Below are 43,349 nucleotides of genomic sequence, written 5' to 3'. Positions count from 1 at the left end.
GATGACCCATCTGGACTCCAATTTCCACACGCGGCGCCGCCGCGCCTGAGCGGTCCTTCAAAAACAAACCCCCGGCAAAAACCAGGGGTTTATCAACAGCCTGACGGCGCCCAAGCTGGGCGCCGTTTTTTCCAGGGCGAAGCGTGCTGCTTACTTGGCGCCCGTGTTCGGTATTTTCGGCTCGTTCGTGCCCGGCTCAGCGCGGTTGGGGACCTGATTCTCCGTCGTCGGCAGGCCCGTCTGACTACCGGGGGTGCCGGTACTCGTGCCAGTGGCGTGATTCGGCTGCGAACCCATCGTACCTTGGCTGCCTTGCGACGGATTGGTGTTCACAGGAGGCGGAATTTGTCCGGGAGGCACCGGGGTGTTGGGCGGCACTGCCGTGCCATCATTCGGAGTGGTCGAGGGCGAGGTACTCGACGGCACGCCGGTATCCGGGGTGCTTTGGGCGTATGCACCCCCAGCCAAAGCGCCCATTACAGTCATCGCGGCAGTCCAGGTCAGCAGTTCACGTTTCATGTCAGTCTCCAGGTGAGATGAGATATGGACTCACCCTTCAGCAACTGGCGTGCCTGGACTGCGTGTCACTCCTAGGCCGTGGGCTCGACCGGCAGCGTGAGCATGACGCTGAGCCCCGGCTGTGCATCGGAAAAAACGATGGCGCCGCCATGCAGCTCCACAATGCTCAATACGCTGGTCAGGCCAAGACCGTGGCCTTCCAGGGAGGGGTCCAATCGATAAAAATGCTTGCCCAGGTGCTCATACTGGTCAGCGGGAACGCCCGGCCCATCGTCGCTGATCACGACGCGTCCTGAATGTTCGGAACGGAATACTGCTACGCGAATCTCTCGAGACGCATACTTGACAGCGTTGTCGACGAGATTCGCCAAAGCGCTGGCCAGCAGATTGGCATCGCCGTGAACGTGGACCGTCTCTGAGTGGGTCAATGTCATGGAGACGTTCTTGTCTTCGGCCAGCGTGGCGTACATCTCCACGACATCGCTCACAATCGTATGCAGCGCGCACGGCTTGAACGAACGCCGCTGAATGCCTGCCTGCATCTCCGCGATCTGCAAAAGCTTTTCCAACATCACGCTCAGGCGCTCGATCTCTTCGACCGCACGCTGATTGGCCTGTAGTACCTGCTGTGGCGAGGCCGAGGGTTGCTGTGCCGCGCGGAGTCCTCCCACAATGCGGGTCAATGGCGTACGCAAGTTATGGGCGATCGTGTCAGAGATATGCCGGGCGCTTTTCATCAAGAGCTCTATACGATCCAGCATCGAATTGATATCGCGATTGAGCAGGGCGAATTCGTCATCGCTTTCTGCCGTGGAGACGCGTTTCGATAATTGCCCTGCCGCGATCTGCTGCGTTGTGCGGCGGATGTGGCTTACCCGATAGGCCAATTCGCCGCGGAAGATGTACGTGCCGATAATGACCAGCAAAGCCGCCAGAACAAAGGCCGCCACGATCGCCTGCCAGATCATCGCGCTAATGTCACCCATCTCGCTCAGATCGTGCCCGACCACTAGTGTTTCGCCACCCGCCAGCGTTTGGATCTGCAGATGGCCGCGGGTCGGGATACCGTCTTGAAGCACTTCGCCTTCGAATACCCCGACATAGGAATCGTGCGCGGCAGGAGGGCGGTCCAGATTGCCGGCGATCTTGTTGCCTTTTTCGTCCAGCAACAGGTATATCTCGCGACCCGAATCGATACGGTCAGCCAAGGTCAGCTCCAGCGCGGCGGCTAGTGCGGTGCGCCCGCCTTCCTCATAGGCAGCAGACAAACGTTTCGCCGAAGCCGTGATCTGACGGGTGTACTCGGTCCGTAATGCGCCAATCACCTCGTAGTAAAGAAAAGCGATCAGAATGAGTGTCGTCAGGATCGCCAATATCCCGTAGTTCAATGTCAGGCGAAACGAGATCGAGCGCCAATGATTCCTCAGGAACGGCATCATAAGATCGCGGCGGCACCGTCCGGCTCGGGCAGATCGGCAAGCGTGTATCCGGCGCCACGTACGGTATGAATCAAAGGCCTGACTGCTCCCGCGTCGATCTTGCGACGTAGTCGGCTGACTTGGACATCAATCACATTTGACTGTGGATCGAAGTTGTAGCCCCAGATGGTCTCCAGCAGCATCGTACGGGTCACGGTTCTGCCAGTGTTTAGCATCAGATAGACCAATAGACGAAACTCCTGCGGCTGCAGCGTAATAGGTGTGCCAGCACGTAGAACCTTCTGAGTGGTGACATTGACCACCAGATCCGCGATACGCAGTTCCTTGATCTCCTGATTCGGGCGCATGCGTCGGACAAGTGCGTCCATCCGCGCAACAAGCTCCGTGAACGAAAAGGGTTTGACCAGGTAATCATCCCCACCGGCGCGCAAGCCATCTACCCGATCATCCACGGCCGAGAGCGCACTCAATACCAGTACAGGCGTGGTCTTGCCCAGAGCGCGAATCGTCGACAGAATCGACAGGCCATCGACATGGTTGGGCAGAATGCGATCCAGTATGATGATGTCCCAGTGCTCCTTCATCGCGCTATCCAGGCCCGTCACGCCGTCCGAACAAACGTTCACTGCGTGACCCAGTTCAGTCAAGCCATTCGCAAGATAACGCGCGTTCTCTTTGTCGTCTTCAATAATCAAACACTGCCACATATCGGTACCTAAGCGAGTTCAGCGCGAACAGGGACCTGGTCAATATAGCCGACGAAAAACCCCGCACGCACGAGAACCGGGCATTCTTACGAAATGGTAAGACTGTCGTAATACAGCCTCCAAACGATATGGCTAACATGTTTTCGGCTATGGCCAAGCGTGAAGCCATTTAGATTTGAGGTGTCGAATTGAGCATTTATCTCAGTCCCGATCTGGACCCGAACCAGCCCATTTGCAGACTGATCAGCTTCTACGACTTGGTCGAGCTTACGACGTGTGGCAAGCTGTTTTTTGACGAGCAAAGCGATGCCATGCCCCACTCGGTCGCTCTGCCGCGAAAGGCGGGACTGGAGCAAGCCGTTGACGTGGGCCAGCACGGGAGAGCCGAGCGGTGGGCATTGGAGAGCATGCTACGACCGTGCCAGCGTGCCCCCGTGCGATATCAGTCGTGGTCGCTGGTCGGCGATGACGTTTTTCTGAACTTCCCCGTACACGAGGTCGAATCTTCGTCATCGGTCTACGTATTCGCCAGCGTTCAACGACTGGTCGATTCGTTATTTGTCAGGGATGACGTCGATGTGATCGTCAGCCCTTACGGCGAAAAGGATCTGCAAAGTGACGTCCTCGACCGCCGATCGTCGTCGATCAAAAGCCTGATGGTGGCGTTACGCGCCGCCGTGACCGGTTCAGATTACCGGCAAATCGCCCTGGATCTGAGAATGTTCTTATCCGGAGTCGTCGTGCCCCCGACCGCGTCGGCACGGTTTGTCAAAGTCGTCTCGGATCTCGTGCAACGAATAACCGATGCGCCCGTGTCACGTTTGGCACTGCGCTGATGGATGCCCCTTGGTGGGGTAGAGCCGAAATTCGTCGAACAAAACAAAAGGCCCACAATTTCTTGTGGGCCTTGGTATTCTTGGTGGCGCATCCCTGATTCGAACAGGGGACCTGCGGATTATGATCCGGAACCAAACAGGGTAAGCATAACATAAATAACTGATTTTTAAGGAATTTGGTACTTCTAAGCCGCATCTAATACGTTGTGCCGACATCTAGCATTGCACGGAATTTGCACGGGAACGGGCTCGAAGAGATCTACCTTTTTGTGTGGGGAAAAAAAACACAAAAAGGCATTTAAGCCTTCCCTGCAGCAAGAAGATGGAGCTCCGCAAAGAACACTCAGGAGCTCTAGATGTCGGAAACTTCCCCGCAAAACGTACCCGATTTCCGCGAAAAATTTTCCAGACTCGACCCCGACGCCACCATCTCAATCGACGAGTTTGGGGAGCTGATCAAATTGGGGCGCAGGTCCATGGAAGCACACAGAAGAAGGGGGAGATTGCCGCCATCTCTGGCGATCCCTGGCGCACGACGCGTGGTCTGGTCCGTTCGAGCGGTCCGGCTTTGGCTCCGTGGGCTGGAGGAGGGCCAGTCCTCCCAAGAAACTGGTTGGGAGGAGGCTGACGCAAAAAAAGAGCAAAAACGCGGGCCAGGACGACCCAGAAAATTTCAAGATGGTGCGGACTTCTTGTGAGCGAGCAAAGCGCCGCAAACAGGCGTAGGAGTTCCCCTCTGCCACAGCTACCCAGTAATTTGTTGTGGCTGGAGGAAATGTCCAACAATGCACTGGCACAAATAGAAGAGAAGGCGTCTGAAACGCACGCCCAAATTTTTCTTCCGGGCATGAGGGAAGTGTTTAGGGCTATGCCAAATCACATCGCACGCTCAAGTCTGTTTGCGCCCGTGGCGCGTGGCCGTCGCAAGATGCATGACAACACTATCTTGACCGCCCGTGGAGATGCCGAAATTAGGTTCAGCGGCAAACAACTGGATGAGGCGCAGGCCGACGTCTGGATGCAAGCCATGAAGGAGGCTCAGAATCAGCCACTAGGTAGACCAGTCACCATCAACCGTGCCGAGTTCCTTCGCGAGATTGGCCGCTCGACACAGGGCGAAAATTACCGATGGCTTCACAGGACATTCCAGGACCTTGTATTTGCCATGCTCGTCGTGGAGGTTACGAAGGCCGATGGGAGGCCCAAGCTTTCCGTGGGCAAAACTCGCGCCCTGCACCTCATCACGGGCTTCGACTACGACGAAACCAGAGAGCAATACACCCTTACCATAGATCCACGTTGGAGTGTTATGTACGCCAATCGCGAGTTTGCCCTAGTCGATTGGGAGAAGCGCCGCCGCTTCGGGCGAAATCAAGATATGGCGAAGACTTTGCAAAGACTAGTGGCTACGTCGTCGAACCGCGTGCAGCGGTATGCGCTGGACTGGCTCAAAGCCAAAATGGAATATCGGAGCCCGATGAGGAAATTCCGGGAGGCGCTGGCGTCCGCCTGCGCCGAGCTGGAACGGCTCGAAATCGTTGCGGTGCACAAGATCGAGGACAGCACCAAAGGCAAGCCACAGCTTGCCCTCTGGTTGCCTGCTACAGGGGCAGGGCCAGATGCACTTTGACGGCCTTTTCCACGGTCTGCACGTCTAGCGTTGCGCTTCCATCGGAGTTGCGTTCCGCTTCCATCGGAGTTGCGTTCCACTTTGTCGGAGTTGCGTTCCACTTTGTCGGAGTTGCGTTCCGCCCTCCCTCTGGAAACCCTTGTGCCGCAAGGCTTTCCGGGCATCGGACCCGCTTTTACCTTCTTTTTACCTTCCTTTTACTCTTGTGTGGCTGTTGACAACCATCGTGTCACAGACCGGGCAAAGAAAGGAAAGGGCCTCTATGTGGCCAAAACTTCGATGTTAATTTTTCCGGCGATCTCTGGGGGGATCGGTGGCCACTTGCCACGTTTAACGAACTTACTCTCCCCGACCTGCTCCCATTTCTGAATTTCGTGTCCGTCGCGGAGTGCTCCTCGATAGCGCGCCGCCATTGCTTCAGTCGCACACAACACGATGAACTTGCTTAATTTTTCCTGCGCAAGGCTTGCGACGATTCGTATGGAAAGTTGATCGAGTCGGCGCGCCCATTTTCCCGATAGTTCGATTTCGAGGCCTGTGATGCGGCCTTGATCGTCGACCAAACCACCATCCGGTCGTTTTGAATCTGCTAAGTTTTGCCCAAAGTCCCGATCCGACATCCACCCTTGATATGCGGGAAGACGGGCGAGCACTTCCCGTTGTGCGAGCAGGTTGTGACGCACGTTGGCCTGGTTGATGCGTCTAGTATCTAACTCTGGGTAGTCTATGTATTCTGAATAAGCTGCGCGAGCCTGGTCCAAGCCAGCTCGCGAAAGAACATAAATCTCGCGGGTCGTTGGGCACCGAGTGGTCGGTACCGGGCGGATCAAACCTTTCCGTACCAACCGTTGGGTGTAGCTACGATCCTGTGCGCCAGACGCCAGCACCAAAGTGCTAGCCGACGCATAGCCCCATCTATAAACCCACTCGAGCACGCAGCTCAGTTTCTCTGCTCCCCGCTCCTTTGCCCGGTCAGCCTGCCATCCAACAAGGCGGGCTGTGGCTGCTGCATTGACAGCGTTGACGTTCTCCATGTCTGGATCTCCTTCCTAAAATGAACTGCGATGTTCATCGTGCCAGGGCTGTTTTGTGCATATAAGGCAAGCTGATAACGATCCGCTTCAAACAGCTTCATTCGGCTTTTTTGTTGTCGGTCTTAAGCGACAAAGTCCGCATACCTTTCCGCATACGTGCCCCCATACATTCAGGTATGCGGCGACGTATGCGGCGACGTATGCGGACTGCGCATCACAAAATTCAGCGATGCGGTCAAAAAAGCGCAAACAGAGCAAGAAAAGGAGCGGCAAAAATCGCCGCTCCGGGTTGAGGCAACGCCGCACATCCCGCCTTAAGGCGGTCTGAGCCGCGTCGCCTCAACCCCTCCGCAAGCCGCATGAATCCTCGCGCTGCGAGTCTTCACGCAGCTTTCTGCGCGCTTCGCTCGCGGGCGGGGCTGGGAAGCGCCCCTTGGCCGATCCGGTAGGTCGGCCACCGCGAGCTACGCTTTCCTTCACGCGCGGACCCCTCCGGGGAATCCGCGCTCCAGCGCAACGTAAACGTTGCTCGGGGGCGCCGCCGCTTCGCGGCCAACGGCCTCCCCAGCCACGTTTGGGAAGGGCACCTACGGTACCCTGCCCGGCACTGGCCCCCTCGTTTCCTCGGAGGTGTTCCTGTACGTCACACTGAGGACGCCGTTGGCCGCGAAACGCGGCGCGGGGCAAGCCCCCCAACTGAAACCGGTCGCCTTGGGGCTCCCTATTTCGGCGCGACGGTACCGAGCCCCAAAACGGTCCCCCGGACCGTTTTTGGGGGGCTCGGTACCTGCTTGAAATTTTCCGTCGGCTCCCCCCGGCCCTACGGCGACCAGCTGGGGCTGGTGCGCCTGCGGGGGACTCGGCGGAGCCTTCGTCCCCATCCGCCCGAAGGATCTGGGGCGGATGGCTCCCCTGTGCGCACACTTCGCGCACACAGCGCGCGTCATATGTGCCCACCGTGTACACGGATAGAGCGCGCATGGTGGGCACACACTGCGCGCAGTATGTGTACTACGCGCCCACAAACTGCGCATGTCGTTGTGTGAAGGGTACGCACACTTCGCACTTAAGTGCGCCTGCTAGGTGCAGATAGCGCACGTTTTGTGCGCTAACCCTCAGGAAACAAGTCGCCGAATTTTTCTTTCAAGGCGCGCTTGTCCTCGCTTGTCAATCCTTCATTTGTCTTCTCAACGAACTCGCTGCTGTCCTGAGCATTCGCGGGTGCTTTCTTCTGCCCTTGTGGGAGCACAAACTTTTCGTAGAACCGCACGCCTTCGACTGTTTGAGGTGGCTCGCGATAAACATTAACGTTTACCTCGGGTGGAGCGCTCGGGGGCAGGTCGGAAAGAAAGTGAACCAGTTCCCGACCCTCCGTCCAAATAATGCCTTCGCCAACACTCAAGCGGGCAAAATCTTCTGGACGCACGCGCCAATCATCTTCCTCATTTTCTGCGAAGCGTTGTGATTTTCCGCCAGCGTCAGCGCCATCTGGGGATGCGCTAGCCTTGTTTGTGTTTGTTCCGCTGCTTCGGTCTTCAGCAACGCTTCTGGCTGCGCGGGCTACGTTTCCGACTAGTGTTGCCGCTCGCTCGCATGCCGCAGCGTCCGCTAATTTGAAAAACACTTTCGTTTTGCAACCCGTCTCTACGATATCGACAAATTCGGGCGACACGTTGGCAAACTGGGCTGGTGTCTGCGTGAGTGGGATCAGCGAGACGCCAGAACTGCGATTTTGAGCGAACATGGTCTCCATCGCGGGCATCGAATATGAAGCGGCCTCATCCAGAAAGGCAAAAAACAACTTACGCTCGTTCTCGGGCTGGGCCTGAAGCCAGGAGAGGGCTGTGCGAAGGTCGGCGATAAAGATTTTTGCAAAATTCATTGAGGCTTCGGCTTTGCCCATGCTTGGCAAACTGACATAAATGATCTTTTGCTGCTTGATCGCCTTAAATAAATTGACCTCGGGGGAGTACGCCGATGTCACTTCACCGAATTTACCGGTCCCAAATGTTGCGAGACGACCAGCAATTCCGCCGAAGAGTTCCTGGAGACGTCGAACGTCGTATTGACCATTGGACGCGCGAAATTGGCCTAGCAAAAACAAAAAATCTGCCGTTGCAGCAGAGAATGGAGATTTCTTATTTAAATCCTTGGCGAAAGAGGCCATTGCTTCCGACGACCCAATTATGGTCGAAAGATCTCTGAAATTGAAGGCCAACCCTAATTGACGAAGTGCCGCTATCGTCGATTTGATGACACGCCGAGCTGCTTCCCGGTAATAGTCTTCTGCAGCCGTCTGCGCTACTGGGAGCAAGGCCAGGCAGCGGTCGGCGATTTCATCCTCATCTCCGAAAATAATAGGGTTATAAGTGTTGCTTTCAGTAGGGTTCCCCGGATTTATAAATAGAATATCTTTTTCACGGCCAGCTGATTTCGCAAAATAGAAAACGTCCCGAACATCGCTGCTGTCCAGCTTCGCGTCAATGAAAATCAGCCCGCCACCGCGATCAATTTGCTGTTTCATTAGCAATTTCGCCAACGAAGTTTTCCCGCTGCCTGGCGCACCGTATCCCAGCAAGTTATAGCGCAGAAGCTTGGCAGGCAGATAAATTCGCTGGCCCGTGTCTATGCGTTTTCCAAGACAGAACTCTGCTTTCTGATTTAACCCGTTGCTACTGATTATGGTCACTGGCGATTTAATCGCGTTCTTGGGTCGACGAGAAATAAGGAATCGATACGCAAACCAGCCTAGCGGCCCAACAATAAATAAAGCTTCAAGAAAGTTAATGAGGTAGATTAAAAATTCGCTTTCAAAAAAAATACCTGGATAAATAAAAAAACGAAGTGGCGTAAATCGTAAAGCACAGGCAAAAATCGAAGCCGTAATTATCCAAGTGTCTGCTGCACCGCCGACTCGCATACCGCGCCAGGCGGTCGATTCTCGGACTGAGCCAACGGGGTCAGCAGCACCTAATTCAGGCCATATTCTCTTTTTTGGAGTGACCAAGTGGAAGAGCCATCTGCCTACTGCCTTCCATGTTTTTCGGCACAGCCAAAATAGCCACCGGCCAAAGAATGCGATTGGCTCAAGCAGTCCTGTTTTCAGAAGCCAGTGCACAAACGGCCTAACTCCAGCTATGCATATATAAAAAACGAGTAAGGGGACAAAGGTAATGATTCCAAAAAATTTTATGGATTCAGCTTCCATTTTTAAAATCCTCCTGGCCGTCGTGGAGGATCTTTTCGCGCCACGCCTCCGGCAGTCGCGAATCCCAAATGACAGTTCGATATCCGGGTCTGGCAGGGGCCGGGAATTTTCCGTTGCGAACTAATCCCTTTAATCCGTTCTGTGAGATTCCCAGAAGTCGGGCCATATTGGCCCAGCCACGAATAAAAAGTGGCTTGTGATTAGTAGATTGGTTGTCCATGGTGAAACCAAAGGCCTCCTAATGAGCACGTTTAGGTCTAATTCTGCTCGATTGAGGCGTTTTGGCAACTGTGATTTTTCTTGCCGTACGGTATGCAAAAAAAATTATTGCGTACCTCTGAGTATTCGCGCGTAGTAAATGATCCCAGTGCGTAGTCCTTACGTAATGCATGAGTCAAAATAACTCAATAAAATCAATGGCTTGCAGTTGTTTGTTTGCCACGAATCGTGCAAAATGTTGGTGTCTCTGGCCTTCCCCTGGCGCATCTAGAGACGTCACCCAGAGACGTCACCCTCCCAAAAAAAGGGACTAGATTTTCGAGGGCAACCAGCCTTCAAAAACTGGAGCAAAGCAAATGGAAATGGATTTAGACAAGCTAGCCTGCCTCGACCATGGGCGAGTGCTTGATTTGACGAGCCTTTCAAAAAGCACATTAAGTCGATTGGTCCGGGCAGGGCAATTTCCTTCCCCAAAAAAATTCAAAAGCGTCAATAAGCGCTATTGGGCCGCCGAAGAGGTTTATGAATGGCTGCAAAACCAACGAAGTTAGGACCTAGGAAAAACCATCATGACGCGACTTTTACTTGGTGTGCCTCTTTCAGAAAAGATTTTGCAAGATCGACGTTTCCTTTTTGCTCCTTTCGTTTTTTCTTTTTTTGGAACAATAGGGGGTGCGATTTTTTGGGTTTTTGCCAGCTTGGTTTCGTGGTCTTGGGCTCCTTTCGTCTTTTGCGTTTCTGTTTTTCTTGCGTTTGTGGCTCCGCTTTTGGTCGTGTGGATGGCCATTTACGTGATAGTCACAGCGGAAATTTTCTTTTTCCAGATTTCTCTAGGTTGGAAAAAACATGAAAAAAAATAGCGAAATCGTGACACTCGACAGCGACCGCGTCATTCACGAATGTCGACTAGCCTTCCTGGAAGAGCGCTTTCGAAGCGAAATCAATGATGCTGGTCGATTGGCAGTCCTCAATGCTTATGCGTTGGAAGCATTGCTGGTCGGTCGCTTTTGGCGCTTGGGTTTTGATGGCAAGCCTTTTGCATGGGTAATTTTTGATTCGAAAACGACGGCAGTACAGGTGGGCCGCCATGTGTTTCGCGTGTTTTCATCAATGCCGGGGATGGTCGACACGCTGGATGATCAGCTAGGACTTGCGTTTGCTGACCACTGGCGAACGTTGGTTTTGGATTCGATGCCACTCCAGCCGATGCCACTCCAGCTTCACTGAGGCTTACCAATCATGCTCAGCCGAGTTGTTGCGACGGTGCTCCTCGTCACTTTTTCGACGCAGGTATACGCCATTACGTGCGGTCCATTGCAAACGATAGAGAGTCGGTGTGCAAAGCAGGTCAATTACGGCGGACAGATCGTGTGCGCCCCGGATGGGTGGGAGGAATATTGCCAAGACATCACCAACCCAGCGACCGACACGCCGGATTACGGTGTTCGGAAATGCGTGCAAACCGCGCGCACATGTGTTGACGACACTCCTGTCAAACGAATCAACGGCCTGGATGTTCCAAGCTCGGTGGTTGGTGGCTGCTGGAAGTGGCAAAGCACCTACACATGCTTGGGCGGTGAGAACGACAATACCTGCGACGTTTACGAGAATGATGCAGATTGCGCTGTAGCAACTCGCCAGTGCATCAACAATGACCCGGCTGCGGGTTGCCTGGAATGGGAAATTGGCTACCAGTGCATCGTCGAGCGGGGGACCGAGGGCACGATTAACGTATGCACTGACACAGAAATTTGTGTAGGCGGGGTTTGCTGGGACAGCGGGTACATGCCCGATGGGGATTTTGCGGAAGTGCTGACGCGAATGGAGATGGCTCGGCAAATCGGCGTCTATTCACCCGATGGCCTGGATATCTTTGCAGGAGAGGCCTCAAGCTGTCGCTCCATGCGTGGTGGTGGGCTGAAGAACTGCTGCACCACAGACACCTCAGCAAGATCAAACAACGCAACAATGGGGCAGGCAATCTCTGGTGCAGGAACCGCTGCAATCCGGGTTGGGTCGAAATTCGTTTTCGATGCGCTCTACGGCGACACGATCAACTGGGTTGCCTCTGGGTGGGCTGCTGCACTGGGCAGCAATGGTGGCCAAGGTGTTATCGACAGCATCTCGAACCCTGGTTTCGGGATGTATGGTTTTTCCATTGGCGGCACCGGAAGCTTCTTAGGTACGGCGGGCGTTCCGCTCGGATCAGTCGCGGGACAGCCGATGTTCTTCAATCCATATGCGCTCGCATTTGCGCTAGCCGTGCAATCGATAATGGCAGCCATGACATGCAGTGAAGACGAGGCCATGCTTGCAATGAGGCGAGGCGCAGGCTTGTGTTCAGATCGTATTGGAAGCTGGTGTGAGAGAGAAGTGCTCGGGGTTTGTATTACACGAAAAGAAAGCTACTGCTGCTATAACAGCAAACTGGCCAGGATCATCAACGTGCAGGGCCGAGCCCAACTCGGATTCGGTTGGGGTAACCCAGAAAGCCCAAGCTGCACTGGCTTTAGCGCATATGAGTTGCAGCAGATCGACTTCTCACAGATCGATCTGTCTGAATTCACGGGTGACGTGATGAGGGCAATCGATCTCAGCTATCTCACTTCAGACCATCAAGCGGCGGAGAACGGCGATTTTGTTGACGGTGCTTTGGGTAATGCATGCCAATCCACGTACGACGCCGTAGGAGGGGATATGTCGAAACTTCCTGCCGAGTGCAGGGGACTCGTAAATTGAGGGCAAACGATGCCGGAAATGACCATTTATGTGACCGGTGGAGTGGATTGGTTTTATACCGTTCTCAACGCCGTTGCGATGATTTTTAACAACGGCACTTTGCTGTCCGAAGTCACGTTGATGGGGGCAATGTTCGCCATTATTACGGGAGCCTGGTTCTACATTCAGCGCAATATCGGCTCGGGCCTGTTGAAATCGCATACCTGGCTTGAGCACGCTTTCATCATGACGGTCGTGTTTTCCGTCTCATGCGTGCCGACGCGAGTCACGATTCAGGGTATCTACGGCACACAAAGCGCAGCGGTCGTAGACAATGTGCCGCTGGTTGCTGCTCTTCCCGCGTCCGTTTTCAGCACAATCTCTCACGAGCTTTTCTTGGCTGCGGACACAGCGTTCCAGTCGGTGTCAGGTAGCTACATGTCCACTTCGGAGGAGGGATTCGCCGCCCCGCTCAAGGTGCTTTACGCGATGCGTGGCGGTCTTGAATTTGTTTCGAGTGATTTGGCCGCATCCATTCGTGCTTATGCTGCACGGTGCAGTCGCGGCTCAAGTATTACGATGGAGGGATTGAGTCGGAGCACGGATCTGTTGACGTATTTGACGACAAACGCGCGAGCAGGGGGGGTATCTGAAACTTATCTAAATCTCAACGGAACCCCTACCACGAACGGCCCCTATCAAACTCAATCTGCTCAAGCAGAGATGGTGTCCTGCAATGACGCGGCGGCTCGCATCGTGGCGGGCTGGACTGAATTCGAGTCGCCTACGACGGGCGCGACAAGTAGCGATTTTGAGACCTTGCTTAATTACAACATCAAGGAAACGTCCAATGCAGGTTCACCTGAAGTTCGCGCCAACGCCGCTACCTATCAGAATGCATTTAATCAATTGATTGGAAGCTCTGGCCAGTCTGCGCAGAAGTTCATGCAGAACTCTTTGATGGCCGATTTGCTCGCGGACACCTACCGCTGCATGAGCCGAGGTACCAGCCACGCAGATATGCTCAGCTGCACGCAGTTGCAGCACAATGCGATGGAGGCCTACAAGGTTGACGCGACAGCTTCTGCAAACATGTTCACCAAGACCATGTTGCCCGCGATGACGCTGTTGCAGCTTCTGTTTTTTGCGTTTGGCGTCATCATTTTCTTCTATGGAATGCTGCGCGGTGCGTTGGTGTTGTCGGCACTGGCCAAGTACATGGTGTTTGGCATGTGGGTGTTTTCGTGGCTACCCTTCGTCGCGGTCATCAACGCTTTTATCCAGTGGATGGTTGTCGATAAGGTTAACTCGATTGCCAATGAAGGGCTGACCATGGCCAACAAGAGTGTCTATATGTACGACACCTTGTCCACTAACCTCGCCATGGCAAGTGATCTGCTGGCGATTACGCCGCTCATGACACTGGGACTATTGACAGGTGGCGCGTACGCCATGACGGGCGTTGCGCAGCGTCTATCCGCTCCTCGTGATTATGTGGATGAGAAGCAGGCCGCACCGGCAACGAGCAGTGTTAGCCCGGTGGTGCAGACCACGGCGATGCACACGAGCAACGCCTACAAGGGGATTCAGAGTTCTGACTACCTCGAGCCTGAATATTCTGTGTCGGGCAGCCTCCAAAACTTGGAACAGTCGGCGCACAGCCAATCGATTTCGTCCTCTATTGACTCTGTTCGCGCCGCGCAACAATACATCGGCTCAGCAAAGCAAGATTTGGGTGGGCGGACCGTCACAAATAGCGGTGGTAGGTCGTATGATCTTTCCAAAGTGAATTTGGAAGAATACGCGGAGCGCGAAAGTACCGAGTATGTCAACAACCAAGGTTTCAGCGACCAGCGCAAAGCTGAGGTAAACGCTGGCGTACGAGCTGCATATAAGATGGTTACGGCAGGTGCAATCTCAATGTCTGATGTGTTGGCCAAAACGGATGATCACAACGTCCGCGACGCACTCGCGGCTGGATACTCCTCGGCAGATAAATATGCCGAGGGGGTCAAGGAGGCGATATCGGATGAAGTGGCGACACGTGGCGGCACGCTCACGAGTCGAACAATTGAAAGCGGCGATAGATACGAGGCGGCACGGCGGAAGTCTATCGCGGACCAAAATTCCTGGACCGCCATTTCTGCGCGGAGCCAAGAAATAGGGGAAAAATACACCCTCAGTGCATCGTCCATAAATCAGGCTCTTACCGAAAACCCTGATATTGCGCACGACTTACACCAGGAGGGCGTTCGCCTTCGGAATGAATATGGCGACAACTATGATGCTTTTTACAATCAGGCACGGCGATTCATCACGGCGGGTGGTAAAACGTACTACGAGAATGCCGATGAATTGACTGTTTTGCATACTTTGGGCACGTTCGGCAACCATGATGAAAAAGCGCAAAAAACACGAGACCAAATAATTACTACACTGGCAGGAGTCAGTCCAATTGCAGATGGCTCATCGGCCAATCGTGATATTGGCACAGCAGCTGTCGGCATTAGTCCAACAGCACACGGCCTTGGATCCAACGTAGCTGATTATGTTCAGCAAGGCCCGAGAGCTAATGGTGTGCGTTCGGCAAGCCAGATGTCAGATGCTGCTTCAGCCAACGATACACCTGAAAACGGTGGGGCCAGTATTGTTTTTTCCATGGAAAAAGCAGCGGATGCGCGTAGGGAGCGGGCTGGCAATAATTCCGGTGGGAATGAGGCTGCCGTTGCTGTTCGATCTGGAGACGCTGATGCTGCGGCTGCGAGGGCCGAATTGAATTCGGCTACTGGTACGCAGGAGCGCCGCTACAGAGAAACGATCGAAGCTTACGCGAGCAACAATTCTGCCGTGGCGACGGCTAGCACCACAGCAGCGGGCGTAATGAATGAAGCTGCGTATCGCCATGTCCATTCGTCGACAGAAGTTCAACAGCAAGCCACGCAAGCAGCCTCACAAAACGTTTTTGGTCAGGACATTGCGACATCTGCTGATGGCACTTCTGTAAAAACACCCGAAGCGTCAATTAAAGGAGCAACGCGCAACGATGACGGGACGGTGTCCGTTAATGTGAGGCGAGCAAAAAATACTGGCAACGAATCTGAAGACTAGTTGATCAGGTGACGGATGAAATGCAGTGTGGTGAGCGATACTTCTCCAGGCTCCTAGGCGAGCGCGCGCGTATTTCGAGATGCATTTCATCCGTCACGCTGCTATCTGTTGTTGTGTGTTTCTGCTAAATTTTGAACGCTCGTCGTGGATGATGATGGGTAAGGCACCGGCTCAAAAAAGGAAAACCATGAAACCTTCTAAGGGAACAGGCGCAGCGACCGATATGCCGTCCTGGAAAATAAAGCTGTACCAAATAATCTGCGGAGAGGCGCAACTTATTTCGCCGATTTGGAAGCTTCGCCTGATGTTCCTTGGCGTGTTCGCCGCGCTCGTGCTGGCAATGTTCGTCATGCCTTTATTAGTTTTGCTCGTCGTTCCCCTCTTGATGTCGGTCTTCAAATGGTCGGCGGTAGCTTGGGCGGCGGAGAGTGTGTTGGAGAAGCACGCTCTGGAAGGTGGCGATGTTGAGACTAGGAAGAGAAAGCGTGCTCAACGTGTTCGGCGATTAAAGCGTGCCCGTCAACCTTGAATTGGATTTTCATGGGGCGCCGGAGTCATAACTGCAACAGGCACTGGAGAGGTTTGTGCAATCAGAGGCGTCGCGGCGGCTGGCTCGACTGAGGGGGAGTAATCCAGACCTCAAACCTATTCCACGCCGAGATGCTATTTAGTTAGGTGGCTCAATATGTAGCCACCGCCCCAGCACTGCCTTGACACAGGCCTGGCAAAAATCAAGGCGAACACGGGCACCATCCCCGAACACTGAGTCGTACCCCCCAATAAAGTCGATTGAGTGTTTTTCAGAGAATTCCTGACCATCGCGCAACATATGAAGCCCGCAGCGGTCACATGTGCAGCCGGAGACTTCCTGAATAGTTTTTTCCGTGTATTCGAGCATAGTGATAAGTCTGGAGTGCAGTAGTTTAGGGGGAATCCAAGGGCTTTTAAAGCCACTTTCGTCTACTTTGAGTGCCTATAACTATAATTATCGGCAGTGTAATTTTTAAGGGATTCTTCGGTATTTTCACAACCTGGGCGGTATCTCAAGCGCAAGGTTTTGTGGTGGTGTTTAGGTTGAGTTTCGTGCTTAGCAGCAAGGTTTTATGGTGGTGCTTAGGTTTTAACTCAAACGTCAGTTGTGGCATTGTCAGTCTCGACAATGCCTCGCAAAAATACGGACAGGCTCCAAAAAGCCACTTCGCTATCCAGCGAAGTGGCTTTTTCTATCTCGCTTCATTCTGTTCGATTGACGCTGAGAAGCTGGCCTTTTGTTCTGCGCAAGTCGGTTGAAAATCGGATAAGCGCAAGAGCTGGTAGTTCTCGTTTACCAAGGTAAGCCTACGGCCCACTTTCAGCACGCGTACCCTGTCGCCCAGGTCTACGCAGTGGTAGTCGGTAATGCGTTTCACGTAGTCGACTGCGACAGGTACGTTAACCAGGTCTCCTTCGCCGTCTCTACGAACCATGTATTCGACTCGTGGAGCATTTAAAGCGCTGACGATATCGAGAATGGCTCCGATGCCACCGAGCGCCATTCCACCTTGAAGGCTCGACATGCCGCCAATGTTGGCTGCGACAGCGCCACCAATGCCCGCGTCACCAACCATGTCGCCTGCGCCTTTGGAAATATTGTGGACCGTGCCATTCTTCTCGGTAACGCGGACCTCTTCAAGTACACCTCTCGCAACGACCGGATCGCCGTATACATATTCTTGCCCGTTTTTCGTGTACGGTTTGTAGTCCTGTACCGTGTCGCACCCCGCAAGCGACAGATATACGCTGCTGGCTAGAAAAATCTTGTAGATGCACTTCATTGATCAACTCTCCAAGTGACTAAGTTGTTAAACGATCTGAAATCCGCATTTTTCTCACTGCCAAATCGATTGCTCCGAGCAGAAATCGAAAACCACCGTCATAGTTGCTTGCCGCAGCAGGGGTTGCCTCTGGCGGGGCAGAAAAAGCATCAGCAAACTTTTGTGTTCGAGGGTTCAGAATTTGTTTTTTATCTCCGATCCAACGTACTCCCGGGTCGGCTTGGCCGGAAAGTTCTCCCTTAGTTTGGAAGCACTTCCTATTTATGGCGTCTCGCCGTTTTTTCTGCTTTCGATTTCTATACAAGGATGACAAAGTTTCATCTGGTTCAAGCAGCTCTACACAAATAGCGGCAACGGCCTGAACTTTTTCTACAGCGTTCGCTTTTCGCGCATGGACGGACGATAATCGGGCTTTTTTACTTTGACTTTGGCCATCGATTAGTATTTTAATTATTGTGTCGGCCCAGGGTACGAAAGAATCTTCGAGTTTGTTAAAGCATTTCAGCCTAACCTCATTTTCGGCAGTGTGAATTAAGCGAGTGTCTTTCTCGAATTTCTCGACACGAACAATTTCAGCCCCAAAATCCTCAACGACAGAGGGGGCATCGCAGACAGCCTTAAATATGTTCACAACGATAAACGCAAGCTCCCAATTTGTCAGCCCGAGCAAACGCCGTATTAGCTTCCATGTTTGAGCTTCTTTTTTTTTCTCTGTAAATTTTTGCGGTAATTCATGTTCGGCCTGAAGCCGTATTTTTAGTGTTTTGATGTCAGCAATTTCATTAGCCGTAGCTTCAACCTCGTTCCCAAGACTGTTTTCGCCATCGCCATCGCCATCAAAATATCTATAAACAAAGGACGATACCGTACTCTCGATTGTATGGACCCAAAGATCCCAAGAGCATTCGCCATACCTGTTTTTTTGGAAATCATCTAATTTTTTCCAATATGTGAGTTCGTCTTCTTCTTTTGAGATGCTAGACAAAAAAACATATGCCGAAGCGAAGGCACCACCTTTCGGTAATTCGCCGCGCCCAGTGGTCAACTCACGATTTAGTAATGCCGACCGTAACCTGTGAACGACATGGCACACGAGGATGTGGGATGCGTCGATGCCAAGCTGTTCCTTGGCACCAATGATTGCCGTTCTTGGGTAGGTGGTCTCTTCAGGCAGGAGCAATTCTTCTGTATAAAACCGTTGTGCGAAGGGCTTGCGGCCAAGCGCTATTTTCTCTTCAATCGTTTTTAGCCTCTGCCTGAATTCGTCAATCCGCATGCCTTTTGTCTCCGTCGAGCGCCGCAAGCAAGCCATCAGTCTGCAAATGTGTGTATCTGAGGAGCATCTGCATGGTTTTATGACCTGAAATCCGTTGAACTTGGAGCGGATGAAGCCCAAGCTCAAAAAGTCTCGAAATGCCCTCGTGCCTCAAATCATGCCATCGCAAATCCCTCAGGTATGCGTCATCCGGTTCGCACCCGATACGTGTGCACGAGTCCTCGTAGGTACGGCGCGCGTCAGCCTTGGCCCTTTTCCAGGCACATACGACGGCGTTAGCTGTGCAGCCGAATACCTCTTGGCCAGCCTTCATCTGATAAAGTCGACGCAAGATTTTGATTGCTCGCTTGGTCAATGGCAAAGATGGAGGAATTCCTTTGTTTTCGGCCGTGCGCGCTGTAGCTGGAATTCTAATGACCCTTCGTTGAATGTCTATCCACTGCCACTTCAGCGAGAACAAGGAGCCTTGCCGAAGCGTGGTTTCAATGGCTAGAGCAAAGGCATGTGCAGCCCACACATTACCCTGAGCCCGTCGAAGTTGCTTGTAGAGTCGATAGAACTCACCTGGCATCAGGCGCCGTTCCCTCGCTCGGCTACCTCCTGGTTTTTGCAAGTCGGCAATCGGATTTTCCAGGCCGTCATAGCCCCATTCTTTCCTTGCCAGGTTGTAGAGGCGACTAACAAAGGCCAACTCTAAGCGCACGGTGTTGTCTGCTCGCCCCGCGCGCTTTCTTGCATCACGGTAGCGCGCGAAATCCGCTGTAGATAAGGAATCAAGCGATCGCTTGGCGAGTGAGGTATCAAGCCAGTGTCTGATGCGCTGACGTTCCTGCACTGGGTAGCGTCGTCCGGACGCAACGTTTTTCTCGTACAGGCGAAGCAGATCGCCCAACGTGTTCGATTTGATCTTGCGGAACTGAATCGTCGCGCCTGCTTCGATGGCGACCTCGGCCTTGCGCCCATAGGCTTCAGCGTCGGCCTTACGGTCAAACGTGGCACTCATGCTGCGACCGCGACGGCGTACCCAGACTCGATAGGTGCCGTTAGCTTGCTTTTGGATGTACATGTTGCGTGGAACCTCTAAAGCTTGACGTTGGAGAAACGTCCGGTTCCGATTTTCGTGCACGGAATTTGCACGAAATGCCCTTTTGTGTTTTTGTTCAAACGCAATCGGGCATACCCAAGAAAAGAAAAAAGCCAATGAAATCATTGGCTTAGTTCTAGATATCCTTGGTGGCGCATCCCTGATTCGAACAGGGGACCTGCGGATTATGATTCCGTCGCTCTAACCGGCTGAGCTAATGCGCCTAAACATCAACAAGCAAGCTTGTCTTTGTTTTTCTTGCTAGGGTGTGTTCCCTGGCAAGAACAAAATTCTAGCACGGTTTTTTTTCGCAATGCAAGCGTCTGGCGAAAATTTTTTAGCAAATATCTCGCGCCAACCGAATTCCCGAAAATTGCCAGCGGGCATCGGGTGGGAAGAAATTGCGATAGGTCGCCCGGATATGGCTGGCCGGCGTGGCAAATGAGCCACCTCGCAATACATACTGATTGCACATGAACTTCCCGTTGTACTCACCCACAGCCCCAGGCGGAGGTGTAAACCCGGGATAAGCCTCATATGGGCTGCAAGTCCATTCCCATGCATCGCCATAAAGCTGGAGCAGGCGCGGGGCCGTGCTGGATGGGGCCCGCGCCGCTAATGCGCTCAGGTGGCTTTGTTCGAGCATATTTGCATGCGCGGCAAGACGGCAGTCGTCACCGGCCACCGCTCTTAACTGCCGCGCCGCATGCTCCCATTCCGCTTCGCGTGGCAAACGGGCGCCGGCCCAACGGGCGTATGCATCGGCCTCGAAATAAGTCACATGCGTCACCGGCGCATCCGGGTCTATCGGCTGCAACCCATGCAAGGTGAAAACCTGCCACGTATCGTCGTCGCGTTCCCAATACAGCGGCGCTTGCCAATGCTCCGCACAGACGCGATCCCAGCCCAAGGACAGCCATAGGTCTGGGCGTTCATAGCCTCCATCTTGCATGAAGGCCAGATACTCCCGCTGGGTCACCAACCGGTTTGCAAGGCTGAACGGCTGCAACAGCACCTCGTGAGCCGGCCCTTCGTTGTCAAAGGCAAAAGCATCATTCGAGTCATGCCCCAACCGGGTACGGCCCCCATCGTAATCCAGCCAGTTGAGAGCAATGGTTGCTACGGCATTCGACGGCGCATCCAAGGCATAGGCGGGCTTGATCGGATTCATCGACAAGGCATGCTTGATATCGGTGAGGATCAACTCCTGATGCTGTTGTTCATGATTGAGCCCAAGCTCCACCAGCTCCTCGAACGCACTATCCGAACCCGCAAGCCGCCCGATAAGCGCCAGCATGGCGGCATCGACCGCCTCGCGATAACGCCAGATGTCCGCAAGCGGCGGGCGAGACAACAGTCCTCGCTGAGGCCGGGGATGTCGGGCTCCTACCGCGTTGTAGTAGGAGTTGAACAGCATCCGATACTGGGGATGAAAGGGTTGCCATCCCGTATCGAACCGGCTCAACACAAAGGTCTCAAAAAACCAGGTCGTATGAGCCAGATGCCACTTGACCGGGCTGCAATCGGGCATGGATTGCAGCTGGCAATCCTCGTCGCTCAGTGGCGCGGCAAGCGCGTGCGTCTGTTGACGCACCTCGCGAAATCGTTGGCCCAGCGTCTCGGAGCGGGCTTTCGTAGACGGGTGCGTGAGCAGACAGACAGGATCCATGTGTGGTGCGCTCCGTGAAGGATTCGTTTAATGGCGCGATTCGGGCGAGCGTGCGCTGTAGACGGAAAACCAACCGCGGCTATCCGTCCAATGCTGAATCTGCGTAAAGCCCGCGCTCATCAGCAGCTGGGTGAAATCCTCGGGCGTATATTTGTAGGAGTTCTCTGTGTGAATCCGTTCGCCTCGACTGAATGAGCGCTGGCCGCCCGGCCAGTTCACGACAACATCTGCCTGCGCCTGCAGGAACATTTGTATGCGCGAATGTGCCTCATCGTAGACTGCCACATGCTTCCAATCCTGCACGTCGAAGTCACTGCCCAACTGCAGATTGACATGCCGTAAGAGATTCAAATTGAATGCGGCAGTCAGGTGCAAGGCATCATCGTAGGCAGGCTCCAGAATGTCGCGCGACTTGACGCGGTCTACCCCGATGAGCAGGCCTCCGCCCGGACATAACGAACACACTTGCGAGAGGAGAAGTTGCGCCTGAGCAGGATCCAGATTACCGATGCTCGAACCCGGGTAGAAGAACAACCTGCCGCGCGAGGCGATATGTGCTGGCAGACTCAGCGCCTGTTGATGAAAATCTTGACCGACAGGGTGTATCCGAATCGAGGGATGCCGATGACGCAAGCGCTCCACGGCCGCCAACAAGAAATCAACCGAGATGTCGATCGGCACGTAGCTTTCAGGACGCAGCAGCGGAAAGAGTTTTTCTGCCTTATCGCAATCGCCCGCGCCTAGATCGATCAAGGCCTGCACCTGCCCCACATGTCGGGCGATCTCATCGGCATGATCTTGCAGGATTTCCGCCTCGCATCGCGTGGGGTAGTATTCCGGTAACTGCGTGATCGCGGTGAAGAGGCTCGAACCTAGCGTGTCGTAGAGGTACTTCGGCTCGATATGCGCGGGTTGGTCTAACAACCCCGCTTGAAGTGCATCGTCGAGATCGGCGGGCCTGTCCTCTTTATCGGACGCCAGCGCGTGTGGAGGTATAAGGGATTCCACCGGGGTGGAGGCGAGCATGCTGCGGGGCTGAACCATGGGCGGTTTCCTTGCAGATTTGCGTGGCACGGATCCTATTGTGGGCATTAGTGCCTTTGTGTTGTCAAGCGCGAAGCGCGCGGCGTGCAGGATCTGTAGCCGTGGCGAGGCAAATGCAACCGCGCAAGCGCCGGCTGCGACAAGAATGCAATTTTTGTTAACCAGACGCAGCGAATCATTAGGAATCGCGCTTTGTCGCCGCTGGCCGGAAATAACGCTTTACCGGTGGTTGCCAACCAGAGAGGACAAGCGGACGCACCCCGCGCAGAATACGCTCGTGCTTCCTGTCTGGGTCCCTGTATGTCCCTCATGATTGTTGCGCGTTTCGATAGTCTTCCCTCGGCAAAGAGCGCAGCGCACGCTCTGGTCGCGGAGGGAATCCCCGAAGAGTCCGTACGCTTGTTTCGTCGCGCGCGGCAAACCGCGCGACCCACGCCATTTCGTCAATGGTCGACCCGCTTTCGGCTGGCTTGGCGCGCGGCGCTCTTAGCTGCTTTTGGTACGCTGGTCGCTACATTCGTCGCGTTGGTAGCGGGCGGCACGGACGTTACGTTGGTGTTTGCTGCCGTCATAGGCGCCTGTATGGGCGCGTCGATGGGCGCTTGGTGGGCCGGAAGATGGTTGGCGGCATGGCGCATGGCGTGGCTGCAACGCGTGCGCGAGTCGGGGCAGGGGGCGCTATTAGCGGTGCAGGTCAGCCATGCGCGCGAGGATGCGGTGCTCGCATTACTGCGCGACGCCGGCGGATTTCAGATCGATCTTGAATATGGCGCGTGGTGCGATGGGCGGTGGGTAGAGCGCGGCCCCGGACGACGCGAGAGGCCGCATCCGCGCGCTGCGGCCCCGCGCATGACTCAATGCAGCTGTAATCTCGCCCGATAAGGCTCAGCTATCTGGCGCAGATCAGCTGGCCTGAGGCGCCACGGCGTGGAACCCACCTGACTGCACCTTATGCAACGCGGCTAACGCGGTCGTCACATCCTGCAGAGGCTTAAACGAATCTGCACTCGCCATCGCCCATCCCACCTGATATAGATTGTGCCGGAACACGCCTTTGAGGAGCTCACCGGGTTCCAGTTGCGGATACAACGCGGATAACAGCCTGACTTCACTGGGTGAAATGCGGCGCGCAATATGGTGCGGGCGCAATTGCCCGGGATGGGTCAGCCCCGCGGCTTGCAGCAGTTCCGCCAACGCATGCAACGTGTTGCGATGAAAGTTGGCGACGCGTTTTGCTTTATCCGGCACCACCAACGCGCGCTGGCGGCGTGGGTCCTGCGTGGCGACGCCGGTGGGGCATTTGTCGGTGTGACAGGCCTGTGCCTGAACGCAGCCCACGGCAAACATAAAGCCGCGCCCAGCGTTGCACCAATCAGCCCCCATCGCCATGGCGCGCGCCATATCAAAGGCCGTGATGATCTTGCCGGCCGCCCCGATCCGAATACGGTCGCGCAGATTGACGCCGATCAGCGTGTTATGGACCAGGCGCAACGCTTCCCGCAATGGCGTGCCCACGTGATCGACAAACTCCACCGGCGCTGCGCCTGTCCCGCCCTCGGCGCCATCGACCACGATGAAATCGGGCGTGATGCCGGTTTCGAGCATGGCCTTGACCATCGCGAACCATTCCCACGGGTGGCCCATACAGAACTTGAATCCTACTGGCTTGCCGCCCGATAGCCTGCGCAGGCGAGCCACAAAATGCATGAGTCCGATAGGCGAGTCGAAGGCGCTGTGACTGGACGGCGAATTGCAGTCTTTCCCCGGCGCCACCCCGCGCGCCTCCGCGATTTCCAGCGTTACCTTGGCGCCTGGCAAGATCCCGCCATGGCCGGGTTTTGCCCCTTGAGACAACTTGATTTCGATCATCTTGACCTGCGGTGTGCAGGCGTTGCGCACAAAGGCTTCCTCGGAAAAGGCGCCGTTCTCATCGCGACATCCAAAATAGCCCGAGCCGATATTCCAAACCAATGACCCGCCGGGCTCACGATGGTAGCGACTAATGCCGCCTTCGCCTGTGTCGTGAGCGAAGTTGCCTTGGCGCGCTCCCTCATTAAGTGCGAGCACGGCGTTAGCCGACAGCGCGCCGAAACTCATGGCCGAGATGTTAAACGCGGACATCGAATACGGCTGTGTACATTCCGGGCCGCCAACGGTCACGCGGAAGTCCGGATCGGCGATTTGAGAGGGCACCAACGAATGATTGATCCATTCATAGCGGTCGCCGTAGACGTCTTCCTGCGTGCCAAACGGCCGCTTGTCGATATCCTGTTTCGCGCGTTGATAGACGATCGATCGCTGCGCGCGGGAAAAGGGTGCGGCATTGGTGTCGTCTTCGAGGAAATATTGACGGATCTCGGGCCGAATGAATTCGAACAGATAGCGCAGATTCCCGATTACCGGATAATTGCGTCGTATCGAGTGGCGCGTCTGGATCAGGTCATAGACGCCCAGGATGGACAGCGCGATCAGCGGCACCGCCGCCCATAGCCACCTGAGCGTCTCCACGCGCGCCAGGACCAGCGCGGCGATGGCGGCGATGATAATCAATGCAAACGCCGTGTATCGGCCAAAAATCCAACTCATGCAGGCGTCTCCCGGAAAATCGATAGTGGGCAAACCATAGCAGGGTTCTACGCCGACATGCCAGTCGACGCGCGCAGGTTACCTGAATTCTTTCTCGGCTGGCCGGCCCGAGCGTCTACTGTAGACGCCAGGCCAAGGCCGAGAGCGTTACGACCAGCACCGGCAATGTCAAAACAATGCCGACCTTGAAGTAGTAGCCCCATGTGATGCGCAGACCCTTGCGCGCCAGAATATGCAGCCACAGCAATGTGGCGAGACTGCCTATCGGCGTTATTTTCGGCCCGAGGTCCGTGCCGATGACATTCGCGTAAATCATCGCGTCCCGGATGACCTCTGTCGTTGCTGTGTCTGCGATCGCGAGCGCACCTACCAGCACCGCCGGCAGGTTGTTCAGTATCGATGCCAGAATGGCCATCACCAGACCCGTGCCGAGCGACGCGGCCCATAGCCCCGCCTGTGCAAACATCTCCAGCGCCTGCGTCAGATATGCAGTCAGACCCGCGTTACGCAGGCCGTAGACCACCAAATACATTCCTAGCGAAAACACCACGATATGCCATGGCGCTTCCCGCATCACGCGGCGCGTGCCAATGATGTGTTGCTGGCCGGCGACCAGCAGCAATACCGCCGCGCCCGCCGCCGCAATCGCACTCACGGGGATGCCCATCGGCTCCAGAATAAAGAACCCTGCCAAGAGCAGAACAAGCACGGCCATCCCGACCCTGAACGTGATCGGATCGACAATTGCCGAGCTGGGTGCCGGCAACTGAGTTGCATCGTAGCGCGCGGGGATCTGCCGTCGAAAATACCAGAACAAAATCGCCAACGAAGCCGCCACCGCCGCCATGTTCACTGGCACCATGACAGAGGCGTAGCGGCCAAAGCCAATGTCAAAGAAATCCGCCGACACGATGTTGACCAGGTTGGAGACGACGAGCGGTGTGCTTGCTGTATCCGCAATGAATCCTGCCGCCATCACAAAGGCCAGAGTTGCTCCCACGCCGAATCCCAGCGCCAGCAGCATTTCCATAACGATAGGCGTCAGAATCAATGCGGCCCCATCATTGGCGAACAAGGCTGACACCGCCGCACCGAGCAAGACGATCAACGCAAAAAGCCAATGACCCCGTCCGCCGCCCCAGCGCGCGACATGCAACGCCGCCCATTTAAAGAACCCGGCGGCATCCAGAATCAAGCTCGTGATGATAATGGTGATAAAGGTGGCCGTGGCGTTCCATACGATGTCCCAGACAGCGACGACATCGCTTGGCTGCACGACGCCGGTTGCGAGCGCCACCAGCGCACCCGCCGAGGCGCTCCAGCCAATATTTAAGCCGCGCGGCTGCCAGATGACGAATATCAGGGTGACGATAAAAATCGCGGCGGGCAGCAGCATGATGTTCGGATGTTTTTAAGACAAATGTTGTTGACCGATCCAGGCCACAAGAATCGAAACCGTGACTGTGGACAAGAGGGTCGAAATCAAGATCGCGCGCGAAGCCGTGCGAGCGTCGCGCCCATAAAGTTGCGCGAGCATAAAGGGCCCCGTGCCGATGGGCAATGCGCACATCAACACCGCGGTCCAGGCCCACAGGGGCGGGGCCGGGAATACGACAAACACCAACAAGGCGGTTGCAGCGGGGTGGAGCAGGAGTTTGCCGACGACGAGCCGCGCGACCGCCTTATGATCGCCGCCAGGTTCTGCTTGGGCGAGGAACAAACCGATCGTGACCAGCGCGCATGGGCTCGCAGACGCGCCCAAAAGCTCGACATAACGGTCAATGCCCACGGGCACGGATACACCCAAAAGCGAGCAGGCCAATCCCACCAGCGGCGCGATTAAAAGTGGATTACGCAAGAGGGCCTTAATCACTTTGCCCAAGGTAGAGGCGAGACTACGATTGCGATGCTGATCGAACTCGATCAGTGCAATCGACGTACTAAACAGCACACAGGCCGTCAACAGCGTACAAATAATCGCCGGGGCGAGACTGGCGGGCCCCAGCAGCGCGAGACATAAAGGGATGCCCATATATCCCGCGTTCGCATACGAGGCGGCCAGGCCCTGGATGCTTAAATCCGTTAGCCGCACGCCACGACGACGCGACAGCATCGCGCCGGCGATAAAGGTAATCGCCATGCCGCTGGCTATCGACAGAACGAAATACCCGGACATCAACCCGAGGTCTGCCGTGGCCATGGCGCGAAACAGCAAAGCGGGCAGCGACAAATAGGCGACGTAGCGATTCAGCGCATCGGTCGCAGTTGGCCCCAGAACACCCCAACGCGCGGCCAGCCACCCCGTCAAAATGAGAGCAAATACTGGCAATGCGGTAGAGACAACGGCGTCCATGACGTGGGGCGATGGGAAGGAGCGCACATTCTACTGCGGCTGTACGATTGCACGGACGTTGGCCCGTCGGCCGCGCATGGTCATGGGTTTTAGTAGGAGGTCTGCATGTCTGCATCAATGCCCGTTCGAATCGTTTTGGGATCATGGGATCAATTACGCGATGCCGCATATCCCGTGCGGCATGAGGTGTTTGTGGTTGAACAGAACGTGCCCGTGGAAATGGAACTCGACGACGACGATTCCGTGGCCCTGCATGCGGTGGCATACGGTCCGGATGGCACGGCGGTGGCGACAGGACGATTATTGCCGGACGGGCATATCGGGCGCATGGCCGTGCGCAAGGTTGCGCGGGGCAGGGGCGTGGGAGGGCAGGTGCTTGAGGCACTTGTCGAGCGCGGCCAGGCGGCTGGGCACCTCGTGTTAGCACTGAACGCTCAGGTACATGCGCGCGGGTTTTACGAAGCGCACGGTTTTTCGGCGGAAGGTGCTGAATTTATGGATGCTGGGATTCTTCATGTGGCTATGCTCCGAAGGACATGTCGCTAGACCATAACGGCTCGTGAGCGTGTCCAGCCCCTGGGTCTACTTCGTCAGGCCGCTTACGGCGACTTTCGTTAATGCTGAAAACAAATAAAAATATAGTGAAATAAAAATTAAAAATGACTATATTTGAGAGCTGTTCAGGCATCAATTTGTGGGCGGGCGGGGACGGCTATGGATGGCTTCGACCTCGCCCGGTATTGATCTTCAAACACGCCGCCCCTGGCGGGCATCGATACATAGAGGGCATCAAATGGCTGAGTATGTGGATTTGATAGTGCGCGTTAACAGCGCGGCAGAGAAAATCACGCCGGACTCGGGGTTTCAAGAGGATGTCGGAGCACTATCGGAACTGCACTCTGTTTTGGTCGAGGCTGGAGGCTCCCTGGATTCTGCATGGCGGGCGTCGCTGATGGCGCACGCGCGTGACCAACTGGACAGCATCACGGCACTTGTCGACGTGAAATACTTAACGCAGCCGGCGGAGAGGCTCGAGTTGACCCAGTCGATTGCCGCTACTCGCGCGTTCATTGAGTCCGGGGGGGATCCTGTCTGCTTCACTCAAGGTACCTGTATCGACACATCAAGGGGACCGGTTCCGATTGAGCAACTAACAGCGGGCGCGCAAGTTATGACGCCCCGCGGCGTATGCGCCGTGAAATGGATAGGCAGGCGAAATCTCAAAGCGTTGCAGCGCCTGCCGGAAAACGCCAGACGAACGCATTACCCCGTTCACATTGCTGCAGGTGCGCTCGGCGGCGGTTTGCCCACGCAACGATTGTCGGTATCGCCTGGGCATCACCTTTATATCGATGGTGTGCTGATTCGGGCACTCGATTTAATCAACGGCGTGAGCATCTTTCAAGACCCCGTCGTTGACAGCGTGCAGTATCTGCATATCGAACTAGAGACCTTCGATGTGATCCGCGCGCATGGCGTGTACTCAGAGTCGTGGGCGGACGGCGGAAATCGCAGCTTTTTCGATAATGCCGATGTGGTCTGTCTGCGGCCACAAGATCTAAAGCGCCGACGCGCGTCACGTCCTGGTTTCGAGGTCGTGCGACCGACAGGCAAGGGCAGTGAAAAGTTGCGTGCGATCCAACGTCGATTGGCCGAGTTGGCTGGAACGCTTGATACGGCGCTGCCAATAGCAGCCAGTACGGAATCGATCGAAACGCCAATGGGCTCGCCTGCCATGACCGGCGAACTCGCTGCGGCTTGACAGCCTCGTGCCGGCTCAGCCCTGCCACGGGCACGCCTGAGCCGGCTAAGCGCTCGTCTTACACTGTTGATGCCATTGTGTTGGCAAAAAACGCTAGCATTCAGCGCAGACAAAATAAAAAACCCCGAAGCTCTAGAGCAATCGGGGTTTTTGGCGCACCGCGAAGGTAAGTCGCAGTGTAGTAATTGGTGCCCAGGAGAGGACTCGAACCTCCACACCTTGCGGCACATGGACCTGAACCATGCGCGTCTACCAATTCCGCCACCTGGGCATTGAGTCTCACGCGCTTATTTCTAAATGCGTTTGAACATCAGAGGACGCGAATTATGCACGCTTTTTTGGCAGTGCGCAAATCGAATGCCAATTTAATGTAAAAATTGCGGGCGGGTCTCGCCGCATCGGACGAACCACGTTTTCATAGGCGCCGTTTTCATGGGAATGTCTCCTTCAAAAGCACGCGGCGCAGACGCGCGTACTGCAACGGCCGCTATCAGTGGTGTAGCAGCTGGCGATGCGGCGAGCGGCAATGATGCTAGCGGCGCCGCCATGGCCAACGGCGTCGTGCGCAAGCGCGCGATGTGTGAGCGCTGCCATCGGCCCGCAACTCACTGTCTATGCAGCTTAATCCCTGCCCTCGATAGCCGTACACGAGTCGTGGTGTTGCAGCATCCCGATGAATCGCGCCACGCCTTGAATACGGCAAGACTCGCCGTCCTGGGATTGAAAAATGCGCAGCTGCATGTCGGGACGGAATTTGATTCGGCGGTGTGGCAAGTCGAGGGCTATCGCCCGCACCTGCTGTTTCCCGGAGAGGACGCGACCGTGTTGACCCGGGACTCGGTTATGGAACCCACCTACACCCCAAGCTTGCTTGTCGTGCCCGACGGCACTTGGCGTCATGCACGGCAGTTGTTGTCACACCATCCCGGATTAGCGGCGTTGCCCCGAGTGACCCTGCCAGCGGGCACGCTGACGCGCTATCGGATACGGCATGCGGAGGACGCGAGCGCGCTGTCGACAATAGAGGCCATTGTGCTGTCGCTCAACGCACTCGAAGCCCCGCAGAATTACGATGCCCTCCTTGCGCCGTTTGATGCGCTGGTGAGCACACAAATCGCCGCGATGGGGCACGAGCGTTATCTACAGCATCACGTATTGCGCGAAGGGAGCAGGGCGCGCAGGCAACGCGAGAAGTGATATTGGGTGAGCATTTTGAGAGGGTGAGGCATAAGCGGTGATCCAATGAATTCAAGATCGCGCTCTTGTCGCCGAGTAACCGCCAAAAACAAACCCCCGGGAACCACGAAGGCTGCCGGGGGAGTGTGACGATCAGACCGTCTGAATTCCGTGGTGCCCAGGAGAGGACTCGAACCTCCACACCTTGCGGCACATGGACCTGAACCATGCGCGTCTACCAATTCCGCCACCTGGGCACTGCGCAAACTAAGGGCCTTTGTATGATACGCTTCAAATAAATAGAGACGTATCAGAAACCCAACCAAATTAGTACTTTGAGATACTGCTTAGGTTTGCTACAGTGATCAGCCTCGGGCAGACCACAGAAGCAAAAGATTATATACAGGATTTTTAATTTTGGCAAAACGATCGAAGAAAGACTCCAATAACAATTACAACGGCAGATCGGGACCCGCTTTGCCCGAAACGCCACCTGATTTCGATCCGGATGTGCCCAGTCGCGAGGCCATCCTTGATGCGCTGCGCTCGGCGGGCGCGCCTCTGTCGCCGGCCGAGCTGGCCGAGGGCATGGGGGTAGTACGCCCAGAAACGATGGTGGGTTTTGAACGTCGCTTGAACGCCATGGAGCGTGACGGGCAGCTCTTGCCCAATCGCAAAGGCGTGCTGCTGCTGGCGACCAAGCTCGATTTTGTTGCGGGAAAGGTACATGGCCATCGCGATGGCTTCGGATTTTTGCTGCGCGATGATGGCGGCCAGGATTTGTTCTTGTCGCCCCGCGAAATGCTCAAGGTGCTGCATGGCGATCGGGTGCTGGTCAAGCCGTCTGGCGAATACCGCGGCAAACCCGAGGGCGTGATCGTCGAGGTGCTGGAGCGGCGCACCAACAAACTCGTTGGTCGATTTTTGCAGGAACACGGTTTGTCCATCGTGGTGCCCGAGGATCAGCGCATCAAGCACGACATTTTGATCCCTCCCGGCGACACCAACGGCGCCCAGCATGGGCAGGTCGTGTCGGTCGAGATCATGGAACAGCCGACGCGCCATACCCAGCCGATGGGTCGCGTGTATGAAGTATTAGGCGAAATCGACGACCCCGGTATGGAAATCGAGATCGCCGTGCGCAAGTTCGACGTGCCCGTGGAGTTCTCCGAGGCTGCCGCCAAGCAAGCCAGCCGCTTGCCCGACGTGGTGCGCAAAGCGGATTTGAAAGAGCGCTTTGATTTGCGCGATGTCCCGTTCATCACGATCGATGGCGAAGACGCGCGTGACTTCGACGACGCGGTCTATTGCGAGCCTGTCGAGTTGGGCACCGGTCAACGCAAGCGTCCGGGCTGGCGCTTGTTGGTCGCGATCGCGGACGTTAGTCACTATGTGACGCCAAATAGCTCCTTGGATGAGGACGCGCTGGAGCGTGGCACCAGCGTGTATTTCCCGCGCCGGGTGATACCCATGCTGCCGGAGTCACTCTCGAACGGCTTGTGTTCGCTGAATCCCCACGTGGACCGGCTGGTGTTGGTTTGCGACATGGTGATCCCCGCCAGTGGCGCGAAGGCCGGCACCATTACGGCCTATCAGTTCTACAACGCCGTCATCCACTCGCACGCGCGTACGACTTACACCCAGATCTGGGAAGCGCTGCAGCAGCCGACGGGTCCCGCCGCGAACAGTCTCGGCGACATCATGCCGAATGTGCGGTATCTGCATGAGCTGTATCAGCTGCTCGTGCAGCAGCGTAAAAAACGCGGCGCCATTGATTTCGACACGGTCGAAACCAAGATTTTGTGCAACGAGCTCGGGCGCATCGAGCAGATCGTGGGTGTGGTGCGCAACGATGCTCACAAGCTGATCGAAGAATGCATGCTGGCCGCGAACACCTGCGCGGCCGACTTCATGACTCGCAGCAAGCATCCGGGTTTGTATCGTATCCACGAGGGCCCCACGCCGGAGCGCCTGACATCGCTGCGCGAGTTCTTGCGCACGATGGGTCTGTCGCTCGGTGGTGGCGATGACCCCACGGCTAAGGACTATGGCGAATTCCTCGATTCCGTACGAGGACGACCAGATTTTCAATTGCTCCAAACGATGTGTCTGCGTTCCATGCAGCAGGCCATCTACAGTCCCGAAAATGTCGGGCACTTCGGGTTGGCGTATCCCGGCTATAGCCATTTCACTTCGCCGATTCGTCGCTATCCCGATTTGCTCACGCATCGGGTGATCAAGGCGTTGTTGGCCGGGGAGCGTTATGTGCCCGGCCTGGAAGACCAGCCGCTGGTGATCGGACGCACTCAGCGCGAACATGAGCACGCGACCTGGGAAAAATTGGGTCTGTTGTTGTCGGCCAGCGAACGTCGCGCCGATGAAGCCTCTCGCGATGTCGAGGCCTGGCTCAAATGCTGGTTCGTCAAAGAGCGCGTAGGCGAGGACTTCAGCGGTACGGTGACTGGCGTGGCGAGCTTTGGCATTTTCGTCACACTCGACACACTGCATGTCGAGGGGCTGGTGCACGTGTCCGAGCTTGGGGGAGAGTACTTCCAGTTCAATGAGTCACTGCATGAGCTGCGTGGCGAACGTACGGGCATGCGCTATCGCCTGACCGATAAGGTGCAGGTGCAGGTCGCGCGCGTGGATCTGGAAGCGCGCCGCATCGAATTTCGTTTGGTGCAGGGTACGACTTTCGATGCGCTGCGCAAGGCAGCCGCACGTAACCCGGACGAACCGCGCAAGTTCAAAAAAGCCGCCGCGCCCAAGCCCGCCGCTCTTAAGGGACAGACGTCCAAGCAGCGTCGCGCCGAGGCAAAACGAGCGGCCAAGGTCGCTACCCCGGCGAAAAAACGGTCTCCTGCCAAAAAAACGTCCGCTCGCGGCCGCCGTTAAACGGGGTCTCGCCTCGCACGAGGGCGGCTGGCGCAGTAACATGACGTCTGAGCCGGCGGTCGGGGTGACCCGCTGCTGGCCGGCGGTCGCCTGAATGCCCGCCGGTTTCTATGCAAAATAAGGTGATTTCTCATGGCGTCAGCCCAAGTTCTGGCGGGATTCCACGCGGTCGTCGCGCGACTGCGGCATGCGCCGGATTCCATTAAAGATATTTACGTCGAGACGTCGCGCCGCGATAAGCGGATGCAAGGCCTCATCGAGCAGGCCGAGCGGGCGGGTCGCAAAGTGCATCCCGTCACCATGGAACGCCTGGACGGGCTGGCGCGTGGCACCCGGCATCAAGGCGTGGTCGCTCTGGCCGAAGAGCGACTGCTCGCCGTCGATGTGGACGAGGTGCTCGACACCATCGAAGGGCCCGCGTTATTGCTCGTGCTCGATGGCGTCACCGACCCGCATAACCTGGGCGCATGTCTGCGCACGGCCGATGCGGCTGGCGTGCATGCTGTCATCGCGCCACGCGATCGCGCGGTAGGGCTCAATAGCACCGTGCAGCGTGTCGCTTGCGGGGCTGCCGATACGGTTCCCTACATCACCGTTACCAATCTGGCGCGCACCCTGCGCAAGTTGAAAGAGCGCGATGTGTGGCTGGTGGGCACGGATGATCAGGCCACGGAAAGCATGCATGCCGTGGATGCGCGCCGATCGATGGCGTGGGTCATGGGCGCGGAAGGCGAGGGCATGCGCCGCTTGACCCGCGAGACCTGCGACCAATTGGTGACGATTCCCATGCTGGGTTCGGTCGAGAGCCTGAACGTCAGTGTGGCGAGCGCCGTGTGTCTTTATGAATCGGTGCGCCAGCGTCAAGCCTGACCGCGACGCGCTTGCGTTTAGTGCCCCGGCTGCGGCGATACAGGTCGCCAATCCGGCACGCTAAACGACCTAATTACTTATTCAGTTGCCCATCATGCACAAGAACGGCTTCACAACTACGATCCTCCATTCCGACCGCCATCAAACCGTCGAGCACGGCGCGGTGCATAAGCCCATCCATACCTCTTCCGAGTTCGCCTATGCGGACGCTCGTGAGCTGGCTGCCGTGTTTCAAGGCAAGGCAGGCTACACCTATGGCCGTCAGGGCACGCCGACGACGGCCGCGCTCGAAGCCAAGATCACTCAGATGGAAGGCGGTGTCGCCAGCGTGAGCTTCGCGACGGGGATGGCATCGCTGGCGGCGGTGTTCACGACTCTGTTGCGCAAGGGCGATCATTTGCTGTCGAGCCAGTATGTTTTCGGCAATACCAACAGCCTGTTATTGACGCTGATGGAGCTCGGCGTGGAAGTCACCTATGTCGATCCGACCGACATGGAACAGGTTCGCGCGGCCGTGCAGCCCAATACGCGCATGGTCTTTACGGAAACCATCGCTAACCCCGGCACGCAGATCGCCGATCTCGCCGGCATTGGGGAGCTGTGCCGCGAGCGCGGGCTGGTGTATGTGATTGATAACACCTTGACCTCGCCGTGGTTGTTCCAAGGGCGCTCGGTGGGAGCGTCGCTGGTGATGAATTCGCTATCGAAATATGTGAACGGCCATGGCGATGCGCTGGGCGGCGCGATCACCGATACTGGTCTGTATGACTGGGCCAGCTATCCCAACATCTACGACAGTTATCGCAAGGGGGCGTCCACGGGCTGGGGTCTATTGCAGATCAAGAAGAAGGGCCTGCGCGATATGGGTGGCACGTTGTCAGCGGATGCCGCGCACCGTATCGCCGTCGGCGCCGAGACCTTGGCTCTGCGCATGGCGGCGCATTGCAGCAACGCGCTGGCTCTGGCGAAGATGCTCGATGCTCACCCGGGCGTGACCAAGGTCCATTACCCCGGTCTGCCCACTCACCCCCAGCACGCGCGCGCCGCGCAGCTGTTTAACAATCGGTTCGGCGGTCTGCTGGGCATAGAGCTGGCCGATGGCATCGACTGCTTTGATTTTTTGAATCGATTGCAGATCGTGCTGATGGCGACGCACTTGGGAGACACCCGTAGTCTGGCATTGCCGGCGGCACACACCATTTATTACGAGATGGGTGCGGAGCGGCGTGCGCAAATGGGGATTGCAGATAGTCTGATCCGCGTTTCGGTGGGTATCGAGGATCAGGCCGATTTGTTGCACGATTTCGATCAAGCGTTGCAAGGATGTCGTAGCTAGGTTCTTGTCGCCATTGATCTATTGCGATTCGTGGCGACGGGCCTGCGGGATTGTTGCGGAAATTCATCGTTGCGCGATCGGGCGGTGATAGCCCAAGAGCTAATATCCACGCGGGTTACAGGCCGGATGTCCTCTTGACGGCGTCGCGACCCGAGGCCTAATATGTTCTGGCGTCGCTGATGTGCGCGTGCCTCTGTCGGTACGGGCGCCTCCGCGACGTAGCAATTTCGCCTTGACGTCTGGCGGGGGCGCCGATATGCGCGGCAACCCAAATGGCGTATCTACCTCGTGGCTGGCGCCCGGCTGTTCTGGTGTTAGCGCGCATCCCACAGAACCAATACCTTGTGAGGGGTAATCCTGAATGAACAAAACCGAACTCATCGATCATATCGCCAGCAAGGCCGACATCTCTAAGGCTGCTGCCGGCCGCTCGCTGGATGCCCTGATCGGTGCCGTCAAGACCACGCTCAAGAAGGGTGGCACGGTGACGCTGGTAGGCTTTGGCACGTTCGCGGTGTCGGCGCGCGCAGCCCGTACGGGCCGCAACCCCCGTACCGGTGAGACGATCAAGATCAAAAAGGCCAAAGTGCCGAAGTTCCGTCCGGGCAAGGCCCTGAAGGACGCCGTCAACTGATTGATGGTTGCGTATATAACAAAAAAGGCACCTGGATAATCCGGTGCCTTTTTTATTGGGCTTTACGCTAGAAGCGTAACGCCTGATTCGGGGTTTTGGTGGGTGCTACAGGGGTCGAACCTGTGACCTACGCCTTGTAAGGGCGCCGCTCTACCAGCTGAGCTAAGCACCCCCGAATGCTGCGTGATGTTTTGCATCACGATCAACGAGGACGGCAGTATACCCGAGCAATTCAGATGAGGCAAATGCCGTTAGTCGTTGTTCGTGATGCATGACATTCACACCAACTTTACATGCCCGGCATCATGTTCGCGTTCATGTTGTGCAGCACCCAGAGCGAGCCCAGCACGATGATCGCGATCACGAACAAAGCAAAGATGAACGACTGCAGATTGTCGCGTTGCGACTTGGACGTGCCCATGTGCAGGAAGAACACGAGCTGTACGAAGAGCTGCGCTACGCACAGAATCATGATGCCCGGAACGATCCACTGCCGGGGTACGCCTTCGACCATCAGCAAGCCGAACGATCCCAAGGTCAGGATGAGCGACAGGATGAAGCCAACGATGTAGGACTTCACCGAACCGTGGTTGGCGTGGTCATGGTCGTGATCATGACCATGGCCTGCGATAGAGGTCGTGTGGTGCGACATCAGAGCGCTCCCAGGAGATAGACGAAGGTAAACACGCAGATCCAGACGATGTCCAGGAAGTGCCAGAACAGGCTCAGGCACGCCATGCGACGCTTGGTGACCGGATTCAGGCCGTAGCGGCGCACCATGTCGATCATGACGATGATCCAGATCAGACCGAAGGTGACGTGCAGACCGTGCGTGCCGACCAGCGTGAAGAACGCCGACAGGAACGCGCTGCGATCCGGGCCAGCGCCGATGTGGATGAAATGGAGGAACTCGTAGATTTCCATTCCAATAAACCCGGCGCCAAACAGACCCGTCACAACCAGCCAGCCGATCAGCTTGCCCTTGTTTCCGGCGTACATGTTCAGCATGGCGATGCCGAACGTGAAGCTACTGATCAACAGCAGCATGGTCTCGACCAGCACGAAGGGCAGTTCGAACAGGTCTTTGGCGGTCGGGCCGCCGGCCGTGGCATTGCCCAGAACAGCGTAGGTGGCGAACAGCACCGCGAAGATGAGCAAATCGCTCATCAGGTAGATCCAGAACCCCATTGTGGTTTTGGATCCGTCATCGTGATGCTCGTCATGGTGTCCGGCGTGTGCGCCCGACCCGTGGGTATGAACAGTTGCAGCGTGACTCATGGCTCAGACGGCCTTTTGAACATTGGCGAAATGGGCGGATTCGATGCGCTCGACTTCCTTGGCGGGTACGTAGTAGTCCACGTCACGGTCATAGGCACGTGCGATGAACGAACCGATCATGCCGACGAAACCGACGATGGCCAACCACCAGATGTGCCACACCAGACCGAAGCTCATCACCAGGCCGAAGAAACCGATGAAGACGCCGGCGCCAGTGTTACGCGGCATATGGATGTCTTCGTAGTGCGTCGGACGCTGGTAGGCCTTGCCGGTTTCCTTGTCTTCCCACCACTGATCCAGGTGATCGACCTTGGGCAGATGGGCGAAGTTGTAGAAGGGCGCGGGCGAGGAAATCGACCATTCCAGCGTACGGCCACCCCAGGGATCGCCAGTGAGGTCCATGTTCTGCTTGCGATCGCGGATACTGACAAAGATCTGCAGCAACAGGAAGCCAATACCAGCCGCGATAAAGCAGGCGCCGATGAAGGCCACGATCAGGTACGGCTGCCACGTCGGATCTTCGATGTGGTTCAGACGACGCGTCATGCCCTTCAGACCCATGATGTACAGCGGCATGAAGGCCAGGTAGAAGCCGATCAGCCAGCACCAGAACGAGTACTTGCCCAGACGCTCGTTCAGCTTGAACCCGAACGCTTTCGGGAACCAGTAGGTCATGGCGGCGATACAACCGAACACCACACCACCGATGATCACGTTGTGGAAGTGAGCAATCAGGAACACCGAGTTGTGCAGCACGAACGACACACCGGGGATAGCCATCATCACGCCGGTCATGCCGCCGATCACGAAGGTCACCATGAAACCGATGGTCCACAGCACGGGCGTGGTCATTTCGACGCGGCCGCGATACATGGTGAACAACCAGTTAAACACCTTGGCGCCAGTCGGGATCGAGATGATCATCGTGGCAATACCGAAGAATGCGTTGACGTCAGCGCCCGCGCCCATGGTGAAGAAGTGGTGCAGCCAGACCAGGAACGACAGGATACCGATGGCGGACGTGGCGTACACCATGGATTTGTAGCCGAACAGCGGCTTCTTCGAGAAGGTGGCGATGATTTCCGAGAACGCGCCGAACACGGGCAGGATTAGGATGTAAACCTCCGGGTGACCCCAGATCCAGATCAGGTTCACGTACATCATGACGTTGCCGCCAAGATCGTTCGTGAAGAAGTGCATGCCCAGGTAGCGGTCAGCGGTCAGCAGCGCGAGCGTAGCGGCCAGCACGGGGAAGGCAGCGACGATCAGGATGTTGGTAACCAGCGCGGTCCACGTGAAGACCGGCATCTTCATCAGCGTCATGCCCGGCGTACGCATACGCAGAATGGTGACGATGAAGTTGATACCGCTTAACGTTGTGCCGACCCCGGATATCTGGAGTGCCCAGATGTAGTAGTCAACCCCTACGCCCGGACTGCCTTCCAGCCCGGACAGCGGCGGATAAGCCAGCCAGCCGGTCGCGGCGAATTCACCGACGAACAGCGACAGCATCATCAGCACGACGCCCACGCAGAACAGCCAGAAGCTCAGCGAGTTCAGGAACGGGTAGGCCACGTCGCGCGCACCGATTTGCAGCGGTACGACGATGTTCATCAGGCCCGTGATGAAGGGCATCGCCATGAAGAAGATCATGATGACGCCGTGGGCCGTAAAGACCTGGTCGTAGTGGTGCGGCGGCAGGAAGCCCGCCGAATCCGCCACCGCAACGGCTTGTTGACCACGCATCATGATGGCGTCGGCAAAGCCGCGCAGCAGCATGATCAGCGCAACGATGATGTACATCACGCCGATGCGTTTATGGTCCACCGAGGTGAACCATTCGGTCCACAGGTATTTCCACTTTCCGAAGTAGGTGAGGGTACCCAGTAGTGCGATACCGCCCAAGACCACCGCGCAAAACGTTCCCAGAATAATGGGATCGTGAAACGGAAAGGACTCAAGAGAGAGTTTGCCTAACATCAGTTATTTCCTGCGATCAAATTCTTGGACGTGGGCGTGCAGCTTGCCGGATCCACGCCAGCAATCTTGCTCATCGTGCTGTGCATGATGTTGTCGAACATGCCTGCAGGAGCGCTGGAGTAGAAGGTAACGGGCACGTTCTCGCTGGGCTTACGCAAGGCTTCGTACGTTTGGGGCGTGAGCGGGTTGTTGGTCGCGCGCGCCTTTTCGATCCATTCCTGGAAGCCTTCGTTGGTCGTGGCAATCGCTTTGAAGCGCATGCCCGAGAAGCCCGCGCCGCTGTAGTTGGCCGAGATGCCGGCGTAGGTGCCAGCTTCGGTCGCGTTCAGATGCAGCTTGGTTTCCATGCCGGCCATCGAGTAGATCATGCTGCCGAGCTGGGGAATAAAGAACGCGTTCATCATGTCGGAGGACGTGATGCGGAAGTTCACGGGCGTATCGACCGGGAATGCGATCTCGTTAATGGTGGCGATGTCGTGATCGGGGTAGATGAACAGCCACTTCCAGTCCATCGAGACGACGTCGATATTGATCGGCTTGACCTCCGACTGGAGGGGACGATACGGATCCAGCGCGTGCGTAGAGCGATACGTCAGCACGGCCAAAATGGCCACGATGATCAGCGGAATGGTCCAGACCACCAATTCGATGCGCGTCGAGTGCGACCAGCGCGGCATATAGACCGCTTTCGTATTGGTCGACCGGTATTTCCAGGCGAAATACAGCGTCATGAATATGACGGGGACCACGACGATCAGCATAAGTGCCGTGGCAGTGATCAACAGGGTCTTTTCTTGGGCTCCGATGTCGCCTTTGGGCGCAAGCACTTCCAACGTGCAACCGCTGAGCAGCATAAGCGCACCAATACCGAGCGTTCGCCCGACTGTGGTGAAGTGGGGGTGTTTCACGTACAACCTTGTGGGGTTAACTGCCGAAACCGGCAAGAAATGCAGCCTGCGTGGTGTGACGACGCAGGTTGCGGTGAAGCCGCAATGCTAGTCTTTTGATGCAACACAAAGGTGCGACTAAAGGTCGCATCGCGGAAAAAGCGGCGGTATTGTAAACGCCTGTGACCCTTAGGGGCCAGCCGAATTCATTGCGGCAAACCGGGTGCGACAATTCGTCGCAGGGTAATCAAAGCATTCGCTTTGAAAGGAGCCGAATATGATGGAAAACGTCAACATTCGTCTTCCAACGCGTTCCGTGGCTTCGTGCGTGTGTGTCCGGCACGTGGACGCGGTCTGTGGCTTTCGGATTCCTAGCATACAGCACTCGCCGCGTGAACGACAGCTTCAATCGACCAACATATCGCGTTCCGGTCCCGGCTTTTTCGCGAGCTTGCGTTGAAGAGAACGCCGGTGCATGCCAAGCAGACGCGCAGCCGCCGACACATTGCCGCCGCTTTCGTGCAAGGCCTGTTGAATGTGTTCCCATTCCAGACGATGCAAGGGCGTCATCGTTGTTTCGATCGCGGCCGATTCCGGCTTGGTCAGGCCGAGCGCGCGCAAAATCATGGGCGCGGTAGCAGGCTTGGGCAAATAGTCATCGGCACCGCGTTTGATGGCTTCTACCGCTGTGGCCACGCTGGCGTATCCGGTGACCAGCAGAATCCGCATATCCGCGCGCAAGGCGCGCAGCGGACGGATGAGCGTGAGGCCGGAATCTTCGCCCAGGCGCAAATCCACCAGCGCAAACGAGGGCAGGGTCTCTTCGGCGACGCGCAGCGCTTCGGCGATGCTGGTGGCGATACGCGTTTCCAGGTTGTGGCGCGCAAGGCTGCGCTGCAGCGTACGCAGATAGAGTTCGTCGTCATCGATCAGCAGACCGACTTCTGAGGTGTTCATGCAGTAACTCCGGTGCCCCTTGTCGCCAGCGGCGTCAGGGGCAGGTGAAAGCGGATACGCGTGCCGCCGCCTTCGGCAGGGGTCATGGTCATTTCGCCGCCAAGCTGTTCGACGGTGGCGTGAGATAACGCCAGTCCCACACCCAGACCGCCCGGCTTCTCGCTATTGAACAGACTGGTCGCGGGCAAAAGTGAATGATCGGGATCGAATCCATGACCATGATCGCGCACTTCGCCTTCCAGTGCACCGTCGCGATATTCCAGATGCAGGTCCACGCGCGGGTTGCCGGCGGCTTCGCCGGCATCGGCGGCGTTATTCAGCAATGCCTGTATTAAATGAGAGATAGCGGGCTCGATGCGCAGCGTGCTGGGCAAGTCGCCCGTGCGATTCAGCTCGATGGTCGGGCGCACGAGACGCCACTGGCTGACCTCGCGCACCAGATCGACTTCGGTGGGTACTGCCAGATTGCGTATGCGTTCACGGCAAAGCGCGAGCAATTGGCCGAGCAGCTCGGCATCGGCGCGCAGTTCGTCGGTCTCGACCTCGGCCGCGATTTCGTCAGCCAATAGCGTCATCGTGGCCAACGGGGTATTGAGTTCGTGCGCCATGGCTGCGGCGTGCGTGGCCAGGGCGACGATGCCTTCGTTGCGGGTAAAGCGTTCACGCAGCGCCGCCAGCTCGCGTTCGCGGCTGCGCAGATCAGCGGCCAGACGCGTCGAAAAAACCAGCACGACCATCGCCGAGATCAGGAAACTGGCGGCGATGCCCGAGACGATAAGGGAATAGGGGTTGTGGTAGCCCACCAGAGGCTGACCGAACAGTCCCGAGATCAAATACCCCGTCAGGCAAGCCATGGCGGCCGCCAGGGCCCAGCCGCGCGGCAGCGCCAGTGCAGCCAGTGCGATCAGGATCAGGAACATCAGCCCAAACGGGTTGTGGATGCCGCCGCTCCAGCCGAGCATCCAGGCCAGCACCGAGATGTCAACCAGCAGATGGGCGAATGCAATGCCGGGGCTGACCTCGGCGCGATTACGATGCACCCGAAGCGTGGCGTAGAGATTGAACGTCACCAACACGCCGATGCCCGCCCATAATGGACCTTGCGGCAGGCTCAGATCCAACAGGTAGCTGGCGACCAGCACGGTCGCCGCCTGGCCGGCAATGGCGAGCCATCGCAGCATGCAGAGCGAACGCAGGAAAGAATTAGCGGAACTACCAGGCATGACAGCAAACAGGGCAGGGAATTGGCGCACTAGCCAAGCCCCCGGGGCGCGGCACAAGCGACGACGATGCGCCTCGAACGGCGCAGAACGAATGTTCCCCAAACTGCCGGCGGAACGCTCTCTATTGTATTGTGATTCCGTTGCCGGTGCTGCGCTGCAAGATGCTGGGGTGGCCGATGGGGCAGGCGCGCGCGCGGGCCCGCTAATCATGATGCCGCGGGTCATCGATGCACCGCTGGCTAGGAGATTGACAACATGACGGATACGAATCGTCCTAAAGTGACTATTACTTATTGCACGCAGTGCCAGTGGCTGCTGCGGGCCGCGTGGATGGCGCAGGAGCTGCTATCTACCTTCAGTACCGATCTCGGTGGCGTGACGCTAGTGCCCGGCACGGGAGGCGTATTTCGCATTTACTGTGACGAGCGACTGATATGGGACCGCCAAAACGATGGAGGGTTCCCCGATGCCAAGGCATTGAAGCAACGGGTGCGCGACAGAATCGATCCGGGCCGGGATATGGGTCATATAGACCGCAAACAGAGGAAGGACGATAAGGAGGGATCGTAAGCGTCAGCGTGGCCGAGCGCTGACACGGTAGATGTCCATATTCAGAAACAAATGCCCAAAAGTATGTGCGAATCATTCGCATTTGCTATATGATGACGGACTTGGAATTTGCCGGTATCGGCGTTTCCGGCGTGGTGCCGGCGGCGTGGTCGGCGCACACTCTGACGCTTTTTGGCTGATTCATGCCTCGTCTTCAACACGGTTGGTCTTCTGGTCCGCAGTCCTCCACAGCTTTACGCATAGGCGCCGGTCTCACGGTGCTGGCAGTGCATATGGCGGTTCTGGGAGCGATATTCTGGATGCCAGAGGAGACGAAACCGGAGTTGACCGAACCCGAGGCCATTATGGTCAGCGTGATCGAGGCGCCTGTGCCCGAAACCGCCAAGGCCGAGCCCGCCGAAGAGCCACAGCCAGAACCGCAGACGGAGCCCGTACCGCCCGAGCCGGAGCCCGAGGTCGTGCCGCCGGATCCCGAACCCGAGCCCATCGTCGAGCCGGAACCTGAGCCCGAACCCGTCGTCGAGCCCGAGCCAGAAC

The 43,349-nt window shown here is 56.6% G+C and carries 36 protein-coding genes, 4 tRNA genes and 1 pseudogene; 18 read left to right on the top strand and 23 right to left on the bottom strand.

Features of this window, described 5'->3' with window-relative positions; translation table 11 throughout:
- Nucleotides 1-150 precede the first annotated feature (150 nt).
- From GOQ25_RS19585 to GOQ25_RS15250, 3 genes are all read right to left on the bottom strand, one after another.
- Nucleotides 151-519 carry a hypothetical protein gene (locus GOQ25_RS19585; protein WP_236844606.1) on the bottom strand — a complete coding sequence of 123 codons (369 nt, stop codon included), beginning with the start codon at nt 517-519 and terminating at the stop codon, nt 151-153.
- 71 nt (nt 520-590) lie between these two features.
- Nucleotides 591-1,958 (bottom strand): HAMP domain-containing sensor histidine kinase, encoded by a 1,368-nt coding sequence (locus tag GOQ25_RS15255; RefSeq protein WP_160351332.1) that lies wholly within the window; start codon nt 1,956-1,958, stop codon nt 591-593.
- On the bottom strand, nt 1,955-2,665 hold the full coding sequence (locus GOQ25_RS15250; protein WP_160351331.1) for a response regulator transcription factor: 711 nt from the start codon (nt 2,663-2,665) through the stop codon (nt 1,955-1,957). The genes GOQ25_RS15255 and GOQ25_RS15250 overlap by 4 nt, the downstream gene beginning before the upstream one ends.
- Before the next feature lie 188 nt (nt 2,666-2,853).
- Here GOQ25_RS15250 and GOQ25_RS15245 point away from each other — a divergent pair, with 188 nt between their 5' ends.
- Together GOQ25_RS15245 and trfA are read left to right on the top strand one after the other, a co-directional pair.
- Nucleotides 2,854-3,501 carry a hypothetical protein gene (locus tag GOQ25_RS15245; protein WP_160351330.1) on the top strand — a complete coding sequence of 216 codons (648 nt, stop codon included), beginning with the start codon at nt 2,854-2,856 and terminating at the stop codon, nt 3,499-3,501.
- A 775-nt stretch (nt 3,502-4,276) separates the two neighbouring features.
- The gene (gene trfA, locus GOQ25_RS15240; protein WP_160351329.1) at nt 4,277-5,131 is read left to right on the top strand and encodes a plasmid replication initiator TrfA; all 855 of its coding nucleotides are present in this window, start codon (nt 4,277-4,279) and stop codon (nt 5,129-5,131) included.
- 260 nt (nt 5,132-5,391) lie between these two features.
- Here the strand turns inward: trfA and GOQ25_RS15235 are convergent, their stop codons facing one another.
- Nucleotides 5,392-6,165: a hypothetical protein gene (locus GOQ25_RS15235; protein ID WP_160351328.1), complete on the bottom strand. Its 774-nt coding sequence runs from the start codon at nt 6,163-6,165 to the stop codon at nt 5,392-5,394.
- Between the two features lie 1,108 nt (nt 6,166-7,273).
- A complete protein-coding gene (locus GOQ25_RS15230; protein ID WP_160351327.1) occupies nt 7,274-9,373 on the bottom strand; it encodes a type IV secretory system conjugative DNA transfer family protein in 2,100 nt (699 codons plus the stop codon).
- Between the two features lie 575 nt (nt 9,374-9,948).
- Here GOQ25_RS15230 and GOQ25_RS19800 point away from each other — a divergent pair.
- From GOQ25_RS19800 to GOQ25_RS15200, 6 genes are all read left to right on the top strand, one after another.
- Nucleotides 9,949-10,143 carry an AlpA family phage regulatory protein gene (locus GOQ25_RS19800; RefSeq protein WP_160351326.1) on the top strand — a complete coding sequence of 65 codons (195 nt, stop codon included), beginning with the start codon at nt 9,949-9,951 and terminating at the stop codon, nt 10,141-10,143.
- A gap of 18 nt (nt 10,144-10,161) precedes the next feature.
- Nucleotides 10,162-10,452 (top strand): hypothetical protein, encoded by a 291-nt coding sequence (locus tag GOQ25_RS15220; protein WP_160351325.1) that lies wholly within the window; start codon nt 10,162-10,164, stop codon nt 10,450-10,452.
- A complete protein-coding gene (locus tag GOQ25_RS15215) occupies nt 10,439-10,819 on the top strand; it encodes a hypothetical protein (protein ID WP_160351324.1) in 381 nt (126 codons plus the stop codon). Before GOQ25_RS15220 ends, GOQ25_RS15215 begins: the two co-directional genes overlap by 14 nt.
- A gap of 12 nt (nt 10,820-10,831) precedes the next feature.
- Nucleotides 10,832-12,331 (top strand): conjugal transfer protein TraN, encoded by a 1,500-nt coding sequence (traN, locus tag GOQ25_RS15210; protein ID WP_160351323.1) that lies wholly within the window; start codon nt 10,832-10,834, stop codon nt 12,329-12,331.
- Nucleotides 12,332-12,349: 18 nt separating this feature from the next.
- On the top strand, nt 12,350-15,418 hold the full coding sequence (locus tag GOQ25_RS15205; protein WP_160351322.1) for a conjugal transfer protein TraG N-terminal domain-containing protein: 3,069 nt from the start codon (nt 12,350-12,352) through the stop codon (nt 15,416-15,418).
- A gap of 187 nt (nt 15,419-15,605) precedes the next feature.
- A complete protein-coding gene (locus GOQ25_RS15200) occupies nt 15,606-15,947 on the top strand; it encodes a hypothetical protein (protein WP_160351321.1) in 342 nt (113 codons plus the stop codon).
- 694 nt (nt 15,948-16,641) lie between these two features.
- Here the strand turns inward: GOQ25_RS15200 and GOQ25_RS15195 are convergent.
- The 6 genes from GOQ25_RS15195 to egtD form a co-directional block, all read right to left on the bottom strand.
- On the bottom strand, nt 16,642-17,232 hold the full coding sequence (locus GOQ25_RS15195) for a hypothetical protein (protein ID WP_160351320.1): 591 nt from the start codon (nt 17,230-17,232) through the stop codon (nt 16,642-16,644).
- A gap of 19 nt (nt 17,233-17,251) precedes the next feature.
- Nucleotides 17,252-18,508: a hypothetical protein gene (locus tag GOQ25_RS15190; RefSeq protein ID WP_160351319.1), complete on the bottom strand. Its 1,257-nt coding sequence runs from the start codon at nt 18,506-18,508 to the stop codon at nt 17,252-17,254.
- Nucleotides 18,498-19,718 carry a site-specific integrase gene (locus GOQ25_RS15185; RefSeq protein ID WP_236844605.1) on the bottom strand — a complete coding sequence of 407 codons (1,221 nt, stop codon included), beginning with the start codon at nt 19,716-19,718 and terminating at the stop codon, nt 18,498-18,500. Before GOQ25_RS15185 ends, GOQ25_RS15190 begins: the two co-directional genes overlap by 11 nt.
- 21 nt (nt 19,719-19,739) lie before the next feature.
- A tRNA-Met gene (locus tag GOQ25_RS15180) sits at nt 19,740-19,816 on the bottom strand.
- 113 nt (nt 19,817-19,929) lie between these two features.
- Complete coding sequence (gene egtB / locus GOQ25_RS15175) at nt 19,930-21,261, bottom strand: ergothioneine biosynthesis protein EgtB (protein WP_160351318.1); 1,332 nt, start codon at nt 21,259-21,261, stop codon at nt 19,930-19,932.
- A 27-nt stretch (nt 21,262-21,288) separates the two neighbouring features.
- Nucleotides 21,289-22,305: an L-histidine N(alpha)-methyltransferase gene (gene egtD / locus GOQ25_RS15170; RefSeq protein WP_160351317.1), complete on the bottom strand. Its 1,017-nt coding sequence runs from the start codon at nt 22,303-22,305 to the stop codon at nt 21,289-21,291.
- A gap of 300 nt (nt 22,306-22,605) precedes the next feature.
- Between egtD and GOQ25_RS15165 the strand changes: the two genes are divergently transcribed.
- Nucleotides 22,606-23,187 (top strand): hypothetical protein, encoded by a 582-nt coding sequence (locus GOQ25_RS15165; protein ID WP_160351316.1) that lies wholly within the window; start codon nt 22,606-22,608, stop codon nt 23,185-23,187.
- Between the two features lie 21 nt (nt 23,188-23,208).
- Here the strand turns inward: GOQ25_RS15165 and GOQ25_RS15160 are convergent, their stop codons facing one another.
- The 3 genes from GOQ25_RS15160 to GOQ25_RS15150 form a co-directional block, all read right to left on the bottom strand.
- A complete protein-coding gene (locus GOQ25_RS15160; protein WP_160351315.1) occupies nt 23,209-24,891 on the bottom strand; it encodes an FMN-binding glutamate synthase family protein in 1,683 nt (560 codons plus the stop codon).
- Between the two features lie 115 nt (nt 24,892-25,006).
- Nucleotides 25,007-26,287 carry an arsenic transporter gene (locus GOQ25_RS15155; RefSeq protein WP_160351314.1) on the bottom strand — a complete coding sequence of 427 codons (1,281 nt, stop codon included), beginning with the start codon at nt 26,285-26,287 and terminating at the stop codon, nt 25,007-25,009.
- A gap of 15 nt (nt 26,288-26,302) precedes the next feature.
- Entirely contained in the window at nt 26,303-27,244 is a 942-nt protein-coding gene (locus GOQ25_RS15150) for an AEC family transporter (RefSeq protein ID WP_160351335.1), read from the bottom strand.
- A 105-nt stretch (nt 27,245-27,349) separates the two neighbouring features.
- On the opposite strand from GOQ25_RS15150, the gene GOQ25_RS15145 reads away from it, so the two are divergent.
- Nucleotides 27,350-27,790, top strand: coding sequence for a GNAT family N-acetyltransferase (locus tag GOQ25_RS15145; protein WP_160351313.1), 441 nt, complete (start codon nt 27,350-27,352; stop codon nt 27,788-27,790).
- Nucleotides 27,791-28,037: 247 nt separating this feature from the next.
- Nucleotides 28,038-29,006: a Hint domain-containing protein gene (locus tag GOQ25_RS15140; protein ID WP_160351312.1), complete on the top strand. Its 969-nt coding sequence runs from the start codon at nt 28,038-28,040 to the stop codon at nt 29,004-29,006.
- Between the two features lie 186 nt (nt 29,007-29,192).
- Here the strand turns inward: GOQ25_RS15140 and GOQ25_RS15135 are convergent.
- Nucleotides 29,193-29,277 (bottom strand) — tRNA-Leu (locus tag GOQ25_RS15135).
- Between the two features lie 305 nt (nt 29,278-29,582).
- Here GOQ25_RS15135 and GOQ25_RS15130 point away from each other — a divergent pair.
- Entirely contained in the window at nt 29,583-30,203 is a 621-nt protein-coding gene (locus GOQ25_RS15130; protein ID WP_236844607.1) for a tRNA-uridine aminocarboxypropyltransferase, read from the top strand.
- Between the two features lie 151 nt (nt 30,204-30,354).
- Here GOQ25_RS15130 and GOQ25_RS15125 read toward each other — a convergent pair.
- Nucleotides 30,355-30,439, bottom strand: a tRNA-Leu gene (locus GOQ25_RS15125).
- 160 nt (nt 30,440-30,599) lie between these two features.
- On the opposite strand from GOQ25_RS15125, the gene rnr reads away from it, so the two are divergent.
- From rnr to GOQ25_RS15105, 4 genes are all read left to right on the top strand, one after another.
- A complete protein-coding gene (gene rnr, locus GOQ25_RS15120; RefSeq protein ID WP_202109498.1) occupies nt 30,600-33,077 on the top strand; it encodes a ribonuclease R in 2,478 nt (825 codons plus the stop codon).
- A 132-nt stretch (nt 33,078-33,209) separates the two neighbouring features.
- Complete coding sequence (gene rlmB / locus GOQ25_RS15115; RefSeq protein ID WP_160351311.1) at nt 33,210-33,947, top strand: 23S rRNA (guanosine(2251)-2'-O)-methyltransferase RlmB; 738 nt, start codon at nt 33,210-33,212, stop codon at nt 33,945-33,947.
- Between the two features lie 94 nt (nt 33,948-34,041).
- Nucleotides 34,042-35,283: a cystathionine gamma-synthase family protein gene (locus GOQ25_RS15110; RefSeq protein WP_160351310.1), complete on the top strand. Its 1,242-nt coding sequence runs from the start codon at nt 34,042-34,044 to the stop codon at nt 35,281-35,283.
- A 361-nt stretch (nt 35,284-35,644) separates the two neighbouring features.
- The gene (locus GOQ25_RS15105; protein ID WP_003812968.1) at nt 35,645-35,917 is read left to right on the top strand and encodes an HU family DNA-binding protein; all 273 of its coding nucleotides are present in this window, start codon (nt 35,645-35,647) and stop codon (nt 35,915-35,917) included.
- A 96-nt stretch (nt 35,918-36,013) separates the two neighbouring features.
- On the opposite strand, the gene GOQ25_RS15100 is transcribed toward GOQ25_RS15105, so the two are convergent.
- The 7 genes from GOQ25_RS15100 to GOQ25_RS15070 form a co-directional block, all read right to left on the bottom strand.
- Nucleotides 36,014-36,089 (bottom strand) — tRNA-Val (locus GOQ25_RS15100).
- A 117-nt stretch (nt 36,090-36,206) separates the two neighbouring features.
- Nucleotides 36,207-36,569 carry a cytochrome o ubiquinol oxidase subunit IV gene (cyoD, locus tag GOQ25_RS15095; protein ID WP_160351309.1) on the bottom strand — a complete coding sequence of 121 codons (363 nt, stop codon included), beginning with the start codon at nt 36,567-36,569 and terminating at the stop codon, nt 36,207-36,209.
- Nucleotides 36,569-37,195 carry a cytochrome o ubiquinol oxidase subunit III gene (cyoC, locus tag GOQ25_RS15090; protein WP_160351308.1) on the bottom strand — a complete coding sequence of 209 codons (627 nt, stop codon included), beginning with the start codon at nt 37,193-37,195 and terminating at the stop codon, nt 36,569-36,571. The genes cyoD and cyoC overlap by 1 nt, the downstream gene beginning before the upstream one ends.
- Nucleotides 37,196-37,198: 3 nt before the next feature.
- The gene (gene cyoB / locus GOQ25_RS15085; protein WP_160351307.1) at nt 37,199-39,175 is read right to left on the bottom strand and encodes a cytochrome o ubiquinol oxidase subunit I; all 1,977 of its coding nucleotides are present in this window, start codon (nt 39,173-39,175) and stop codon (nt 37,199-37,201) included.
- Nucleotides 39,175-40,083, bottom strand: a complete 909-nt coding sequence (gene cyoA / locus GOQ25_RS15080) for a ubiquinol oxidase subunit II (protein ID WP_160351306.1) — start codon at nt 40,081-40,083, stop codon at nt 39,175-39,177. Before cyoA ends, cyoB begins: the two co-directional genes overlap by 1 nt.
- A 384-nt stretch (nt 40,084-40,467) precedes the next feature.
- Nucleotides 40,468-41,019 (bottom strand): response regulator transcription factor, encoded by a 552-nt coding sequence (locus tag GOQ25_RS15075; RefSeq protein WP_160351305.1) that lies wholly within the window; start codon nt 41,017-41,019, stop codon nt 40,468-40,470.
- Nucleotides 41,016-42,242: an ATP-binding protein gene (locus tag GOQ25_RS15070; RefSeq protein WP_160351304.1), complete on the bottom strand. Its 1,227-nt coding sequence runs from the start codon at nt 42,240-42,242 to the stop codon at nt 41,016-41,018. Before GOQ25_RS15070 ends, GOQ25_RS15075 begins: the two co-directional genes overlap by 4 nt.
- A 255-nt stretch (nt 42,243-42,497) precedes the next feature.
- Between GOQ25_RS15070 and GOQ25_RS15065 the strand changes: the two genes are divergently transcribed.
- Nucleotides 42,498-42,812 (top strand): SelT/SelW/SelH family protein, encoded by a 315-nt coding sequence (locus GOQ25_RS15065; protein ID WP_160351303.1) that lies wholly within the window; start codon nt 42,498-42,500, stop codon nt 42,810-42,812.
- Nucleotides 42,813-42,994: 182 nt separating this feature from the next.
- A pseudogene (locus tag GOQ25_RS15060) lies at nt 42,995-43,349 on the top strand (energy transducer TonB); the annotation flags it as partial.

This window comes from Bordetella sp. 15P40C-2 (assembly GCF_009763235.1).
Taxonomy (GTDB): domain Bacteria; phylum Pseudomonadota; class Gammaproteobacteria; order Burkholderiales; family Burkholderiaceae_B; genus Bordetella_A.
Note: the sequence above shows the minus strand (reverse complement) of the source record. Positions and strands in the feature narration are given on the sequence as shown.

Coding starts and splice junctions, on each gene's coding strand:
- GOQ25_RS19585 (WP_236844606.1), bottom strand. CDS start 519: ATGAAACGTGAACTGCTGACCTGGACTGCCGCGATGACTGTAATGGGC.
- GOQ25_RS15255 (WP_160351332.1), bottom strand. CDS start 1,958: ATGATGCCGTTCCTGAGGAATCATTGGCGCTCGATCTCGTTTCGCCTG.
- GOQ25_RS15250 (WP_160351331.1), bottom strand. CDS start 2,665: ATGTGGCAGTGTTTGATTATTGAAGACGACAAAGAGAACGCGCGTTAT.
- trfA (WP_160351329.1), top strand. CDS start 4,277: ATGTCCAACAATGCACTGGCACAAATAGAAGAGAAGGCGTCTGAAACG.
- GOQ25_RS15235 (WP_160351328.1), bottom strand. CDS start 6,165: ATGGAGAACGTCAACGCTGTCAATGCAGCAGCCACAGCCCGCCTTGTT.
- GOQ25_RS15230 (WP_160351327.1), bottom strand. CDS start 9,373: ATGGAAGCTGAATCCATAAAATTTTTTGGAATCATTACCTTTGTCCCC.
- GOQ25_RS19800 (WP_160351326.1), top strand. CDS start 9,949: ATGGAAATGGATTTAGACAAGCTAGCCTGCCTCGACCATGGGCGAGTG.
- GOQ25_RS15220 (WP_160351325.1), top strand. CDS start 10,162: ATGACGCGACTTTTACTTGGTGTGCCTCTTTCAGAAAAGATTTTGCAA.
- GOQ25_RS15215 (WP_160351324.1), top strand. CDS start 10,439: ATGAAAAAAAATAGCGAAATCGTGACACTCGACAGCGACCGCGTCATT.
- traN (WP_160351323.1), top strand. CDS start 10,832: ATGCTCAGCCGAGTTGTTGCGACGGTGCTCCTCGTCACTTTTTCGACG.
- GOQ25_RS15205 (WP_160351322.1), top strand. CDS start 12,350: ATGACCATTTATGTGACCGGTGGAGTGGATTGGTTTTATACCGTTCTC.
- GOQ25_RS15200 (WP_160351321.1), top strand. CDS start 15,606: ATGAAACCTTCTAAGGGAACAGGCGCAGCGACCGATATGCCGTCCTGG.
- GOQ25_RS15195 (WP_160351320.1), bottom strand. CDS start 17,232: ATGAAGTGCATCTACAAGATTTTTCTAGCCAGCAGCGTATATCTGTCG.
- GOQ25_RS15190 (WP_160351319.1), bottom strand. CDS start 18,508: ATGCGGATTGACGAATTCAGGCAGAGGCTAAAAACGATTGAAGAGAAA.
- GOQ25_RS15185 (WP_236844605.1), bottom strand. CDS start 19,718: ATGATTTCATTGGCTTTTTTCTTTTCTTGGGTATGCCCGATTGCGTTT.
- egtB (WP_160351318.1), bottom strand. CDS start 21,261: ATGGATCCTGTCTGTCTGCTCACGCACCCGTCTACGAAAGCCCGCTCC.
- egtD (WP_160351317.1), bottom strand. CDS start 22,305: ATGGTTCAGCCCCGCAGCATGCTCGCCTCCACCCCGGTGGAATCCCTT.
- GOQ25_RS15165 (WP_160351316.1), top strand. CDS start 22,606: ATGTCCCTCATGATTGTTGCGCGTTTCGATAGTCTTCCCTCGGCAAAG.
- GOQ25_RS15160 (WP_160351315.1), bottom strand. CDS start 24,891: ATGAGTTGGATTTTTGGCCGATACACGGCGTTTGCATTGATTATCATC.
- GOQ25_RS15155 (WP_160351314.1), bottom strand. CDS start 26,287: ATGCTGCTGCCCGCCGCGATTTTTATCGTCACCCTGATATTCGTCATC.
- GOQ25_RS15150 (WP_160351335.1), bottom strand. CDS start 27,244: ATGGACGCCGTTGTCTCTACCGCATTGCCAGTATTTGCTCTCATTTTG.
- GOQ25_RS15145 (WP_160351313.1), top strand. CDS start 27,350: ATGTCTGCATCAATGCCCGTTCGAATCGTTTTGGGATCATGGGATCAA.
- GOQ25_RS15140 (WP_160351312.1), top strand. CDS start 28,038: ATGGCTGAGTATGTGGATTTGATAGTGCGCGTTAACAGCGCGGCAGAG.
- GOQ25_RS15130 (WP_236844607.1), top strand. CDS start 29,583: ATGTGTGAGCGCTGCCATCGGCCCGCAACTCACTGTCTATGCAGCTTA.
- rlmB (WP_160351311.1), top strand. CDS start 33,210: ATGGCGTCAGCCCAAGTTCTGGCGGGATTCCACGCGGTCGTCGCGCGA.
- GOQ25_RS15110 (WP_160351310.1), top strand. CDS start 34,042: ATGCACAAGAACGGCTTCACAACTACGATCCTCCATTCCGACCGCCAT.
- GOQ25_RS15105 (WP_003812968.1), top strand. CDS start 35,645: ATGAACAAAACCGAACTCATCGATCATATCGCCAGCAAGGCCGACATC.
- cyoD (WP_160351309.1), bottom strand. CDS start 36,569: ATGTCGCACCACACGACCTCTATCGCAGGCCATGGTCATGATCACGAC.
- cyoC (WP_160351308.1), bottom strand. CDS start 37,195: ATGAGTCACGCTGCAACTGTTCATACCCACGGGTCGGGCGCACACGCC.
- cyoB (WP_160351307.1), bottom strand. CDS start 39,175: ATGTTAGGCAAACTCTCTCTTGAGTCCTTTCCGTTTCACGATCCCATT.
- GOQ25_RS15075 (WP_160351305.1), bottom strand. CDS start 41,019: ATGAACACCTCAGAAGTCGGTCTGCTGATCGATGACGACGAACTCTAT.
- GOQ25_RS15070 (WP_160351304.1), bottom strand. CDS start 42,242: ATGCCTGGTAGTTCCGCTAATTCTTTCCTGCGTTCGCTCTGCATGCTG.
- GOQ25_RS15065 (WP_160351303.1), top strand. CDS start 42,498: ATGACGGATACGAATCGTCCTAAAGTGACTATTACTTATTGCACGCAG.